Genomic DNA, 57671 nt, shown 5'->3' with positions numbered 1-57671 from the left:
AGTGCGGACCTGCGCTCCGACCACCGTGGCATGCCGCCGATGATGTTCGATCAAAAGCCACTGTCATTCGACAAAGTCGTTTCGCGTCTCCGGGAATGAAACCATCAATGCCTCGTCGCCCATTCTGCAGAAGCCGGGCGAGTAATTCAAGTCTGAGAAGCGTACGGCCGAATACAGGGCCTGTTGTTCCAATCTGGGCAATCGGCCGGCACTGGCGGTGGCGTTGTCGCGACAGGAACAGTTCTCGATCTTTTTACTTCGCCAACCACTGCTTTGCGCCTCAACTCGGTCGCAGAGATCATCATCGACCTCGCCTGAAAGGGGACTTACCTTGGCGGCTACATGTCCCCTGTGCGCCAAACTCGGTCATAGGACGCCAACAGACACCTGCCGGCGCGCTTCCTCCTTTTCGATCGAGGCACCGACTGCGCTAGTTGGATCTGCAATGCATTGCTAGGTCACCGAACGATGTTGTTTCAACACCGAGAATGTGCAAGTAAAACTCGCCTTAAGGAGGCTTGGCCGTTCAAAGCTGGGTGAAAGATCGTGGTGTTCAAGCTCGCGGTTATTGGCAGTTTCCGTCGTCCGAACTATCCAAAAGTCAGGTCAACAATCGAGGTATTCCGGCTTGCGGGCCTTGATGTCACTTCTCCATCCGGAAGCGAAATTATAGGCGGGGAAGAGTTCGTCCGATTCGAGAGCGACCCCCTGGATCAATCCGATGCTCAGATACAGACGGAAACCCTTGAACGAATATTCTCGGCAGATGCTGTCTACGTGATTACCGGCCCGAACGGATATGTCGGCAAAACGACATGCTACGAGATCGGACGAGTGATCCAGCGGCGGCAGCCAGTGTTTTTCGACGATTTCCCCGACGATCTTCCTGTACACATCCCGCCGGCGTATGTGGTGTCGCCGGCAGAATTCGTGATACGCTACTCGGAATTCAGCGAGCGCCCCACTTGGCTATACGAGTCAGGTCAAGGAGATGTTTTCGATGGCGAACGCCGCCTCATCGGGTATGCCGTGGACCAGAAAGAATGATAATTCGTTCAGACGGCGCTTCGTCGTGTGCGGGAGTATGGCGTTCGCCCATAAGATGGACGAAATTTGTTCTCGACTTGCCGAGCACGATGTCCTGGCCGTTGCACCGGACGACGTCGATGCCGGAGCCGACTTCAGCGAGCAGAAGAGCTATCAGAGGTTCAAGAAAGAGGTCTCCAAGAGACACATTAAAAAGGTGCGCGATCCCAGGACGATCGGTATTGTTGTCGCAAACTTCGAAAAGCACGGCACGCGTAGCTACATCGGCGCAAATACGTTTGCCGAGATCGCGATCGCTTTTGCCGACAATAAGGCTATCTTTCTGCTTGACGGCATCCCCAGAAATTTTTCCGACGAGCTGTCAGCATGGGGCGTACACGACCTTAGGGGAAGTCTTGATCCGCTGATTTTCAGGTATCGCGATCTATGTCGAAAGGACCTAAACCAGCTCAGACTTCCCTGTTTCTGAAACCGGCGTCGATCCATCCTCGCGTATTCTTTCTCCACTTTTTCGACATCCACTTCCTCGAAGAACGGGGCGAATATGCACGGAGTCGTGGCGCGCTACAGGAAATGGAGTTGGCGGTCAGGTTCGCCGTCATCCTCGGATCACGCATACTTGTGCCAGCGGCATCCTATCAGGAGTCCGACATCGCGGGACGATTGCTAAAGCCGTTCCTGCGCGGTGATACGGCTTCCCTTTTCAAGCTTCTTGGAGGCGGAAGCTCGCTTGAGGAGTTCCGCCTCGACAAGCTGGAGCAGTACCGCCGCGGTTCGGCACAGCACAGGGTGTATTCAAAACCGTCGAGACAGAATGTGGGTTGGGAGCGACGCAAGCGTAGCGCCACTCATGACATCACATCCGACTGGCTGTTGGAAGCGAACAACGAAGGGCTCTACGCCCGCTTCCACGCACTGAAAGCGGATGCAACCTCCGACCTGGAATTCGAGCGTGCTTGGCGTGATGTTCCCGAGCGTCTTGGAAAGGATGCCTTCGTCGTTCCTCACGTGACGGGTCTTCTACCGATCAAAGCCGGCAACATGGCTGCCGAGAACGCGCTTCACAACCTTGTAAATCGCTACTATTTCGGCAGCTATGCCAAGGATTATCAAGCTTCGGCCGTCTTCCAGAATATGGGAATATCAACGGGGGAGGTCATTCCGTCTGCAAAGCCCAGAGACGATATTGATTTTGCGGCGTTGTTGAAACAATGCCGATCGCGCGGAATTCTTGCTGAGATAAGAGATTGCCCTATCGAAAAACTGGAAACGATGGCATTTCATCCATCATTCGAGGAAGCATTCCGATTTTCACAGACAGACGGATATGCATCTATGACTGAAATCCAAAAAACCTTAAGATATAAGGTCGACTTGGCTATCTTGACCGCGCTTCCTAAGGAGCGCGAAGCCGTGGAAGTGGTCTTCGGAAAAGGCCGCGACAAGCAGTTTGATAATGACCCGCATGTTTACAAACTCATAAACTACGAGATCGACGGAATGGTCAAGGAGATAGCCGTGGCCGTTCTAGCCGAGATGGGAAATACACTGTCGGGGGTGACATCTACCGATTTTATGCGGTCGATCGACGCCACTCACACTATCATGGTTGGCATCGCGGGCGGTTGTCCGCTTCCGACCAATGCCCAAGAAGACATCAGGCTAGGCGACGTCGTCATCGGGCAGAGCATCATGGAAATCGACTTCTTGAAGCGGAAGCCGGACGGCAGCATCGAATACAGAGACTCGCCGCAGAAGGTGTCGTATTCGCTGACGCAGATGGTCCGTAACTTGCAGTCCCACCTGAAAGGATTCGACACCGGATGGGTGTCTTACCGGAATGAGGCCTTCAAAGCCTACGGCCTATCGACTGATGCATTGCCCCCCGACGTACTCTTAGGCGCAGACGGAGAACCAGTCGTGCGGTTATCTGACCCGCGTCGATTGATGTCGCCCACGGTCGTCCATTTCGGACGAGTCGGTGCAGGTGATACCCTTCTAAAAGACCCAGTGGTCCGGGACGAGCTGCGCGCTAAGTACGGCATTCTGGCCGTGGAAATGGAAAGTGCGGGCCTGCGCGATGCAGGCTGGTCGCGATCCCAAGAGATTGGCGTCGTCCGTGGGATCGTCGATTACTGTGATGGCCACAAGGACGACGATTGGCATATCATCGGTGCTCTGAACGCCGCGGCGGTGACAAGGCTGCTATTCGAAAAGATGATTGCAGCGGTGAAATAAGAGCTCATGTCCACAATGGGTTGATGGCCGCTTTTGTATGTTGGGATCGGAAGCTGTCAGACCGCTATCGGCTCCAAAGCGGTCGTTGGATAGTTCTACAAATCGCAAATGACTGAGGTTCCTGGAAGCCTTTTGAACTTTCTGGGTAGCGCCTCAGTCGGAATTGCGGGCCTTATGGACAAGGTGGGGCACTAGATTCGGCAGTTGATTGGGTTACATGTGGTGTTAGCGGCCGATGATTTGTGCCCAGCCATTGCGCTTGGGCTTGGCTCATACCCTAGAGCGGACGCGTGTCTCCGCCTCGAGAAAATTGCACCGATCAAGCTTTCCTGGCGGAAGTTGTCTACGACCTTCAGCCGATCTTTACCGTAGAACTGCGCAGGCGCACGGACGTTCCGTGCCACGGCGAGGTGTGCAACCCGCTCAACTCGTGATTGGAGGACAGCGTCACACGCACTTTTTGCGGTCGGTTGCCTCGACACCGAGCGGGAACGCCTGGCCGTCCTTCAGGAAGTATTCCCGGCGACAAGTTGGCCTACTTGTTAACTTCACCGATCGCACGACATGGAAGTAATTAAAGAACGGTGTTAGAGACGCCACGACGATCGCGATCGTCGCGGTGACGGCACTGTAGGGAATCTGGCTAAGCCTTAATCGCAACTTCTCAAGCATAGTCGTAATGTCCCATCTCGGCGCTGGAGCTTGACGGTTCGCCCAGAGCAAGCGAGCGTGAAGTTAGCGCCATCGCCACTGGTGAGAACCGGGGCAGGTGAAAGCGGCCACCGCATTCGAACATCGCGCACGCTAGTGCAAACGACCAATTTGGGGTCCGAAGCCGAGCGGCAGCTATCCCCTCCACGCCCACGGCAACGAGCCAGCGTCACGATTGCATGCGAGCGATTCGGACGATTTCGTCGCCATTCGGCTTGCCGAATTGATCTGCTTGGCGCAGCACCTCCGAAAATCGGATCGTGTTGCCGAGGCGCTCCTCGAGCGTGGAGATTGCGACCATCCTGCGCCGCCACTCGCGGGTCGGCTCGAACTCGAAGGCAGACGGTTCCATCGCTTCCTCAACAGCCGGTGTTTCTAGGCGGAGATCGCTAAGATCCTGATCTAGGACAAAGGCGAAGGTCTGCAACGATCCCGCCTTGGCGGCGACAACAACCTTCCAGTAGCTCCTGGGAATTTTGACCCGAAGCGGACCGTCCTCACCCACGCCATGGAACTCGCGGTCCGTCTGCTGAAAGATCGGCCCGGCGAAGACGCAATAGGTTTCCACCTTGGCCTGCATCAGCACGAAGTTTTCGAGATCTCCCCAATTGTCGACCCCTCGTGCCGATTGATTGTAACCTGACACCTGAGGCGAGCAGTTGGTTGTGTGGTAGGTATCGCCGTTGGCCCGCTGGATCTGAGCGAAGGATGTGCCGAAGCAAACATCGTCGCGCCGCACGACGTGGCCTTTGTCGAACGCGCCTCGATCGTTGCTGTAGAATTTGTCGGGCAGTTGATGCGAGCTTGGAATTCGGGCTTCCGTGACCCATTCCTCTATATTGTTCGGACCAAGTCCGGTCAGCCCCTTGCGCGAATAGTCACGTCCCGGTTCGGGACGACGGCTTGCCTGACGACCATCTACGTTTGAGGCGGTGAACAGCGCGAGGCGGCGCGACTTGTGCATGACGATGGAGAAATGCTCGTAGGGGATTGCCTGGCGACCATCGGCCATAGTCGAAACGGTAGTGGGATCCGCTACTGTGGGAAGTGGGACAAAAAAATTAGGTCCGAGAAACGCCGGATCATAGCCGGCTCGGGATGCGTAGTTGCGGTCGACGATCGGCTGCTTGGGCGTGAGCCGCTCGAGGAGGTCTGTCCGGGCACTTGTCGCCGGAGCAACCGGCCGCGCCTGCACCGCGTCGGGAGTTCCCAGCCTGACGGAAATAGTGAGAGGCACGTTGAAGACGATTTCGCCGGCTATCGTGCTCTGAGCCGGCGAAGCGGCTCGCGAAGCATTCGGTTCGTCAAGTGCGCTGGACGTGCTTGATGTCATTGGTTGGGAGTCTCCTGGCGAATTCAAGATCGCGGCCGGGCTCGGCTGGGTCTCCGGCGCCAAAATCGGAGGCGTCAACAGTTGGTCGAGCAAAGCCTGTTGTTGCGGCGACAGGCTGGTGAGACTGCGGAGCCGGGCGATGATACTGCTGATTCTGGCACCTTCGTTGGCGATCCATTTTACCGCGGCTTCGCCCATGTCGGGCGTCCATATCCGATCATCGCGGCTGAGAATTCGGCCATTGGCATCCCGGGCTGCCACGCCGGAATGATGAAGTGCGATCATTTCCCACTGATTGTTGAACACCGGCGACCCCGAGGAGCCAGGCAGGGTGTCCGTCCGATAATGAAGGAAATTCTCGAGCCGATCAATCAGTTCGTTTTGCTGAAGCGCGATCTGTTTTGGACGCCCGTCAGGATGCTGGACGATGTTGACGGATTCGCCTAGCACCACCTTGCCGAGCTCTTCAGTGAGGCGATTGAAGCCGAAATCACCAATTGAGGACCGGCCATCCTGCGATCGCTCGGTAACGGCGACGATGGTGAAGTCGAGATCGGGATCCGTGTAAAAGAACATGCTAGGCTCGAGCCTGAAGACGCTGAGGGGGAGCGGCCGTCCGTCCTCCCCGGTTTCATAGTCAAACTCTACCTCGGAGAACTGCGCCGCGAGAATGTCAGGAAACACGTGATTGTTGGTCATCACCAGCCGCGGCGATACCAGCGAAGCCGTGCCGAATCCCAGCGTCGCGCCCGCCGGACCGCGGACGACGACGCGCGCGACCGTGCGAGAGACCTTGGTGCCAATTTTCAGGAATGCGGTACCCAGCAGATTGTCACCGCCGATGATCCGCTCGAGAACAATTGGATCGACTGTGCCTAGCGTTTCGAGCTGATTTCCGCCGGGCCCACTCGCCAGGATATCGCGGACCCCGGGCTGTGATAGCACGCGCTGGCTCCGCAACGCGATCCTGTCTTGGTCATCGACCTCTAGCAGGCTTCCCTTCCGCTCCTTGGCCTTGTCTATCTTTTCGATGTGAGCGGTTCGTTCCGCCGTGCGCTCAGCAAAGCGCTGCTCCGTGGCAGCGAGAACCGCCTCCGGCAACGCCAGGCTTCGTGCGGTCGGACGGAGCGAGGGCTCCGCAGCACCCTGGGTCTCGAGCGGCATGGTTGGCGTATTTCCTCTCGCCTGGCGTGGGTTCGGCATAATCGCAGCGCCGTTCGGGTCGAGGCGCAGGGTAAGCAGGCCCAAGCCGGGTTCACCGCCGCGAAAGTCACGAACCACCTCGCTGCCCGGCCTGTTTGGCGAAACGCCGGTGTAGCTGAGCAGCTGCCGATTATTGCTCGAATATTCGCAGAACTTGCGCAGCAATGCGGTCAGGCCGCGAGCTCGCTGCAATGCGTCCCGACTGAGCGAGCTTTCGAGCGTTCGCAGATAAAGGTCGAGCCGATCCATCACGTATCCGAGGCCTTCGGTGAACATCGGCAGCCCACGCCCGGAAAGAAGCAAGAAAGCGTCGAGGGCCTCGTCGTGCCTTCCCAGCCGTGCGAGATGCTCTCCGCGGACCACCGCCCCATCCGGCAGCCATTCGAATCGGTTTGAAAGATTCTTGGTCCAGCTGTCCGGCAGCCGGTCCAACTTATTGAATCGGAGCAGAGTATAGCCGCCGACGACCGCAGCGACCGGATCTTCGAATTTCTCCGAAAGCAGGTGGTGGGCGGTTAAAGTCTGACCATCGCCAAGGCTGGTCTCAACCTGCCTGAGCTCTCCCATCGCGCGATAACGAAGCAGCGAGTTGGCGGCAGCACTGTCGAGATGAACATCGATCGAGATCACGTCCACATCCGACGTCGGATTCAGCGGTGCCGCAAGTCTCGAAATCTCGACTAGGCAGCCATGTTCGGTAGAAACCGGAAGGGCGATATTCAGTGGCGGCCGGCCGGCCTCGATGACCTGCAGCGTGCATGGGGAGTCGTTGCCATTGATCGCGATCCGGATGCTCCGATCTGCGACGCTCGCTATCCATGGCGTGTTGTCGACCACCAGGCTCGATTTGAAAGAGAGTGGGTTGCCGCGGAAGAAAGCGAGCTGAACGTCAAGCGGTCCGGCAGCGGCCTGCACTTCCGCTTGCGAAGCGATGGCCGGCGCCGTGGCCGGTCCCGCCGGTCCCATGACTTCGAGGGCGGCAAGGCGGCCCGCGGCGCGCGTTGGTGGCGGCATGCCTGACTGCAATGCGGCGAATTCGGCAAGCAGCAAGACGCTCTCCGACTCCCCCAGTGCGGCCATGGTGAAGCCGCTCGGGGCCGCGCCCAGCATCTCGAGGCCGCCCTGCCGGGCGCCGGAGCGAGGGTCGCGGGGTGCGGATTCGAACGTACTGGCGCCAGTGCCCGTCGTAGCCGCGAACGCGCTGGCCGGATCCTGCGACAGCGGCACGGGCGATCTCCAGCCCGCTTGGTCAACCGGCGGCGCTGAGCTAAGCGCAGTCCTGACCGGTAGGCCCATATACTCGGTTCTCTCGTCCGTCTCCCTAGCCGAGCGCTGCGACTCGCGGACGGAAAGCTGTACCTCGACAGGTAAGGACGAGGGATTCTTCGGGATCTTTACCGCTTGAGACAGATTCTGGCCGCCCGGCAGGGAGGCCACAACATAATATTGACCGGGCGGCAGCTCACCAACGGTTTGCAAGCTTGTGGTCCTGGCCATGACCGTGGAATCGAGCGCTCTGACCTCCAGCGGGATTTCCAGGTCCTTCAACTCGTTCGACCGGAAATCCGTGGTGAATTTGAGCGAGCCGGTCTTTCGACTCGGCCGCCCTCGGCGCGAGGTGGGTGATGTCGGTCGCGCGGCGCTCATGACAGCCTCACCTTCGTCCGGCAACGCAGAGGCTCGACCGTGTGAGTGAATTGGTCGGCTTCACGCAGCCCGTCTATCTTCGGATTTACTACGGCACCGATCTCGTAGATTCCGGCGGGGACGTCCCTTCGGAAGGGATGAGAATCACGGTTCGACCTGAACTGGGCGAGGGCCGCTGCCGCGCCGCCCATCTTCAGTTCCACTGTGGTGCTGCCGAGCGCACGCTCTGGATCGACTTCAATCTGCAGTGGAACGGTCGGCGTACCGCTGATGTGGGTAAGTACGGCATCGTTGCCGCCACCATCCATGGTCCAGCTCTGCTGACCGCCATATTCCCGGTTGACCTCATCGAGCACCATCGGCAGTCCTTGGCCGATCGACTGCGTGGAGACATACCAGTGGTTCGCCGCCCGGCCGTTAGCCATTCGATCGGGCGGGAAAGCGGCCCGACCCGCGAGACAACGGAGCAATGCTATGCTGAACAGGGTCTGCACCCGGGGAACCGCCTGCGCCTTACCGTCAGGTGGCGAGGCGAAGAAGATCGGCGCCCGGCGATCGTCAAGGCCGCTTGCATGAACTTGGAAGACATCTCCAGCACGCACATTCTCCAGCGAGAGGTTGGCCGGTGGCAGGTTCCGGCAGGCGTCGACGAAGTAGAATTGGGTCCGCGCGATGTCCGGATGTGCTAACGAGGGCGCCATTCCGTTGCGCAAGACGCTGCAATCCACGGAATGCAGCGACACCGGGCCGATGTCACCGAAGCTGTCGAGCAGCAAGGCCTGGTTATTGCGTGTGATCTGTATGCCATGGCCGGCAAAGTAGAACAGCGTGCTATCGTTTTTGTTGGTCGCGGCATCGTTCCGCCAGGCTTCGGCCGCAGCCCGGAACAGGGGCATAGAGCAATTGGGCGGGGCCAACGCAGCAATCCCAGGCGCACGTCCAGCACTGTCCGATCGTTCTTCAGCGGAGGGCGTCAGCAGCAGCCGACAGGTCGCGAGCGGCTGTTCGAGCAGGCCGTTCTGACTAGCGTTAATCAACCAGTAGAACATGAGGTAGGCAGTCAGTGAGGTCGACGACAACGGCACCATGCCAAGCCCGTTCGCGCTCGGCAGTTTCGGATAGGCGCTCACGCCCGCGATCAGCGCGTGCAGGCCCGGCTTGCCCTCAACCTGCTTCCGGGCGTCATAGACCAGGAATGGTTCCGCAGGTGATCGCTCATGCGGAGGAACGATGCTCATACTCTTTGCTCCAGTTCCTTGGCGATAAGCGTGTAGAAGCTTGGCCGCTTGAGGTAAGCGCCATGTGCTTCAAGTGTGCTAGCTCCTGACTTGAACCTCAGGTCTTTGATGACGAAGCGAGGATCCGCACTCTCTAATACGGGCGCAATGAGGAAGCTCAGCACGTCGACCGGGTCGTAGACGTTGAGCCAGGTCTTCACTCGCCCGCCGAACGGCTTGACCTTCGCCGGCGGGCCGAGTGCCGGGTCGCTCGCCAGGAACAGCTTCATCTCCTCGAACTGGCCGACCTGACCGCCGACCGAGATCCAGGCATCGACTTCCAATGCAGGATCGAACGTCGTCAGCAGATCGTACAGAATGTTGCCGCCCATCGAATGGGTGATTAGAACCAGCGGCCCGCCGCTCTTACGTGCCTTGTGGATTTCATCAAGAACGAGCTTCGGGATAGGACCCGGAGATGCCCGATCTCCGCGATGCTGGAGATAAGCGAAAACGTCGCCGAGGAACCGCCCTATCTGGGCGTGGAGCCGCGCCCGATAGGCATCAAGCGTGCCAGCCGAAAGTGCTCTTCCCGCTTTCGACTTTGCGCGATCGAACAATTGCTGGATCCGGTCTTTCGCGCCGGTTAGCCAGGACGGGCCAAGTTCCTCAAGGTTGGCGCCCTCCCCGGCGTCGGCGGGTTTGGCTGCAAGGCTGGCACGTTTGGTGAAGCGTTCAGCGAGGCGGTCGCGAAGAAGGTCAAGTGCGGCGTTGCCGGAAGGCGCCGCTTGCACTTCAGCCACAACGGCTGAGTCCGCTGCAATTTCCTGCGCTGCGGCAAGCAGCATCCCTTCAAGCGCACCGTGCGCTTCGGCGTCCAGCGTGGGTCCGCGATCGACCAGAGGTTCTTCCGAATAGATAAGCGGCGCCAACACCGCCTCGAGAAGCGCCTGCACATCGCGTCGCGCGGCCGCTGCGATCGGATCGGCCGCACCGAGAGCCTCAAGTTCGCTAGCCGTCCCACGTTGCTCCTTCAGCAGCATCGTCAATTCCAGGTCGGACTGGAAATTGCTTTGCGCCGTCCCGAGGTCCTCCAGGAGGCTGACGTTCGGCACCGTCGCCTGCCCCCAGGCGTGGGTAACGCCCAGTCCGCCCCAATACGGGTTGATGATTTTCAGCCCGCCATAACGCGGATTTCGCTGTGCCAAGGGTTTTAGGAGGAGGCTCCGGATCAGCTCGTCGCGTGCGGCCACGTCGCGGTCGTAGCTTGGGTCGTCTTTGCGAACATTCACGCCGTGGATGAAGCATACTGGCATCACATCCCCCGCAGAAAATGAAACCTTCCGCTCAGTAGTCACGCTATGCCGGAGCGGCCAATATTATTGTGAAGTCTGGCTCAAACAACAAGTTGTTAGTGCTATACACGAAATCAGGCTATATGTAGCGGATGAAGCCCGATCATGCAACTCGCATCAGTTCGCGGCGTTTCTTCACGCGAAAAGAAACTCTAGCGCCGAGCCGGCGATCATCCCCGTCGTCCGGGGTGCAGCATCACTAACGGAGAAACGCGACCCGGCGCTCTGCGTCGTTCCGGCTGTCAGAGACGGGCGATCTGATCTACATACTACGGCCCCCATCGCACCTAGTCCGCTGATCTCGCCGGCTAACCTTCTGGTACACGTCAAACTTGAGAGACGTTGGACGAATCGGCACTACGCGTCAGGCCATCCGAGCATGTCCTCTTCACAGGCGCGGTTGATGCAAGCGGCCAATCAACTTTCGGCCCGATGTTTCCAGTCTGCAATGCGCCTCAACTCGGTCGTTCGAGTGCGGCAGCATGGTTTCTGAAACCTGCCATTCGCCGAGTCAATTCGATACGCGGGCGTCCGGGGCCTTGTATTACTCTAGGGTCGCGCTAAGGCTCGTTGGCACAGCTTGGCCCCACAATTTTGTGAAGAATAGTGAAGTAATCACTTCCCTTGCCGGCAAAGCCGCGTAAGCTCACAAAAGAATCGAGCCGAATTATGGGGAGTGGGCGGCTTTTGATGAGGGCACGTTTTCAGTCCGAAGCCGATCCGGCTTCGGCATTTTTCAACATGATGCCAATTGACGCTGTAGCGCCATGACAGCGGAAATCGCCATCCTAAATAAATCCGCAGTGGCCTTGGCCGCTGATAGCGCTGTCACGATTTCGGCGGGTGATGTCGAGGAAAAAACCTACGATTCCGCCGAAAAGCTCTTCGATTTGTCCCATCGGGACCCTATCGGGGTCATGATTTACAACGGCATGCAGTTCATGCAGGCGCCGTTACAGATTCTGATCAGCGACTATCGACGCGACTGCAAGTCCTTCCCGCGATTGCAAGATGCGGCACTGGATTTTTTGACATATCTCAACGCGTGGGGAAACGATGCCTCAGCGAAGGTCCAGACAGCCGCGGTCGAATCAATCCTCATGCCGTTGATCCGCCAGATCAACGAGCGCATCACGACAAGGCTTGAACGTCTGCTGAAGGACTTCAAGAAAAGCATGCATCTGGAGACCGAACTCAACAGAATTGTTGATCTCGTGCTGGCGACGTTCGAGCAGATCTACCGGCGCGTCAAGCCCGCCAGGTTCATCGGCGGTTCCGCTCCGAGGATTACAAAAGGTCGTGAAGCTCAAATCCGCGAGATCGTTGAACAGAACTTTATGCGTGCGGACGACCGGGGTTTTACAGATCGCGTCGTCGCTTTGACCAAGCGCGCGGTTCTGAGCGAGACCAGGACGGGCTCGCAAACGGGCATCGTCATCGCCGGGTTCGGGTCTAGGGACCTTTTTCCTTCACTGATCTCCTTCGAAATCGACGGCGTGGTGTTCGGAAAGTTGAAATACGCCCGGACCAACTTTGTCGACATCGATCGCGACGGCGAGCGGTCGCGTGTCCTGCCGTTTGCGCAGAGGGAAATGGTGGAACGGTTCCTGTACGGCCTTGATGAGGGTATCGAGAGACACATAACGACCTTCGTGAACAACACGATTTCAAGCATCTCGAAAGATATCATTGCTCAACTGGATATGCCCGAGGCGGAGCGGCGGCTACTGATCCGGCAAGCTGGCGAGGCCGAGACAGCCTTCAACAAAAGGTTGCGTGAGGAGGAATTTGAGGAAATCCGTTCACAATCCCGCAAGGAGATTGAGGACATGGTCGAATTCATGCCAAAGTCCGAGCTGGCCTCTATGGCGGAGGCCCTCGTTAACCTGACGTCATTGAAACGTCATGTCTCGCGTGGCATGCAGACCGTTGGTGGCCCGATCGATGTCGCGGTCATTTCGCGGGCCGACGGCTTCATATGGGTGAAGCGGAAACATTATTTCGAGCCCGAGTTGAACCTTCGATACGTGCACCGCGTTCGATCAAATCTGATGATGACAGAGAGCCGCGATGATGAAGCGTAATTCTGCATTCAAGCGTCTGATCAATCGTGAAGAGGAGAGGCAGGGCCTGGCACCTGAGCCTTTGCCGGAAAAGCTGGCCCGCAGCATTGCGGATACGCAAAAGGCGATTCGCGACGTCTTCAAAGGGTCCTCCAAGATACGGGCGACGCTTAAATCACATGGTTCTGGCAACCACAGAAGCTGAGTTCGCCCGGAAACAGGTCATCGTTTCGGAAACGGCGGCCCCAGCACTCTCAGGCGACCCGCCGAACATCGGGGGCGAAACCCCGCTTTGAGAAGCGCCCGCAATTGCAATTGCCGCAGCGTGGGCGCCCGCTTACTGCTCATCGTCCTTTATGACCGCGAACATCTGGCGCAGACGTGCCTTGGTCTTCGGCCGCTGCGCTCTGTACTCCCTGTAGAACGCCTGATCTGCAGCATCCTCCAATTCGACATCGTCGGTCAGGAAATAATCGGTGGTGACGCCGAGCGCCGTGGCGATCTTGCTGATTTTGTCGCCGGACGGTCGTGGCGGCTCCTTGTTCTCAAGCTCCCAGATATAGCTCTTGCTGGAGTCAGCGAGCTCCGCAAGCCTGTCCAGCGTGTAGCCCTTATCTTTGCGCAGCGCGCGAATCTTGTTGCCGAGCGGCGTGGTCACGATTGCCTCTTTCTGTCGTTTTCCTCTGTTCAGAGTAGCAGCACAGAGAGTGCTTGACAATCGATATGCGAGACGGCATACCTGTTCGGAGTAGACGTACTTCCCGTACCGAAACCAACGAAAGGATACAAGATATGGCGTCACAGAAGACCATCGGTACGCATCATGTGGTTCCCAACCACGATGGCGGCTGGGACGTGAAGAGGGGCGGAGGCCAGCGGTCGTCCGGTCACTTCGACAGCAAGAAAGAGGCGGTAGACTTCGGCCGCGGGGTCAGCCGCAACCAATCGACCGAGCTCAAGATTCACAACCGTGACGGCAAGATCGCGCAGAGCGATAGCCACGGCCACGACCCCAATCCGCCGCGCGGCTAAGCGAAAGGACAGCACAATGGCGCAGGAAGATGATAACAAGGGCCACGACGAGACCATCACGATCGTGGTCAACGGCACGCCGCACGAGGTGCCGAAAAAAGACGAACTGACTTATGTCGAGGTCGTTACCCATGCTTATCCGGACTATCCCCAAAATCCGGGCGCGACTTATTCGGTCACCTACACCCGGGGCCACAACGACCGAGATGGAATCCTCTCCCCCGGAGGCACCGTCAAGGCAAAGGATGGGATGGCGTTCCGTGTTAATCGCACTAGCGAATCATAATCCCGACATAAAACGGCTGCTCGACCGGGGCTTCGCGCTCCGGTTCGACAGCGGATATTTGGTTGTCCGCGACATTCCCTACCTCAACGCGCAACTGGAGCTGTGCACGGGCGCTTTTGTGACTAAGCTTGTCTTCGTCGACGCTGAAAAGGTCCAGCAAGACGACCATCAGGTCTTCTTCGCTGGTGGGGTTCCCCATGAGGCCGACGGGCGGCCGATCCCGAACCTGGGCGGTGGCCCGAGAACCTTGGCCCTGACCAGAGATGACGTGTTGGTTGAGCGCTCGTTCTCGAACAAACCGCCAACCGGTTTCCCGGATTTCTTTGAGAAAATCCAGCACTACGTAGCTCTGCTGTCCGGTCCGGCCGTGAGCCGCTACCCGCAAGCGACACCCCTCACGTTCGCGGTCGACCACGATGTGGTCGCAGATAGTGTCTTCACCTATCAGGACACGTTAACTAGCCGCGCGGAGATTGGCGATTTGGCGGCGCGGTTCAAAGATGAGGTGGTCGCAATCATCGGGCTCGGTGGGACCGGTGCCTATGTGCTTGACTTCATGGTCAAGACGAATGTGCGCGAAATCCGCGGTTTCGACGCCGACGTGTTCCACGTCCACAACGCCTACCGATCTCCCGGCCGGCTTCAGGAAGACGATTTCAAGCGGGCCAAGGCCGACCTGTATCAAGATCGCTATGGCAACTTCCGGAGCGGGTTGAAACTTGAAAGGAAATTCATCGACCAGTCGTCAACTGAGGAGTTGCAAGGCGTCACCTTCGCCTTCGTCTGCGTCGATAAGGGGTCGGCCCGCGCCGGAGTTTTCGACCTGCTCATCGGCCTGAAGATTCCCTTCATCGACGTCGGCTTGGGTTTGAACCGCCAGCAGTCTGCGCTGGCAGGCATGCTGCGCGCAACAGTCTATCTGCCTGACGACGCCGAAGAGATCAGGGCCAAGGCTCTATCCGAGACCGCTGATCAGCCCGGCGATGAATATCGCACCAACATACAGATATCCGAGTTGAACGCGATGAATGCCTGCATCGCGGTGATCCGATACAAACAATACCGGGGTTTTTACGTCGAGGACCATCCAGCCTACCACATCTTGATGGACACAACCATGCCACGCTTTTTCGTCGAGACGCGCCATGAATGATATCCGGCTTCAAAAGGTCCATTTCGTGCCCAAGGAGCTTGATAAAGGCGTCCTGTATGTGTCCGATGAATACCAGGTTGCGGTGCACCTGTGCGCCTGCGGCTGCGGCTGCAAAGTGGCTATACCTCTCGGACCTGCGGAATGGCGGTTTACCGAACGTGGCGGCAGGCCGTCACTACAGCCGTCAATAGGCAGCGGGCAACTTCCCTGTAATTCCCACTACATCATCCGCGACGGACGGATCTTGTGGGAGCCCAAAATGACCGCGGCCCAGACGGTTACAGGCATGCTGAGGGATGAAAGGCGTAGGCAGGCCTACTATGAGGCCCATAGGCCACTGCCTGGCTTCTTCGCAAGTATATGGCAGCTTGTCCGGCGTCTGTTCGGGTTATAGCCCACCTTCGGTGAGCCTCAGTGTGACATTTTTCTTTCGCACTGAGGCTCTCATCGTGCCGGTACTTTTCGTACGGACAGACCGTGACGAGGGCGGCTTTTTCGCAATCATGTTTCCGAAAGCTGCCTGTCCGCAGTCGGCCCAATACAAGTCATTCGCTCGTCGCCCTTCGCGATGACACTTCTTGGCGCCCCAGTCTTCCAAGCCTGCAACGTTCACTGCATCGCACGGGCGCGTATATTGGGTATCTTCATATTCTGAAACGTCACGTCATGCTGCTTCCATCTGCTACCAAACAGTGGAGGCTGTGCCCGTGACACCGACGAAGCTCCTTGTCGGCCAGATCGTAGTTGTGTTCGCCATCGTCATCGTTGGCATATGGGCGGCAACGCAATGGTGCGCCCACATGCTGGACTATCAGCCGCAGCTTGGCGCGCCATGGTTTGCCGCGGCGGCCCGGCCGATCTACAAGCCGTGGAAATTCTTCGAATGGTGGTTTCAATTCGACGCCTATGCGCCTGAGGTCTTCGACAAGGCCGGCATGCTTGCCGGAGCCAGCGGATTCCTGGGGTGTGCGGCCGCAATAGCTGGCTCCCTCTGGCGCGCGCGGCAGAGGGGGTTGGTCACCACCTACGGTTCCTCACGATGGGCCGCGGCTCGGGAAATCGAGAAGGCAGGCCTGTTTGAGCCGGCCGGCGTTTTCCTTGGCAAACTGAAGGATCACTATCTGCGACATGACGGGCCGGAACATGTCATGGCCTTTGCGCCGACACGTTCGGGCAAGGGCGTGGGATTGGTCGTTCCAACGCTTCTTTCCTGGACCGGCTCGGCCGTCATTCACGACATCAAAGGCGAGAACTGGCAGCTGACTTCCGGCTGGCGGTCGAAGTTCTCTTTCTGCCTCTTGTTCAATCCGACCGACTCGAGGTCGGCGCGCTATAATCCGCTGCTGGAAGTGCGCAGGGGTTCAGATGAGATCCGCGACGTTCAGAACATCGCGGACATTCTCGTCGATCCGGAAGGCGCCCTGGAGCGGCGAAACCATTGGGAGAAGACTAGTCATTCACTCTTGGTCGGGGCCATCTTGCACGTGCTCTACGCGGAAGAAGAAAAGACGCTTGCCCGCGTCGCCACTTTCCTGTCGGATCCGCAACGCTCGTTTGCCACGACACTGCTGCGGATGATGACCACCAACCACCTCGGCACGGCCGACACACCTCGGGTCCATCCCGTCGTGGCTTCGGCGGCTCGCGAGGTGCTGAACAAGTCAGAGAACGAGCGTTCTGGCGTTCTCTCGACCGCCATGTCGTTTCTCGGGCTCTATCGTGATCCGACGGTTGCCTCGGCAACATCGGCCTGCGACTGGCGCATCGCCGACCTCATGGATGCGGAACGACCGATGTCGCTCTATCTGGTGGTGCCGCCATCGGATATCTCGCGCACCAAGCCACTGGTGCGACTGGTGCTCAATCAGATCGGCAGGCGACTGACGGAGCGGCTGGAAGGTGACCCGAAGAAAAGCCGCAAGTACCAACTGCTCATGATGCTAGACGAATTTCCGGCTCTTGGTCGCCTCGACTTCTTCGAGACCGCGCTGGCCTTCATGGCGGGTTACGGCATCCGCGCCTATCTGATCGCGCAATCCTTGAACCAGATCTCCAAAGCCTATGGCGAGAACAACGCCATTCTCGACAATTGCCATGTGCGCATTGCCTTTTCCTCCAACGACGAGCGCACGGCCAAACGCATATCGGATGCGCTCGGTACAGCGACGGAACTCAGGTCCATGCGCAACTACGCCGGCCACCGGCTGGCTCCCTGGCTTTCGCACGTCATGGTCAGTCGCCAGGAGACTGCTCGCCCGCTGCTGACGCCTGGCGAAGTGATGCAGTTGCCGCAAGCTGACGAATTAATCCTCGTTTCGGGGTTGCCGCCGATCCGCGCCCAGAAGTTGCGCTATTACCAGGATCCGAATTTCACCGAACGGGTGCTGCCGGCGCCGGTGTTGCGCGACGGTCTGTACGCGGACTGTCCTGCGTCGCGCCCCGACGATTGGAGCGGACAAGTCCGCAGTGTTGACCGCCGTCTCGCTGCCGATGACGAACACGCCGGCGCGGCAATCGAAGAAGGGAGCGGCGTGCAACAGCAGCGTCATCCCGGCCTGCCTGAAGACCACGTCGTCGTCTCTCGGGAGCCTGATCAGGATGACCTCTTCAATCTGTCGGACGATGACGCCGAGGCACTCGCAGACAAGCGCGTCATGGACCGGGTTTCTACCGCGGCGAGCGCCTACGGCCTCAGCGAGGGAAGGGGCGACGACAAGGACATCATCCCCGGCTTCTGAACGCTTTCCGCAACTGAGGCGTATCTCGGCGTAGATAACGCCCATAAGCGATTTTGCGGATCTCGGCGATGTTCGTTCGCACCGGCGCATCAGCGCCGGCCAGTCGGAACGAGACGTATGAAGCCCCATCGCATTCGCCACCAGTTTCTGCTCGAACCCGAATTGAGCGAGAAGCTGGAAACCCTCAGCCGCAACCCGTCGACCACGAAATCGGCAATCGTCGCGAAAGCGGTCGAGGCCTTCATCGAACGGCGTGGTGAAAACGAGCTCGACCAGCGCTACGGCAAGCGGCTGGACCGTCTTTCCCGCGATCTCGACCATGTCAGGCGCGACGCCGAAATAACTCTGGAGAGCCTGGCGCTCTTAATCCGCTTTTCAATCACGCTTCATGCGCACACGCCAATTCCGGATCGGGCGACACAGGCGATCGCCCAAGAGCGCTTTGACAAATTCGTCGAGCAGGTCGGTCGCCAGATAGCCTCCGGGAAGCGCTCGCTTGGTTACGGCAATGGCAACGGAGGCGAAGGATGAACTCTCATCCCGCAGCGGACCACCGCCGCCGAGCCATGCTGCGCACAGCCATGGGCGCCGCGATCACCGAGGCCCTTGCCGATCCGACCGTCATCGAGGTGATGGTCAACCCCGACGGCGCGCTGAGGCTCGACCGGTTGGGAGAAGGCCGGGTCGATACAGGCGTGCATATGCATCCTGCCGAGGCGGAACGCATCATCCGGCTCGTCGCCTCCCATGTACGCGCCGAGGCGCATGCAGATAGTCCGATTGTCAGTGCCGAATTGCCATCAGGCGAGCGTTTCGAGGGTCTGCTACCGCCGGTCGTGCTGGCGCCATGCTTCGCCATCCGCAAACCGGCGGCAAAACTCTACACGCTGGCCAACTACGTCGCCGATCGCGTCATGCTCCCGCTGCAGGCTGATGCCCTGAGGAAGGCAGTGCGCGAGCGGCGCAACATCCTGGTCGCCGGCGGCACATCGTCGGGCAAAACGACACTTACCAATGCTCTACTGGCAGAAGTCGCCGAATGCGATGAGCGGGTGATCCTGATTGAGGACACCCGCGAGCTGCAATGCGCGGCCAAGGACTGCGTTGCCATGAGGACGAGGCGGGGCTCCATCACACTCGCCGATCTCGTACGCTCGACCTTACGGCTGAGGCCCGACCGCATCATCGTCGGCGAAGTCAGAGGCGCGGAAGCGCTCGATATGCTGAAGGCATGGAACACCGGACATCCCGGCGGCATTGCCACGGTTCACGCCAATTCGGCACGCTCCGCACTCTATCGTATTGAGCAGCTCGCCCAGGAAGCCGTTGTCACCGTTCCCCGCCGGCTGATCGCCGATGCCGTCGACTTGGTCATCTTTATTGCCGGAAGAGGACCCGCGCGCCGCGTTGACGCGATCGCCGAGGTCACGGGTCTCGACGGCAGCGGCGATTACGCCGTCACCCCGCTCACACTTCCGCAACTCCAGCAGCTCTGAAAGGTCACCTCATGCGCAAGAAGCTTCGCTTTCTTTCGTTCGCCGCCGTCGCGCTTCTTCTCACGGCCCAGGCCCACGCTGCCGGCTCCGGCATGCCGTGGGAACAGCCGCTGCAGCAGATTCTGGAATCGGTGCAGGGGCCGGTCGCCAAGATCCTCGCGGTGATCATCATCATCACCACCGGTCTGACCCTTGCCTTCGGCGACACGGCGGGCGGTTTCCGCCGGCTGATCCAGATCGTCTTCGGCCTGTCGATCGCCTTCGCGGCCTCGAGCTTCTTTCTTTCCTTCTTCTCCTTTGGCGGCGGGGCAGTCGTCTGATGAGCACCGGAGAGCAGCATATCGAAGGCTTCGAGGTTCTGGTCCATCGGGCGCTCACCGAGCCAATCCTGCTCGGCGGCGCGCCGCGGGCGGTGGCGATCCTCAATGGCACGGTGGCCGCGGCCATCGGCCTAGGCCTGCAGCAGTGGATTGCCGGTCTGATCCTCTGGATCGCCGGCCACACGCTCGCGGTCTTTGCCGCACGGCGTGATCCGGATTTTGCCAGCGTGCTTGTCCGTCATCTTCGTCAAAAGGGCTGGCTTGCATGCTGAAGCTTTCCGAATACCGCGGCAAAGCCGACCGGCTTGCCGACCATCTGCCCTGGGCAGCACTCGTCGCGCCCGGCATCGTGCTCAATAAGGATGGCAGCTTCCAACGGACATTGCGGTTTCGTGGCCCCGACCTTGAAAGCGCGACGGAGGCCGAACTCATCGGCATATGCGCGCGGGCAAACAATGCGCTGAGAAGGCTCGGCTCTGGCTGGGCATTATTCTTCGAGGCCGAGCGCATCGAAGCGCTGGGCTATGCGAGCTCGGCCCTTCCCGATGCTGCCTCATGGCTGATCGATGAGGAACGGCGCGCGGCCTTCGAGGGCAAGGTCGCGCATTTCGAGAGCATCTATCATCTGACCTTGGTCTTCATGCCTGGGCCCGATGGCCAAGCGCGCGCGGAAAGTGCTCTCGTCGACTCGCATGACTTGGGAGGGGAAAGAGACTGGCGCCAGGAGCTTGCCCGGTTCCGAGACGAGACTGACCGCGTTCTCGATCTTCTTTCGGGCTTCGTGCCCGAGGTGCGCGCGCTCGACGATGCCGAGACCCTGACCTACCTGCACGGCACGATCTCGACACGCCGTCATCCGGTCGCCGTGCCGGAAACGCCAATGTATCTCGACGGCGTCCTGGTTGACGCGCCGCTGACCGGCGGCCTAGAGCCGATGCTGGGCGAGCAGCATCTGCGCACCCTCACAGTTCTCGGCTTTCCGAACGTCACCCGGCCAGGAATCCTTGATGCGCTCAATAACCAGGATTTCGCCTATCGCTGGGTGACGCGCTTCATTCCACTCGACAAGGCGGAAGCCACGAAGACGCTGACTCGGCTCCGGCGGCAGTGGTTTGCCAAGCGCAAATCGATCGCGGCTATTCTGCGCGAGGTGGTGACCAACGAACCGGTGCCTCTCGTCGACAGCGACGCCGACAACAAGGCGCTCGATGCCGATGCAGCACTGCAGGCATTGGGCGGCGATCATGTCGGCTTCGGCTATCTCACCACAACGGTGACGGTGTGGGATCAGAACCGTAAAGCCGCCGCGGAAAAGCTTCGCGCCGTCGAGCGGATCGTCAACGGGCTCGGCTTCACCACCATTCGCGAAAGCATCAATGCCGTCGAAGCGTGGCTTGGTTCATTGCCGGGTCATGTCTACGCCAACGTTCGCCAGCCGCTCGTTCACACGCTTAACCTTGCCCATCTCGTGCCGCTGTCGTCCGTGTGGGCAGGTCCAGCGGAGAACGAGCACCTTGCCGAGGTCACCGGCGATTACGCTCCGCCGCTTCTTTTCGCCGAAACCAGCGGCTCGACGCCGTTTCGGCTTTCGACCCATATCGGCGATGTCGGCCACATGCTGATTGTCGGGCCGACCGGTGCCGGCAAGTCGGTTCTGCTTGCCCTGATCGCTTTGCAGTTCCGGCGCTACGCTGGCGCGCAAATCTATGTCTTCGACAAAGGCAATTCGGCCCGCGCCGCCGCGCTTGCCATGGGCGGCGACCACCATGCGTTGGGTGCGAATGGTGCGCTTGGTTTCCAGCCGCTGCGCCACATCGACGACCCGGCCACACAGAGCTGGGCGGCCGAATGGATCGCCGGCCTCATTGCCCACGAGAATGTCACCGTCACCCCGGAGGTGAAGGAGGCAATCTGGTCGGCGCTCACCAGCCTCGCCACCGCGCCGGCGCAGGAACGCACGCTGACTGGCCTGTCGGTCCTGCTTCAGTCCAATGCGCTCAAATCGGCATTGATGCCCTACACGCTCGACGGACCATTCGGCCGCCTTCTCGATGCCGATGACGACCGGCTGGCCATCTCGGATGTGCAGTGTTTCGAAACCCAGGAGCTGATGCACAGCCAAGGCGCTGTGCTGCCTGTGCTCACCTATCTGTTCCATCGTCTTGAGGACCGGTTTGACGGGCGGCCGACGCTGCTCATGCTCGACGAGGCCTGGGTCTATCTCGACAACCCGCTCTTTGCCGCCCGCATCCGCGAATGGCTTAAGGTGCTGCGTAAGAAAAACGTCTCCGTCATCTTCGCGACGCAGTCGCTTGCCGACATCGCCGGCTCTTCTATCGCACCCGCAATCATCGAGAGCTGCCCGCAGCGCATTTTTCTCCCCAATGATCGTGCGGTGGAGCCGCAGGCACGGGCAGCCTATGAGCGCTTCGGTCTTAATGAGCGACAGATCGAATTGGTCGCCCGCGCCACGCCGAAGCGCCACTACTATCTGCAGTCGCGCCGCGGCAATCGCCTCTTCGAGCTCGGGCTAGGCCCGATCGCTCTTGCGCTTTGCGGCGCCTCCGACCCGGCCGCGCAGACCCTGATCGACAATATTCTTTCCGAAGAAGGGCAGGGCAGCTTTGCCGCCCGTTTCTTCAGTGCGCGCGGCCTGGATTGGGCTGCCGAGCTTCTCCAGCAATTTCCTCAACCTAACAAGGAGCAATCGTCATGATCGGACGCCGCCTTTTTACTAGCCTGGTCACCGTTTCCCTGATTGCCAAACCGATGGCTGACTACGTCCAGCCGGCCTATGCGCTCATCGTGTTTGACCCGTCCAACTATACGCAGAATGTGCTGTCGGCAGCACGCGCATTGGAGCAGATCAACAACCAAATCCAGTCGCTTCAGAACCAGGCGACCATGCTGCAGAACATGGCGCGCAACCTTCAGCGCCTGGATTTCTCTTCCGTGGGCCAGCTTACCGGCTCGCTCCAACGGATTGACGGTCTGATGACCCAGGCGAGCGGCCTGAGCTTCGATCTCGACAAGCTGCAGGACCAGTGGCGCCAGCAATATCCGGAAAGCTACGACGCCACCATCAAGGTCAGCGATGTCGCGAGCGCCGCGCGCGAGCGCTGGCAGAGCGCCATGCAGGCGTTCCGCCAGACCATGAGCGCGCAGTCGCAGATCGTCGAGAACGTGCAGGCCGACGGCGACCTGCTTACCGATCTCGTCAATCGCAGTCAGGGCGCGGCAGGTGCCCTCGAGGCAAGCCAGGCTACCAATCAGCTGATCGCGCTTTCGACCAAGCAGCAGATGCAGATCCAGACGCTGCTTGCGACCCAGTTCCGGGCCGAAGCCGAGGATGCGGCGCGCAAGGCGCAGTCTGAGGAAGCCGCTCGCGAGACGACGAAGCGTTTCCTGGGCACCGGCACGGCTTATCCCGGCAACTGAGCGGCAGTTCTTCAAGACAACGAGGAAGGCGGCGACATGAACGACCTCGGAGTCATCGATCGCTTCATGGAGACCTTTACCCGCTACATTGACAGTGGGTTCGGTCTGCTTTCGGGCGACGTCGCCTTTCTCACCACCATTCTGATCGGCATTGACATCACGCTCGCGGGCTTGGTCTGGGCGTTCGGCGGCGAGCCCAACATTCTCGGCCGGCTTGTTCGCAAAGTGCTCTATGTCGGCGCCTTCGCCTTCGTCCTGAACAATTTCAAGAACTTCGCCGACATAATTTACCGCTCCTTTGCCGGTCTCGGCATCAACGCATCGGCCGGCAACCTGTCCGCCGACAGTCTCCTGCGGCCAGGCCGCATTGCCGCGGCCGGCTTCGAGGGCGCCTGGCCGCTCCTCAATCAAGCGAGCCAGCTAGTAGGCTTCCCCGAGATCTTCGGTAACGCGCTCACCATCTTCGTGCTGCTTCTGGCCTGGTTCCTGGTCCTCATCGCCTTCTTCATTCTTTCCATCCAGCTCTTCATCACCATCCTCGAGTTCAAGCTCACCACGCTGGCCGGCTTCGTCCTGGTGCCCTTCGCGCTCTGGAACCGTTCGGCGTTTCTGGCCGAGCGCGTGCTCGGCAATGTGATTTCGTCGGGCATCAAGGTGATGGTGCTTGCCGTCATCGTCGGCATCGGCTCCACGCTCTTTGGCGAGTTCGCTTCCGCCCTGCAGGGCCAGGAGCCGGACCTGGCGGCGGCCATGTCTCAGGTGCTGGGTGCGCTGGCGCTGCTTGGGCTCGGCATTTTCGGCCCCGGGATTGCCTCGGGTCTTGTTTCCGGCGCGCCGCAGCTTGGCGCCGGCGCGGCACTTGGAACAACGGCGGCCGCAGCTGGATCAACGCTCGTTGCCGGAGGCGCTGCGTTTGCCGGCGCGCGCATGGCAACAGGCGGCGGCCTCGCCGCAGTCCGTGCCGGCGCCGCCATGGGGTCCGCTGCCACCGTCGCTTGGCAAACGGGGCGCGCGACATCGCCCGAGTCCGGGCTGTCCGGGGTAGCTGCTGGGCTGCATGGGGTTGCGAGTGCCGCTAGCGGCGCCGCGATGCGGGGAATGCGATCCGCAGCAGAACCATTCCGCCGTAGTGCCGACGCCGGTCGCGATGCCGGCTGGACCGCGACCGGCGGCATGCCGACCGCGTCAAAGACAGGAACCTCGCCCGCTGCAGCCTCTGACCCCGCGCCGGTCTGGGCAAGGCGTCTGCGTTCCGAACAGACCGCACGCGCCCATCGCAATGCTGCCACGCAGGCGGTGCGCGATGGAGATCGGGGCGGAAGCGGCGCCAATCCCTCCCTCAATGACAAGGAAGACTAGATGCTCTTCAAGCGACCCGTTCAGCGTTATGGAAAGACGCCCGAACCCGTAACACCCTACCAGAAGGCCAGCCAACTCTGGGATGAGCGCATCGGCACGGCGCGCGTCCAGGCCAAGAACTGGCGCTTCATGGCCTTTGGCTGCCTGGCTCTGACGACGGGGCTTTCCGGTGGGCTTCTGTGGCAGTCGATGCAGGGCCGCGTCGTGCCTTATGTCGTCGAGGTCGACCGCTTTGGCGAGGCGCACGCGGTCGCGCCGGCAGTCCAAAACTACCAGCCCGACGATGCCCAGATCGCCTGGCATCTCAGCCGCTTCATCCAGAATGTCCGTTCGGTTTCCACCGATGCGGTTCTGGTGCGGCAGAATTGGCTGTCGGCCTACGACTTTGCCACCGACCGAGCGGCGCTCTTCCTCAACGAATATGCCAAGGCGAACGACCCTTTCGGCCAAATCGGCACGCGCAGCGTGTCAGTGCAGGTGACCAGCGTGGTCAGGGCTTCCGACAGCTCGTTCCAGGTCAAATGGACCGAGCAGGTGTTCGAGCGCGGCAGCCTCGCCAGCACGACGCGCTGGATCGGGATCCTCACCATCCTCATCCGCCCGCCTAGGACAACCGAGCAGCTGCGCAAGAACCCGCTCGGCGTCTTCATCAACGCCATCGACTGGTCGCGCGAGCTCGACAGCGCCGCGCCAACCCCCGTTTCCCCTAAGGAGCCCGCCAATGACAAATAGAGCCCCATTGCTTCGTGCTGCCTTGATCCTGTCGGCGTCTGCTGCGGTTCTTTCGGCCTGTGCCTCGAAGCCAGTGCCGCCGCCTCAGATTTCCTATGACCACGAGGACTTCAAACCAGCCGCGATCGAGAAGGCGCCGGAGAAGCCGGTCAAGGTCGTGGAAGTGCCGAAACCGTTACCGTTGCCTGGTCAGTTGATGCCCGCACCCGGCAAGCCCGCCCCAGATAAGCGCTCGCCGGAAGAACAGGTCGCCGATGCCAACAAGGCGGCGACGCAACAACCCACCAAGTTTGGCTATGTCAATGCGGTGCAGGTTTACCCCTTTGCCGACGGCGCGCTCTACCAGCTCTACGCCGCGCCGGAGCGCGTCACCGATATCTCATTGCAGCGGGGCGAGAAGCTGACCTCGGTCTCAGCCGGCGATACGGTCCGTTGGGTGATCGGTGACACCGTTAGTGGCTCAGGCGATGACCAGCGCACTCATGTGCTGGTGAAGCCATTCGCGCCGGGGCTTGCCACCAATCTGGTCATCACGACGGACAGGCGATCCTATCACCTGCAGCTTCAAAGCACTGAGAAAACTGCCATGGCGGCGCTCTCCTGGATTTACAGCGAAGACCAACTCGTGGCGCTTCGGCGGCGCAACGCTCAGGCAGAGGCTGAAATGCCCGCGGCCTCGAACGTAGCACTCGAAAACATCCGCTTCCGCTATTCGATCACCGGCGACACGCCGCCGTGGAGACCGACGCGCGCCTTCGATGATGGCAGCAAGGTCTACATAGAGTTCCCGAAGCGCATTGATCAGGGCGAGGCGCCACCGCTCTTCATCGTCGGTGCTGACGGGGACAACCAGCTCGTCAACTATCGGATGCACGGCAACTACTACATCGTCGAGCGCCTCTTTGCCGCGGCTGAACTCCGTCTCGGCGCCAAGCAGCAGCAGGTGGTGCGCATCACCAGGACCGACGGACGGCAACTGCCGCGGCGGATATCGCTCTTTTCGCGTTTTGGCAGGTGAGGGGAGGCTCATGACCGACACGTCCCGCCCCAATGTTCCGCCCAAACTCGATCCCGAACAGCTGCAGCTGCGGGCCTCACCGCGCCGGGCCGTGCGCTTCAAGCGCGGCATAATCGTCGCGATCGCAGCTGTTGGCTCCGCCACCATCTTTGGCGTCACGATGATGGCGCTGCAGGGGCCGGCACTGCGCCTGAAGCAGCAGGCTGAAGAGCTTTACAGCACCGACCGCAACCCGACCGCCGAGGGACTTGAATCGCTGCCCAAGGACTATTCCGGGAGCAAGCCGAAGGCTCCGGTGCTTGGACCGCCGCTGCCCGGGGATCTCGGCCGTCCTATTCTCGAGCACCAGCGCCAGCTTGGCATCGCACCTGGGCAAGACGTTTCCGCCGAGGCGCAGCGGCTTGCACAACAAGCGATTGAGGCGCGCGAGTCGCAAGTCCTCTTCCGTATCGAAAACCGGCCCCAGCAGACGGAAGCTTTTGGCAATGGGCAGGGCGGACGTTCGCCTTTCGAGACGGCGTCTCCGCAGCCAGATACCGAAGGCCAGCGAGCTTCCTTCGCGCCGGCCGAGGGCGACCAGAACAATCAACAGCGCAAGCTCGATTTCATCGATCAACGGAACACCGGCGGGATCTACAACCCGCATGCACTGCAGACGCCGGCTTCGCCCTATCAGATCATGGCCGGTAGCGTGATCGCTGCAAGCCTGATCACCGGCATCAATTCCGATCTGCCCGGCCTTGTCGTCGCCCAGATCACCGAGAATGTGCACGACAGCGTCACCGGCAGCATCCTGCTCATCCCGCAGGGCTCACGGCTGATCGGCACCTACGACAGCGTTGTAGCCTTTGGGCAAAGGCGCGCTCTGTTGGTGTGGCAACGCATCGTGATGCCGGACGGCTCCTCTACCGAAATCGACAATCTGCCCGTGACCGACGCGGCCGGCTATGCCGGGCTCGAGGACAAGGTGGATTTCCATACTTGGCAGTTGATCAAGGGCGTCGCGGTAGCCACATTGCTGGGGGTTGGTACCGAGTTGAGCTTTGGGGAAAATGAAAGCGACTTGGTCAAGGCAATTCGTGAATCCACCCAGCAGAACGTCAGTCAAGCGGGCCAACGGATCACTGAAAAGAACCTGAACGTCCAACCCACGATCACCGTGCGCCCTGGTTGGCCGTTGCGCGTCATCGTGCACAAGGACCTCGTGTTGCGGCCATACACGGGGTGAACAGGAGGACTTCATGGCTAACCTGAAACTCGGAAAGCTTCCGGACCGGACACCTTCGAAGATCACCATCACCGTTGGCGCCGACTTGAGCCAAGCACTCAACGACTATGCCGCACTTTACCGTGAGACCTATGGCGAGTCCGAAACGGTGGCGGAACTGATCCCCTTTATGCTGGTCGGGTTCCTGGAAGGCGACCGGGCGTTTGCCAAGGCCAGAAAGGAAGGTCTGCCGGGCGCCGGCGCGTCGGAGAAACCACGAAGGCAATCATCTTCCACACTGGACAACGGTTAGCGCTTGGTGTCGTTTTGGAGCACGCTAGGTTCTTGATCCTGACCGCGTTGCCGCCGGTCCGTACTCCACCAGTTCGAGTGCCTCCTCCTTTGTGCAGGAATTCGCCTGAGCGAGTTCGAGCGCCTCTTCAAGGAAGCGATGATTGCGCTCCTGTACATCGAGGTGCGCCGGCGTCGGAAAGCACGCGACAATCCATTGCCACACGCGGTGTTGAAACGAGCCTGAAGGCATGTCTAATTCCTAGCGGCTACCTTGAGAAGACACTGAGTCTGAGGGAGATTCAAGTTTCAGGGGAACAACTAAGCCTGCTAGACAATAAGTGCATAAAAGCCGTGGCTTTTTCTTGCGGCCGGCCTCGTTCTCTTCGGACAAAAATCGATCTTGTCACGATGCCGCCAGACCGGATGCTGAATGACAGCTTCTCGCCAACAGTAATTGAATAGCGGACCAGACCGGTCCCGGCCCCGACAAGTTGTTGAGTTCTCGACCAGCGGTCATTCTCGATGGTACCGTGGCGAAAGGTCGATCGCACATTGTTGCGTGGCGCAATGATGGTATATGAAGGTTGCCGATATTTGAACCTATATAGCGTTAAATTGATATAGTAGCGTATATTGACACCCGTCATATACGCGCGTATATCAGGCTAGCTCATACAGAAATCGTATACGCCATGAAGATCAGAACAGCTCGCGACATTGGAATCCTGATCAAGGAGGCCCGCACCCGGCGCGGCCTGTCACAGGCTGCCTTGGCCAAAATGATCACCACGACGCAGACGTGGGTGTCGTGGATCGAGAACGGCAAGCCCAGCGCCGAGATCGGCAACGTGCTGCTGGCGCTGACCACGCTTGGTGTGGAGATGGACTTTCAGATCCCGCCGGCGCCGACGTCGGCTGATCATCATCATAATGCCGATGAACGGCATGTCGACGATGACGACGACGAGATTCCCTACAAGCTCTAGATGACGATGATCATGATGAACCCGATCGACACCCTCGACGTCTATATCGCTGGCAGACCGGTTGGGGGGCTCCACCACCTGCAGGGCGGCAAGCTTTCGTTCTCCTATCACGAGGCATGGATGGAAGGCCGGGTGGCGATCCCGCTCTCCCTGTCCATGCCGACGATCACCAGGACCTACGAGGGCAAGGTCGTCGAGGCATTCCTCTGGGGCCTACTGCCGGATAATGAGCAGACCCTCGCCAGATGGGCGCAGAGGTTCCAGGTCTCCGCCCGAAACCCGTTTGCCCTGCTCAAGAATGTCGGCCGCGACTGCGCCGGCGCCGTCCAGTTCCTTTCGCGTGGCGACCAGATTTCCCGCGGCGAGAACGTGGAGTTGCTCACCGAGGCGCAGATCGGCGACCGCCTGCGCGATCTGCGCAAGGATGGTGCAGCGACCCGGCGCATCGGCGATCCTGGTCAGTTCAGTCTCGCTGGTGCGCAGGCAAAGACGGCGTTCCATTTCGATAAGGGCAGCAATCGCTGGGGGATCCCTCTAGGCGACACGCCCACGACACACATCTTCAAGCCGCCTTTGCCGCACTTGCACGGGCATACCGAGAACGAGCATTTCTGCCTGCAGCTTGCATCCAAGCTCGGCATGGACGCTGCACATAGCCAGGTTCTCGCCTTCGCAGGCGAAAAGGCAATCGTTATCGAGCGCTACGACCGCCGCAACAACGAGGGCAAGACCATCCGCATCCATCAGGAGGACATGTGCCAGGCCCTGTCGGTGATGCCGACGCTCAAGTACGAGAACCAGGGTGGGCCAGGTATCACGACGATCTCCAGAAAGGTGCTGTCGGCCTCCCTCGACCCCGTCCAAGACCGTCAGATCTTCATGGCCGCGAACGTCTTCAACTGGATCATCGCCGGCACGGACGCGCATGCAAAGAACTACTCGATGCTGCTCGGAGCCCAGGGCGAGGCCCGCCTAGCTCCGCTCTACGACATCTCCTCCATTCTGCCGCACCTCGGGGGAGAGATCCAATCTGAGATGCGCGACCTTAAACTGGCGATGAAGATCGACAGAGTCTATCCCATCGAGGAGATCATGCCGCGCCACTGGGGGCGCTGTGCGTCCTCAGCAAAGGTTGGCGGCGAGTACACGGTGCGGACGATCCGCCATCAGCTCGCGGTGATGCCCGATATGGCATCGGAGTGCGCCCAAGAGCTTCGCCAGGAGGGGATCATCCATGAGATCGTTGGTCGCCTCGTCGACGCGATCGCGACGCGCATCAAGGGCTTGTCCCGGATCTATGGAGAGGAAGGTTGTGGAGGTTAAAGTCGGGCGGGGATAGCGGATCCACGGACTAATGCCGGCGAAACGGACGGACCGCACACTGCCCACGGGATTCTCGCTCTAATAGCGCGCGGCCCCGGGCCGGGTAGATGGCCGGTTTCGGAACCGGCCATCGGCAGCTTGAATGACGGAAATGGGTCGGCTGCAGAACGGCAGCTTCCCGCCGAACGCGGTCAACTTTCTCTCCGGAAAATCTGACAATGCGGGCCTACGATTTGGCGTCGAGTTGTGGCGTTTTTCGACGGTCAGTATGATTTCCGGCGGTTGGAGATTTGTATCGGCGTTTGATGAACGGCCGCTGTTGGGTTCAAAGTGGATGGTCGCGTTGGTGTGTGGACAGCAGGCTTGCGGCGTCCCTCGATTGAGATCACCCGCAGGTTTTTGCTCTTGAGTTCATCCAGATAATCGGCCCACCACTGCATCATCTCGACGCGCTCGTCCCAGTGCTCTGCCCGGGCGTAGGCGCGCCGAACGTCGTTGTTCTCAATGTGGGCCAGCTGCCGCTCTATCGCGTCCGGATGCCACTTGCCGCATTCGTTCAGCAGAGTTGATGCCGTTGCTCGAAAACCATGCGCGGTAGCTTCTTCCTTGCTGTAACCCATACGACGCAGTGCGGCGTTAAGGGTATTGTCGGAAATCGGACGCGAAGCCGATCGAACACTAGGAAACAGCAGCGATCCATCACCAGAGATTTCTCTCAGTGAAGTCAGGACGCTAATCGCTTGCTTTGATAGGGGTATGCGGTGCGGCCGTCGCATTTTCATGCGTGCTTCAGGGATCGTCCACACCGAGCTTTCAAAATCGAACTCTTCCCATTCAGCGGCGCGAAGCTCGCCTGGGCGGGGAAACAGCAGCGCTATCAGCTTCAGACCGGCTCGGGTTGTAGGCTGTCCGTCAAATGCATGGATCGCCCTCAGCAAACCGCCCAAGGCCTTCGGATCGGTAATCGCGGCGCGAGACGTTACCTTCGGACTGATGAGTGCGCCTCTGAGGGCGAAGGTCGGATCTGTCTCGGCGCGTGCGGTCGCGATCGCGTATCGAAACACGCTGCCGATGGTGGAGCGCAGCCGCCTGGCCGACTCATACCGACCGCGAACCTCCACGCGACGGAGGGCGGTAAGGATGCTGGCCGGCTCGATCTCCCGAATGCACTTGTCGCCGATTATCGGATAGGCAAAGTCGAGCAGCCATTTGACCTTGCTGATCGTCCGGTCGGCACGTCCCTCCTTCTTCAACTTGTCAACATATTCGTCCGCGATTGAGCGAAAGGAGTCCTTTGCCGAATCGGCCTTCCGCAAGCTGCGTTCCTTTCCAGGGTCGACGCCAGCTAGCAGGAGCCTTTTAGCATCATCGCGCGCCTCCCGTGCCTCGGCGAGAGAGATAAGGGGATAGCTGCCCAGCGCGAGCAGTTTCTGCTTGCCGTCAAAGCGGTAGGCGAGCCGCCAGAGGCGAGAGCCCGTGGGCTGTACCCATAGCTGCAGCCCGCCCCCGTCAGACAATTTCGCGAGTTTGGAAGCAGGGCGGGCGTTTCGACATTTCACGTCGGATAGGGCCATTCGTCAGGTCTCCCTTGGCTGTTTCGATACCATCAGGATGTCGAATACCAACGGAAATACCATCCCCCCGCCTCGTTGGATCAAATGCGCCCGAAGCGCTCTCTGTCACGCCTAATTGCGCAATGCGACAGCAAAAGATCAATAATTCCAGTCGCTTGCAGAAGCTGCAGCGTAGACGGTTCGGCTAAACGGAGTGTCGGGAGAAGAGGGGATGGTGCCCAGAGGCGGATTCGAACCACCGACACGCGGATTTTCAGTCCGCTGCTCTACCAACTGAGCTATCTGGGCCTCGCCGGCAAACGAGACATCGCCTGACCGGATTTCAGGAAAGCGCCGTGGGGCACCCCTTGAAAGCGCGTGGGTTATAGCACGGGAATTCGGCCTGTCCAGCGCCTAAGCGCTGATTTTCCGGGGCAATTGTCGCAGACAATACCGACGCCGGCAAAGCAGCAATTGCGTAAGGTCGGCGAAGTGGAATTGCGCGGCCGGCACCGCCCAAACCCTACTTCGGCTCGTCGCTCTCGTCCTCGTCATCCCGCGCGGTGATGACATAGGCGCCCTTCAGCCAGCGGTTGAGGTCGATGTCCTTGCAGCGCTTCGAACAGAACGGATAGGTCTCGCGCGCCGACGGCTTGCCGCATTCGGGGCAGGGGCGCTTCGGGCGCAGTGGTGTGACCTTATCGTCCAGGCTCATGGCCGCGCGGTATGCCAGCTGGTGTGGACCTTGAAGCCTTCGCCCGAAAGCAGCGCCACTGTCTCGTAGAGCGGCAGGCCGACAATGTTGGTGTAGGAGCCGACCAGCTTGACGACGAACGACCCGGCGAGACCCTGGACGGCATAGCCGCCGGCCTTGCCGCGCCATTCGCCGGAGGCTACATAGGCGTCGATCTCCTCGCGCGGCAGCCGCTTGAAGCGAACCCTGGATTCAACCAGCCTTTGGCGCAGCTTGCCGCCCGGCGTAATCAGGCAGATGCCGGAATAGACCCGGTGCGAACGGCCCGAAAGCAGTCCAAGGCAATTGGCGGCGTCGTCCAGCGTCTCGGCCTTGGGCAGGATACGGCGTCCGACCGCGACCACCGTATCGGCGGCCAGCACGAAGCCCGGCGCATAGTCTTCCTCGCTTTTCAGCGAGGCCAGAGCCTTCTCGGCCTTTTCCTTCGACAGCCGCTTGGCCAGCGAGCGCGGATGTTCGGCGCGCAGCGGCGTTTCGTCGACATCGGCCGGCAGCACGCGGTCCGGCTCGATGCCGGCCTGTTGCAACAGTTCGATCCGGCGCGGCGAACCAGAGGCAAGCACGAGCTTCTGCAGGATGCTCATCGCGGTTCGCGCCGGACTGTTACTTGAAACGGTAGGTGATGCGGCCCTTGGTCAGGTCATAGGGCGTCATCTCGACCAGGACCTTGTCGCCGGTCAGCACACGGATGCGGTTCTTGCGCATGCGGCCGGCCGTATGGGCGATGATCTCGTGTTCGTTTTCGAGCTTCACCCGGAACATCGCGTTGGGCAACAATTCCGTCACGACACCCGGAAACTCGAGGACTTCTTCCTTCGGCATTCGATACCTTTGCTTGGATTGCAGTTCCGGCGCCCTGGAGCGCCCAGGCCGGAATTTCGGCGGAACCTATATGATAATCGTGCGCTTGTGAACACGCTTAGATCGCGTCATATGCGACGCGCTCCAAGCTTTCGTTTTATGCATGTCGTTGTCTCAAAACCGGGACCGCTTTTGAGCGACATGCATCAATCCGCCGCGTTTTTTACCTCCGGAAGCAGAAAACGTCGGCTGATGCGCGCTCTCAGCCGTTCTCTCACGTCGCGATAGCTGGCCATGATCTGCTCGCGCCTGCCGCCGACATCGGTCGGATCCGGCATCGGCCAGTATTCGACGTCGACGGCAAGCGAGCGGGTGAGTTCGAGCGCGGCGTGGTGGGCTTCCGGCGCCAGGGTGACGATCAGGTCGAAATAATCGTCCTCGAGATCGTCCATCGAGCGCGGCTGGCGCTCGCCCAGCGTCAGGCCCTCTTCGGCCAGCACCGCGTCGACGAACGGATCGCGCTCGCCCCTGTGCACGCCGGCAGAGGCGACGAAAGTGGCCGGCGGCAGCATGCGCCGCGCCAGCTGCTCGGCCATCGGTGAGCGCACGGCGTTCATGCCGCACAAAAACAGGATCGAGCGGGGCGCCCCAGTCAGGTCTAACCCCGCCAGTGCAGCACGCAGACCAGCGTGAACAGCCGCCGCGCCGTGTCGAAGTCGATGTCGATCTTGCCGGCAAGCCGGTCCATCAACGTCTGCGAGCCTTCATTGTGTAGGCCGCGCCGGCCCATGTCGATCGCCTCGATATGGCTTGGCGTCGAGGAGCGGATGGCGTCGTAATAGCTTTCGCAGATCAGGTAGTAGTCCTTGACGATGCGCCTGAGCGGCGTCAGCGACAGGATATGGGTGACGACATCAGCACCATCCTCTCGGGCGACCGCAAACACCAGCCGGGATTCGGCCAGCGACAGCTTCAGCCGATAAGGCCCGGCGCCGTCATCATTGACCGGCTGAAAGCTGTTCTCCTCGATCAGGTCGAAGATCGCCACCGCGCGCTCATGTTCGACATCGGGCGTCGAACGGCCGATCGACTCGTCGAGCTCGACATCGATCAGCCTTGCGCGGGTTTGATCGCCGTCCGCCATCGCCGCCTACATGTTCAGCCGGATGGCGACGGAGCGGCCATGCGCGTCGAGGCCTTCCGCCTTGGCCAGCGCAATCGCCGCCGGCGCAAGTGCTCTCAGCTGCTCCGGCCCGAGCTTCAGGATCGAGGTGCGCTTGACGAAATCGAGCACCGACAGGCCCGAAGAGAAGCGCGCCGAACGCGCCGTCGGCAGCACGTGGTTGGAGCCGCCGACATAGTCGCCGATGACTTCGGGCGTATGGCGTCCCAGAAACACAGCACCTGCATTGCGCATCCTGGCCAGGAAGCCTTCGGCATCGTCGATAGCAAGCTCGACATGTTCCGCGGCGATGCGGTCGACCAGCGGCAGCGCGGCTTCGATGGTCTCCACCAGGATCACCGCGCCGAAATCGCGCCAGCTGGCAGCCGCCGTCTCGGCGCGCGGCAGGCTCAGCAATTGGCGCTCGACCGCCTGTTCGACTGCTTTTCCGAACGCAGGATCGTTCGTGATCAGGATCGATTGCGCCGACACGTCGTGCTCGGCCTGCGCCAGAAGATCGGCGGCGATCCAGTCGGGATCGTTGCTGCCGTCGGCCACGACCAGCACTTCAGACGGTCCGGCAATCATGTCGATGCCGACCGTGCCGAACACCTGGCGCTTGGCGGCGGCGACATAGGCATTGCCGGGCCCGACGATCTTGGCGACCGGCCGGATCGTTTCGGTGCCATAGGCAAGGGCGGCGATCGCCTGCGCGCCGCCGACGCGGTAAATCTCTGAAACGCCTGATATATCGGCGGCCACCAGCACCAGCGGATTGATGATGCCGCCCGGCGCCGGCACGACGATGACGATGCGCTCGACGCCCGCCACCCTGGCCGGCACGGCGTTCATCAGCACCGAGCTTGGATAGCTTGCCGTGCCGCCCGGCACATAGAGCCCGACCGCCTCGATCGCCGTCCAGCGCGAACCCAACTCGACCCCGGCGGCATCGGTATAGCGATCGTCCTTGGGCATTTGTCGCTCGTGATGGGATCGGATGCGGTCACGGGCAAATTTCAGCGCCTCGACCGTCTGCGGATCGGCGTCTTTGTAGGCCTGCGCGATGTCGTCCTTCGACACGGCGATGCCGAGGCTATTGAGGTCGGCCTTGTCGAATTTCAGCGTGTAGTCGACCAGGGCAGCGTCGCCCTCGGCACGAACCCGCGCAATGATGGCGCGCACGGCAGTGTCGACGTCCTCCGATACCTCCCGCTTGGTGGTCAGGAAGGCGGCGAAACGCTGCTCGAAACCGGCATCGGACTGGATAAGCGTAATGGCCATCGGCTGCGTCTAGATCGTGATGAGACTTGGTTGAAATCTCATCACGATCTAACCCTTTGTTGGAGCATGATCTCTGGACAAACGATTCCCGTTTTGTCCAACAAAAACCGGCACCCACTTTTTGGGATCATGCTCTACACCCTGTGCACCGGACGCGAGGTCGCTTCCCAGGCGCCGCCTATGTCGGCAAGCCGCGCCTCGATGCATTCGACGTCGAGCATGATCGCGCCGCCGCCGGAAAAGACCAATTCGACGATGCCGGCCGGCTTGCTGATTTCGATAAAGCTGATTGCCAGAAGCGACAGCACCTCGGCCGGCCGATCGCGGGCAATGCCGCTGGTCTTGGCGCCGAGCACGCGGTCGAAATGCAACACCGCCTGGCGCCGCTCATTGTGCTTGCTGAACAGCCCGGACTTCGCCTCCCAGACGAAGCGGTTCATGGTCAATATGAAACGCTTGGCCGAAGGCAGGTATTCGAGATCCGAGACCTTCATCACGGCGTCCTGGACGTGAGCCGAGACGATGCTCAGATCCTGATCGTCGAGCGCAATGAGTTTGAGGGCTGCCATGCCGAATGCACACCTGAAAGTTGGTTTCAGCCTTCTGTTAGGCGGTCTTTCCGGTCGGTGCAACCGCGACACAAATTCAACCCGAGGCTAGCGCCTCGGGTTTGAAGTGTTGGCGGTGAATGGAGGCAGCACCAGACGCCTGTCTGTCTGAAGCAACTGCCGTGCGGTCAAGCCGAAATCCGCTCGATCACCGCGCCGCAATTGGAGAGCTTTTCTTCCAGCCGCTCAAAACCCCGGTCGAGGTGGTAGACGCGGTTGACCGTCGTTTCGCCTTCGGCCGCCAGACCGGCGATGACCAGCGACACCGAGGCGCGCAGATCGGTCGCCATGACGGGTGCGCCCTTCAGCTTGGCGACGCCGTCGACGATCGCCGTTTGGCCGGACAGCGTGATGTGGGCGCCGAGCCGGGCCAGTTCCTGCACATGCATGAAGCGGTTTTCAAAGATGGTCTCGGTGATGCGCGACTTGCCCTTGGCCATGGTCATCAGGCCCATGAACTGCGCCTGCAGATCGGTCGGGAAGGCCGGAAAGGGCGCCGTCGTGACGTCGACCGGCGAAATGCCGGCGCCGTTGCGCTTAACGCGAATGCCGGAGTTGGTCGGCGTGATCTCGGTACCGGTCTGGGCAATCACATCCAACGCGGTCTGTAGCAGCTCGGGGCGGGCGCCTTCGAGCACGACATCGCCGCCGGTCATGGCCACAGCCATGGCATAGGTCCCGGTCTCGATGCGGTCGGGGATGACGCGCACGCGCGCGCCCGACAGCGATTCGACGCCATCGATGGTGATGGTTGGAGTGCCGGCGCCGGAAATTTTTGCGCCCATGGCGTTGAGGCATTCGGCGAGGTTGACGATTTCGGGCTCGCAGGCGGCGTTTTCCAGCACCGTCTCGCCCTTGGCGAGCGCCGCCGCCATCATCAGCACATGGGTGGCGCCGACGGAGACTTTCGGGAACACATAGCGATTGCCGACGAGGCGGCCGTTCCTGGTCTTGGCCAGCACATAACCAGTGTCGACATCGATGTCGGCGCCCAGCGCCTGCAGGCCTTCAAGGAACAGGTCGACCGGCCGCGTGCCGATGGCGCAACCGCCGGGAAGCGACACTTTCGCCTCGCCCATGCGGGCCAGCAGCGGGCCGATCACCCAGAACGATGCCCGCATCTTCGACACCAGCTCGTAAGGCGCGGTCGTGTCGACGATGTTGCGGGCCGAGAAATTGATGGTGCGCGAATAGCCCTCATTCTGCTTCTCGCGGCGGCCGTTGACCGAATAGTCGACGCCGTGATTGCCGAGAATGCGGATCAGCTGCTCTACATCGGCCAGATGCGGCACGTTTTCCAGCGTCAGCGTGTCGTCGGTGAGCAGCGAGGCGATCATCAGCGGCAAAGCGGCGTTTTTCGCGCCCGAAATCGGAATGCTTCCGGCGAGCTTGTTGCCGCCGACAATTCTGATGCGATCCATGAGAGAATGTCCCCTCGGCCCGAAAGGCCGGTTTTCGTCAGTTTGCGTATCGGCCCGTCTAGACCATTGGCCGGCTTGGTTCAAGATTCCTGAGCCCGTTGGCCAAGTTGGCCGGCCAGTGTGGCCGATATCGGTCAGTCCTTGTGCATTTTTTCAGCAGCCGCCAGGCCTTCCGGGCGCTGGTCAGCGTCACCGGTGCGCCGCGAACGCGCTTGCGTCTTGCGCTTCATGAGATTGGCGCGCAACTGCTCGGCCAGACGGTCCTTGCGGTCAGTCCCGTCCTTTTTTTCCGGATCAGCCTTTTTCGGTGGAATTGTCTTCTCGTCCATCGTTCCGTCCCGCCCGCAACTGGCAGGGCCTGCCGTTCAAGGGATAGTTAGCATTGTGGCGCCGCCATGTCAGCGAAACTTGTCTGGCAAAGCCTTTCACAGACGCCTTGCGCTTGCCGGTTCTATATGGCAGAAGCCCCGCCATCAGCGGCTGCGGTAGCTCAGTGGTAGAGCACTCCCTTGGTAAGGGAGAGGTCGAGAGTTCAATCCTCTCTCGCAGCACCAGTTCATTCCTTTGATTTAAAAAGATGCAGTCGCGAAGTCCGGGTCTCGTTGCGGACCAAAAAAGCCGGCTGACGCAAAAGTGCCAATCCCGCGCATCCAACCGTGGCGCCTCGCCCGGAAACATTGAGAGAAAGAGGCTCTACGGGGCCGGACGACTGCTCAACAAGTCCGGACCTGTCAACTCACGAACAGGCCGGTCTGGCCGTATCCGGCATGCTGAACACTACCGCTCGCACGCTGAAAGCCAGCCTCCTCGTACGCATATCCACGACAAGAACACAGCTCGCCCAAGGACTTGCCATCGGCCGGCCATCATGATGCCATCTCGCCTGCGGAAGATAGCGTCGGGTTTTGGGGTAGAGAATGCTCTTTGGGCGAACGGCAGGTGCGACAGGGCGCATGTGCGCGGCAATTGCCGCAGCACTGGTGTGCCTATGCGCGTTTGGCCCCGCTTTGGCTGAAGAGCCGAAGGCGCTGAAAGGCGTCGCGCTCATCATCGGTCAGTCCGACTACCAGCATGTCGGCAAACTGCCCAATCCGGAAAACGACGCCCGCGCCATCGAGGAGATGTTCGACAGGCTCGGCTTCGAGACCAATGTCGCCACCAACCGCGACGCGCGCAAATTGCGGCGCGATCTCGAAGGCTTCGTCGACGATGCCGAGGGCGCCGATGTCGCCATCATCTACTATTCCGGCCACGGCATCGAAGCCGGCGGCGAGAATTATCTGGTCCCTGTCGATGCCGATATCTCGGCGCTCGACAATGCCGGCGAAAAGCTGGTGCCGCTGTCGTCCATCGTCGCCGAACTGAAGGCCAAGGTGCCGGTCACCATCGTTCTGCTGGACGCCTGCCGCAACGATCCGTTCCCGCCGGGCACGCTCCTGAAGCTGGCGCCGGGCGACCAAGGCAAGCCGATCGGCGCCGGCGGTCTCGGGGAAACGCGCGGCGTGGTTTCCCTGAAGGGCGGCGCCGACGCCAAGGGCTCGGTCGACGGCAGCCTCGGCCAGGTCATCGCCTTTGCCGCCGAGCCCGGCAAGGTTGCGCTGGACGGTCCGGCCGATGGCAACAGCCCCTATGCGGCAGCGATCCTGCGCCACATCGACACGATGGGCGGCGAGGAATTCGGCACCGTTCTGCGCATGATCGGCGAGGAGGTCTATCTCAAGACCAACGGCCAGCAGCGGCCCTGGGTCAATGAGAGCCTGCGCCGGCTGCTCTATTTCGGTACCCCCGCCGAGGCACCGAAAGGCGATGAGGGCGAAATCCTCAGGGAGCGGCGCCAGCTCCTGCTGACCATCTCGACGCTACCCGATCCGGAGCGCCGCCAGATCGAAACCATATCGCGTGACGGCAAGGTGCCGATGGATGGGCTTTACGCCATGCTGAAGGCGCTCGGGGTCGACATACCCAAGGATCCGGCTGAGCTCGACAAGCTGCTGCGTGGCCAGACCGAACGGCTGAAACACGTGTTGGCCGAACGCGAGACTTTGAAAAACCCGGACCCCGAAATTGCCAGGCTATCGAAACTCGCCGAACAGGCGGTTCAGGAAGGCGCGCTCGAAGCGGCGCAGAAATTCAACGAGCAGGCCAAGGCCCGCATCGGCGAACTTTCGTCTACGGTCGACCAGGCCGAGGCCGAGCTGAAGGCAAAGCGGCTCGAATTCGCAAAGGTTTTCGCCAGCAGCGCCAGAACCTACGAGATTTCCTTCAACTTCAAGGAGGCGGCTCAGGACTACGCCAAGGCCTATGAGCAGGCCGCGAAATGGAGCGACGAAGATGCGTTCTACTACAAGGCGGCAGAGGCCAACGCTCTGTCGGAACAAGGGGACTTCTCCGGCGACAATGCGTATCTCGCCCAGGCCCTGACAGCCTATGAACAGGCATTGACCTATGTCACCCGCGAAAAGTTGCCGCTGCTTTGGGCGGCCACCCAGAACAATATGGGCGCCACGCTTGCTACTTTGGGCGAACGGGAAGCCGGCCGCGACAACCTCGACAAGGCAGCTGCCGCCTATGAGCAGGCGCTGACCGTCTATACGCATGACGCCTACCCTGACGACTGGGCATCGACCTATGGCAATCTGGGCACGGTCTACTGGCGGCTCGGCCAGCGCGAGAACGGGACGGCACTGCTTGAGCGGGCAGTCGCGGCCTTCCGCTCGGCGCTCGAGGTACAGTCGTCGAAAAAACTGCCGCTTGAATGGGCGGCGACGCAGAACAATCTCGGCATCGTGCTGTCCGAGATCGGCGAACGCCAGACCACATCGGACAGTTTTCGCGCCGCAATCGAAGCGCATCGTGCGGCATTGACGGAATACAACAGAGAGCGCGTGCCGCTCGACTGGGCGCTGAGCCAGGTCAATCTGGGTGCTGCGCTCTACCGCCTCGGTGAGCGCGAAAAGGATATCGCGACCATGCAGCAGGCGGTTGCTGCCTATCAGGCGGCGACCGGCGAAATGACCAGGGAACGCGCGCCGGCGCAATGGGCGACAATCCAGAATAATCTGAGCACGGCGCTGGAATCGATCGGAACCATTAACGGCGATGTCGCCACGCTTGAGCAGGCGCGCGACGCCGCCCTGGCATCGCTTACGGTTTGGACGCGCGAGCACGCCGCGGCGAGCTGGGCCAACGGCCAGCTGACGCTCGGCAACGCCTTGCAGCGCCTCGGCGCCAAGCAGAAGAACAAGGAACTGCTGATGCAGGCAGCCACCGCGTACCAGGCCGCTCTGTCCGAATATCCGCGTGAGAAACTGCCGCTTGACTGGGCTTCGCTGCAGCAGAATCTGGGATCGGTCAACGACACGCTCGGCGATCTCGATACGGGAACCGATTACTACATTCAGGCGGTGACCGCGTATCATCAGGCATGGGAGGTCTATACCGCAACCGCCGCGCCGGGCGAGTTCGCTTCGATCGGCTACAGCCTTGCAGGCACGCTATCGAACTGGGGCGAACGCGCGGGGGACATCTCGACCCTGCGGCAGGCGATCGATGTCTACGGTCAGGTGCTCAGGGTTCGCACCCGCGACAAGGACCCAGTCAATTGGGCCAAGACGGAATTCCGCCTCGGCTGCGCGTTGATGATGTCAGGCAAGCTGGCCTCTGACGATCAACTGCTGCAGCAATCGGTCGACGCGCTGCGGGCGGCGCTCGACGGGCAGACGAAAGGCGGTGATGTCACGGAGATCGGCCAAACGCGGCGCGTACTCGGCCAGACCCTGTCGATCCTGGGCGACAATACATCCAACCTGGACTTGCTGGCGCAAGCAGCCGACATGCTGGAAGCCGCGCTCCCCGCCTACTCCAAGGACGCCGACCCGGAGGAGTGGGCCAATATCAATTACGACCTCGGCTTTGCCCTCTACAGCCAGGGCCGGATTGGTGGCGACGCCACGTTCTACGCCAAGGCCGTGCAGAGCTTCGAGACGGCAGCGCGGATCTACGACGGTTTTCCCGACCGCATGCAATGGGCGCGCACCAAGGCCGATATCGGCAATGCCTTGCTGATGGCCGCGGACGGCAAGGACGTCGAGTTGCTCACCCGCGCGATTGCCGCCTATGACGCAGCGCTCAGCGTGGTAACGCGCGAGAATGCGCTGGCTGTCTGGGAGAACAATCAGAACAATCTCGCCGGCGGGCTGTCGAGTCTTGGTTACTGGGCGAACGATGTCGGCAAGCTGAAACGAGCCGCTCAGATCTACCGCGACCTCGCCACGGTGCGAACGATCGCCCGCGATCCCGATCTCTGGATCACCAACCAGACCAGTCTCGCGCAGACGCTGAGCATGATCGCGGCCCGCGAGCCTTCGGCTGAATTGTACGAGGAGGCGATTGTCGTCAACCGGGCGCTTGCCGAGCAGCTCGGTCGCGACCGCGATCCCGAACGTTGGGCCAATGCGCGCAACGAGATGGGCTATGCCTTGACCATGGCCGGCCGCGCCGAAAACAATGTCGCGCATTTCGAGGAGGCGGTGTTGGTCCTGCGCGAGGCGATCGTGGTGCAAAAGAAGATCAATTCGGTGCCGGCTGTCGCCTTCACGCAGGACAGCCTGTGCGACGTGCTGGTCGATCTGGGCGCCGCCCACAAGGACAAGGCGATGGCACAGGAAGCGATCGCCGCATGCCAGGACGCGCTCGTCATCTTCCGTGACAAGAAGATGGACGATCTCGCCGCCGGTTCCGAAAAGAACCTCGCCGAGGCACAGGCGTTGCTGGCCGAGTTGCATTAATCCGAGCCCGCGCTCCCGGATGCGGGCGAATGGTGGGCACGCCAGCGTTCACGCTGTTGCGCAAGCAGATGTCACCGGCTCGCCATGGCATGACAGAGATGCGATGTGGCAGTATCGGCTTGTGCGCCGGTCGCCACCCGTCATTCAGGACGACAGGTAATCATATTCCGTTGGAGCGCCAGATGACCCTATTCACCCGCCGCGGGCTTCTGAAAACGGCTGCGGTTGCCGGCGGTGGCGGCGTCGGGCTGGCAGCAATGACCAGGCTCAGCGGTTGGGCAGCTGTCACACCTGAGCCGGTGGTGCTCAAGACGGCAAAGATCCAGGCCAGGTTCATGGATGCGGGCGAGACCCGGGATGTCCTGACGTATGGTGAATCAGGCATGCCGCCTGTACTGCGGATGAAAAAAGGCGAGCCCTTTGCCGCGCGTCTCGTCAACGCCATCGACGACCCGACGACCATCCATTGGCACGGCATTCGCGTTCCAAACAAGATGGACGGTGTTCCCTTCCTAGTTCAGCCTTACGTCTATACCGGCGATCATTTCGACTACGCCTTCACCCCGCCCGACGCCGGCACGTTCTGGTATCACCCGCATTGCAACACGCTGGAGCAGATGGGCCATGGCCTCACCGGCGTGATCGTGGTCGAGAACCCCAACGATCCAAAATTCGACGCCGAAGCCGTCGTCAACCTGCGCGACTGGCGCCTCGGCGACGACGCGCAGTTCATCCAGCAATTCCGGCCGCGCGATGCCGCAAAAACCGGAACCTATGGCACGGTGCGCACCGCCAACTGGCTCGACCAGCCGCAATTCGACGCGCCGGCCGGCGGGTTGGTGCGGCTGCGGGTCGCCATCACCGATGTCACCCGCATCTACGCCTTTCGCGTCGAGCGTGGGGAGGCCGCGGTCATCGCGCTGGACGGCAATCCGGTGCCGCAGCGTTTTGCGCCCGATGCTTTGCTGCTCGGACCGGGGCAGCGCATGGAGCTCGCCATTCGCATGCCTGACCAGGAGGGCGCGATCGTCAGCCTGGGCGACATCAGAGGCACCAAACCCAAGGTCCTCGCCACCTTGCGCGCCACCGGCAGCTCGCTCAAGCGCGATTTGCGCGACCTCGCACCGCTGGAAGCCAACCCGGTGCCGGAGGTGGATCTCGCCAGCGCGAAACACATCGCGCTCTCGCTCAGCGCCACGGCGGAAAACGTGCCGAGCGACAGCATATGCGGCACGCTAGGCTACTCCTTCTGGGCCATCAACAAGGTACCGTGGCCGGGCGACACGCCGGACCCGACCGCGCCTTTGGCCGAGCTGAAGCTCGGCAAAAGCTATGTCATCGACATGGAGAATTTGACGCCGCAATCGCATCCGATGCATCTGCACGGCATGAGCTTCAAGGTGCTGTCGTCGTCGACACGCCAGGTTCAGCCGGTCATCTCCGACACCTATCTCATGCAGCCCAACGAGAAGGTTCAGCTCGGTTTCGTCGCGGACAATCCCGGCGACTGGCTGCTGCACTGCCACATCATCGAACATCAGAAAACCGGGATGACGAGCTATATCAGGGTGGTTTGACGCCGAGGCGGGTCAATCAGCCTCTACCGGGGTTGGCCTCACCTGTCGGGCCTGTTGCCGGAGAAATTGCCGCCGTCCGCTGGTTTCGTTGGCAAAGCGGGGCCGTTCCCTGCTATTCCCGCCTGCAATCAAGAAGCCGTGGACACGCTTGCATGACCAATGTCGCCCTGACCGGACTGGCCCGCGATCTCGCCAGGCGCGCCGCCGAGGGCCGCCCGGTGCGCATCGGCGTCATCGGCTCCGGCGAAATGGGCACCGACCTGGTCACGCAAGGCATGCTGATGCCCGGCATCTCGGTCGCGGCCATCTCGACACGCCGCCCGCACACCGCCCGTGACGCCATCCGCATCGCCTATGGCGATGAGGCGATGGCGGTCGAGGCGGACAGGGGCTCGAAAGTCACCGCGGCGATCGAGGCGGGCAAAATCGCCATTACCACGAACGAGATGCTGGTCACCAATCCGCTGATCGACGTCGTCATAGACGCCACCGGCAAGCCTGGTGTCGCCGCCGATTTCGACTTGAAGGCGATGGAGCACGGCAAGCATCTGGTGATGATGAATGTCGAGGCCGACGTCACGATCGGCTGCTACCTCAAGCAGCAGGCAGACCGGCTCGGCGTCGTCTATTCGGTCGGCGCCGGCGACGAGCCGTCGAGCTGCATGGAGCTGATCGAGTTCGCCTCCGCGCTCGGCTACACCATCGTCTCGGCCGGCAAGGGCAAGAACAACCCGCTCAACCACGATGCCGTTCCGGATGACTATCGCGAGGAAGCCCTTCGCCGCAACATGAACCCGCGCATGCTGGTCGAGTTCGTCGACGGCTCGAAAACCATGGTCGAGATGTGCGCCATCGCCAACGCCACCGGGCTGGTCCCAGACGTTCCCGGCATGCACGGCCCAAAGGCCGACCGCGATCAGCTGGCCAAGGTGCTCATCCCGAAGGCGGATGGCGGCATCCTGTCGAAGAAGGGCGTTGTCGACTACACCATCGGCAAGGGCGTGGCGCCCGGCGTGTTCGTCATCGTCGAGGCGACGCATCCGCGCATCGTCGAGCGCATGGACGACCTGCACATAGGCCACGGCCCCTACTACAGCTTCTTCCGGCCGTATCATCTGACCTCGCTGGAAGTGCCGCTGACGGCGGCCCGTATCATGCTCTACGGCCGCCCCGACATGGTGCCGCTGCCGAAGCCGGTGGCCGAAGTCTGCGCGGTGGCCAAGCGCGATCTCGCCACGGGCGAGACCTTCGATGCCATCGGCGAGACTTGCTACCGCTCCTGGACCATGACCGTCGAAGAGGCGCGCGTCAATCTGGCAGTGCCGGTCGGCCTGCTCGAAGGCGGCAAGGTGCTGAAACCGGTGAGGAAGGGCGAACTGCTCACCGCCGACAATGCTACGCCCGACCGCACTACCAGGCTGTTCGCTTTGCGGAAGCTGCAGGATGATTTGCTCTACGGGGCTGAGATGGCATGAACAGGCCAGCTCTCTGGCTTTGTCATGACAAGATCACTATATTGTAGTGACAGCGAACGGAGGCTTCCAGAATGAATCTCCAGATCAGAGACCCGCGCGCCCGTGACCTCGCCCGGCAGCTTGCCGAAAAGCGAAAGATTTCCTTGACCGAAGCGGTGATCGAAGCGCTCGAATCCGAGCTTCAGCGCGAACGTGAACGAGTTCCGCTGGCTGAGCGGCTGGCCGCCATATCGAACGATCTGAAGGCCAAGGCGGGAAGCGGTGGCAGGGATTTGACTAAGGATGAGATCGACGAGATGTGGGGACATTCCTGATGTTCATCGAAACCTCGGTGGTGATCGCTGTCCTCGCCGGAGAGGAAGACGCCGCCGATTGGAGCCGCCGGATCGGGCAGGCCTCGATACGGATCACATCTCCGCTGGTCGTGCTCGAAGCGGCGATGCGGCTTTCATCGAAGTTGGTGGTGGAGCCGCTCTTCGCCGAAAAGGCGATAGAGGAGTTCCTGCGTGAGGCCGAGATCGAGGTGGTTCCGATCGAAATCGGTGATGCCAAGCTCGCGATCCAGGCTTTTTCGAACTATGGCAAAGGTCGCGGCCACCCGGCTCAGCTCAATCTCGCTGACTGCCTGTCATATGCCTCGGCAAAAAGCCGTGGGATGCCCTTGCTCTACAAAGGGAAAGACTTTTCCCACACCGATCTGGCCTGATCCTACTCCCCAGTTCACGGTTCGGTCAGCAGCTTCGTCAGCCGCTCCCGCCCAGCAGGCCAAATGCTGCCGCGGTCGCGCCATGGGGCTTTTGACCTGCTCGCGCAACACGCCTGGTCATTGCGCTCGTGCTGACGGCGCAGACCCATCGGCTGCCATTGTAATGATCCATTCATACAGTCTGTCTCTTTGATCCGGGTTTTTCAAACGATGCCGAGATGGCAATCTCCGAACGATCAGTTGAACCCCCATTGAGGATTGAAATCTTGCAAACCATTTGGACAAGACGCGAGACGATGAAAACCCTTCTGGCAACGGGCATGGTTGCCATGCTTCAGCCTCTGGCTTTTGCAGCCAGGGCCGCCGCCAAGCTGGAATGGACCTATTTTCAGGCTGACGAGAATGGTTTCCGCCGCACGCCGGTGCTGCTGACCGGGGAAAAAGAAGCCATCCTCCTCGACGGTGGATTTACCCTGTCCGATGGCCGTGCGGTCGCGGATGCGATCAAGGCGACGGGCAAGACCCTGACGACGATCTATGTCAGTTGCAGCGACCCTGACTATTATTTTGGCCTCCGTCCCGTCGCGGATGCTTTCCCCGGCGCCAAGATCATCGCGGCCGGCGCAACGGTTGCGGCCATCAAAGCCAATGTGCAAGCCAAGCTGGATGTCTGGAGCCCACAGCTCAAGGACAATGGACCGAAGGTTCTGGCGGATGTCGTCATTCCCGAGGCTTCCGATATCACCTCACTTGAAATCGAAGGAAACAAGATCGAGATCGTCACCGTCGCCGATCTGAAAGACCGGCGGTATCTCTGGGTGCCCACCCTTGAAGCCGTGTTCGGCGGCGTGCTGATCTCGTCGGGCGTGCATGTCTGGGTTGCCGACGAACCAACCGTAGACGACCATAAAAAATGGATTGCTGCGCTTGATGAAATCACGGCGCGCAAACCCAAAATCGTGGTGCCGTCCCATCAGGTAGCCGGCGCGCCGGACGGTCTTGCGGCCGTGGAATTCACCCGCGCCTACCTCGAAGCCTTCAACGAGGAAGCCGGGAAATCGAAATCCAGCGTGGAACTGATTGCGGCGATGAAGCGGCGCTATCCTGATCTTCTTGACGTCTCGTCGCTGGAACTGGGAGCAAAGGTCGCCAAGGGTGAAATGAAGTGGGGCTGATACGGTTGGCCCGGGGCTAAGGCAGGAGCACACGGGCCACCTACAGCCCTGACGTATCGCGAACGGTTTACTTCCCCAATTCCACCGACCGCAGCCGCGCGGCTTCCACCGCCTCGGTCAGCAGCTTCGTCAGCCGGTCTTCGCCCATCAGCACGGCAAGGGCGGCTGCCGTGGTTCCGTTGGGGCTGGTCACCTGCTGGCGCAGGACGCCGGGCTCCTCGCCGCTTTCGGCAGCGAGTGCAGCAGCGCCATAGACGGTCTGCATGGCAAGCAGCCTGGCGGTCTCGGTCGGCAGCCCGGCCTTCTCGGCTGCAACCGTAAGCGCCTCGATGAAATGGAAGATGTAGGCCGGACCGGACCCCGAAACCGCCGTCACCGCGTCCATCAGGCCTTCGTCGTCGATCGTCGTCACCACACCGCTCGCCGACAGCAGCTCGGCAACGAAACGCCTGATGTCGTCGGTCACCAGCGGGTTGGAATAGACCACCATCATGCCCTTGCCGATCGCGGCCGGCGTGTTGGGCATGCAGCGGATAACAGGCGCGAGATGGCCGAGTATGTGCTCGAAGGTGGCGACCGGCGTGCCCGCGGCGATGCTGACGAAGGTGGTCCTGCCGTCGCCGAAGCGCTTGTAGGCGGCGGTGACGTCGCGGGTCACCTGCGGCTTGACGGCGATGACGACGAGGTCGGGCTCTGCGTCGGCGGGGATCCCGTTCGCGCCCGCGGCGACACTGCAACCGAGGTGCTCGGCGCGCTTGCGCAATTCGGCATTGGGCTCGACCACGAACACGGCTTGCGGGGCAAGCTTGCCGGATTTCAGCCAGCCCGAAAGCATGGCGTAACCCATATTGCCGCAACCGGCGAGAACAAGCCTGATCGTCATTGAGAGCCCTCCGAGACAAGGGTTCTCCTTAGACGCTAGCGGGCAGACGGGAAAGCCCCAAGGGGTGCTGGATCAGGCCAGCCGGTCAAGGTCGCCGGCGTACCGCGATCGGCCGCAGCGACACTTGCCGCAAGCCAAGCACGCCGAGCACGAAGAACAGCCACACCGGGTCGCCGCGATGGAAGAAGAAGCTTTCCAGGAACGCGTTCAGCGCCGTGAACAGCACCACCATCATGAAGAAGTCACCGAGATAGATGTTCTCCTTGCGCGGCGGGATGCGCATGTAGTCGCGCAGCGGCGCGATCACGAAAGTGTAGACGGCAACGCACAGCGCCGGGATGCCCATCAGCACCGCAATGTCGAGATAGCCGTCATGGCCATGCACGATGGTCCGGATGTCCCAGGCCCGGTCGAAAGGCTGGTCCTGGCTCAGCAGCAGCGGCGTGCCCCAGAAGCTTTCATAGCCGTAGCCGGTCCAGGGCTTCTTCGCCAGCATCTCGCCGGAGAACTCCCACAGCGTCGTGCGCCCGGTATAGGTGAGGTCGGGGAAATAGGTGGCCGCCAGCTCTTTCACCGGCGGGATGAAGACGATGCCTAAGGTACCGATGGCCGTCGCAATGATCGCCAGTGCAAACAGGATCGGCGTGCCGAACCGCATGCCGATCATGCCCGGCAGCACGACGATCAGGATCGAGAACGGCACCAGGCCGGCCGTCGTCTTGGATCCGGTGTGCAGCATGAAGATCATCGCCGCGCCGAAGATCGCCACGCCCCAGAATTTCTGGCCGCGCCGGACGAGATAGAGGCCGGCGAAGCTGAAGCAGGCCATGATTGGTCCGGCAATGTTCTTGTGGGCGAACACACCACGCCACAGGCCGGCATGTTCGGGCTCCTGCGAATCGGCCGTATGCAGGGCCTCATGCGGAAAGACGATGAGGCCGATATAGGACAGGCCGATAACGACGATCGCGCAGAATATGATGACTTTCGAAAAACTGTCGGCATCGCGCGGCAGCACCAGGACCGTCGCTATCGTCAGAACGCCAAGCAGCGTGAAGAAGGCCGCGCGCATGGCCGAGGACGGGTCGGTCGCGTTGATGACCGAAAGCATGAAAAAGCCGAGCATCAGAATCCAGGACGGGCTGAGCAGCGAGCGCACCACCTTGGGGTCGGCGAACGTCAGCAGTGAGAAGATCGAAATGGCGCCGAGCGAACTGAAGCCGAGCTGGTTGACGATGTCGCCGCCGTCGCCGGTCAGTTCCGCGCCTGCCGGCTGAAACGGCCGGAACGACACGATGACGACGGCAAATAACAGCGCGGCAATCGCCGTCGCCACGCCGTCGCGGGTGACGATGCCGCCCAGCAGCAGCTCGTCAGTTCTTCTCAGGCTGCCTGTATTGCTCATTGGCGTATCCGAATTCGGCAAGCACGCGGCCGAGCGAGACATAGACGGGGTAAAGCGCCGTCGACAGCGATCCTGTCCGCGCCAATTTGATTGCGCCGCGCACGGGCGAGGCTATCAGCAGCGCCAGGCTTTTTGCAAACACCTTGGCGCCGGCGAATGGCGTGCCGGCGCGCTTCTTCTTTTCGACCAGCGTCGAGATTACACCGTTGCGTAAGGATCGGGCGCGGATCCAGTCAGCCTCGACGCGCCGGGCCGGAACGCCTTCGCGCACCTTTGCCTCGGCGCACCAGCCAAGCACGAAACCTTTCTGCGCCGAGCGGCTGAGGAAGTCGGAATCGCCGCCGCCCATGAAGTTGAACCGCAGGTCGAGGAAGGGTGGCCCCATGATGGTGAGCACATTGCGCCCGACCAGAAGGTTGCCCGAGGAATAGAGTGCGGCCACGCGCCCGGTCTGGCGATAGGGCGGCGCAAACACCGGGTGCTCGGCCCATTTGGCGTGAGCAGGATCGGTAAACACCGGCACTTGCGGGCCACCGACAATGTCGGCGCCAAGCGTCTCCGCCGTCCTGCACATGCGCTCCAGCCAGTCCGCGTCGGCGATCTCGTCATCGTCGATGACCAGCAGGTGGCGGAAATCCGGAAAATGCAGGATCGCCGTCTGCCAGCCAGCATTGTAGGCACTGCAATTGCCCCGCTCATGCGCGATGATGACCATGCCCTTCATATCGTCGCGTTCGAACAGCGGCACGGCCGCCTGGGCGCCCTCACGCGCCTCGGCCTCGTTTTCGATGACGATGACGGCGAAGCGCCGGCTGGTTTGCTGTGCCTTGAGCGACGCCAGCGTTTCGAGCAGCAGTTGCGGCCGCTTGAAGGTCGGCAGCGTGACGACGGCTTCCATCGTCTCTGCGGCGAGCCCCGGAGAGCGTCCCGCAATCGATACCGAACCGTCCGATGGCAAAGGGATCATCCGCTCCAGCCGCATGTTTTGAATCTGGCTTTCGATAACACCGCGACGATAACGTTTCGTTAATCACCTTTCGCAGCGGCGCCTGCCGGTCCGCGCCTTTCAGCCGTTGCGTTGCGTGATTTAATCAAGGGTTCACCCAGCTTTGCTAGTGGCCGACGCTTGGATAGGTGAGATGCATCTGCTGTTCGCCACATCGATCGTGCCCGACGGCGCTCTCGCTTCGGGCTATGAGATCGCCAATGCTGCGATCATCGCCGCCTTGCGGCGCGCCGGCGTGCGCGTCACCGTCATCGGCTTCATCTGGCCGGGCAAGGCGCCCAGCGACCCCGAAAACACCATCGTGCTCGGCGCCGTCGACGTGCGCACGGAAAGCGCCTCGGCGCGGCAGAAGCTCGCCTGGCTTGGCAAGGCGGTGCTGTCAGGGCTCACCTTCGCTTCCGTGAAGCTGCGCGCGGTTTCCGACAGCGAAGTCCGTGCCGCGATCGAGCGCGCCGGTCCCTTCGACGGTTATGTCCTGAATTCCGTGCAGTTCGCCGGCGCCTTCGAAAAACTATTCGCCGACCGTCCCTCGATTTTCGTCGCCCACAATGTCGAACATGGTTCGGCCAAAGAGAATGCGGCAGCAGCAAACAGTCGCTTCCAGCGCCTGCTGTTTGCCCGCGAGGCCAGGCTGCTCAAGACCATGGAGGAGCGGCTCTGCCGCCGGGCTCGCTTCGTCTTCACGCTGGCCGAGGAAGACCGCGCCGCACTCGGCGTTGCCAGCGACGACCGCTCGGCGGTGCTGCCGCTGGTGACCACTGCCACGGCGCCAAAGCCGGTCAAGCCGCGCCGCATCGATTGCGACGCGGCGCTGATCGGCACTTGGACCTGGCAGCCGAACCGCATCGGCCTCGACTGGTTCCTGGAAAAAGTCGTGCCGCATCTTCGCCGGAGCTTTCGCATCAGGGTCGCCGGCAACATGCCGTCGGATATCACCTCTGCCCATCCCGGTGTCGAATTTGTCGGCCGCGTGTCCGACGCCCAGAATTTCGTGCGCGGCGCCGCCGTCATTCCACTGATCAGCACCGCGGGCAGCGGCGTTCAGCTCAAGACCATCGAAACCTTCGAGCTCGGCCTGCCGTCGGTCGCCACCAGCCGTTCGCTGCGCGGCATCGATCATCGCCCGGCAAATTGTTTCATCACCGACGATCCGGCCGCCTTCGCCGGCGCGCTGGAGGCAGCTGCGGCCGATGTCAGGGATGTCGATGGCAGCGCCTTCCATCGCAGGCAGATTAAGGCACTGGATGCCGCCATCAGGCTCGGACTGGAAAAGCTTGGGCCGGTGGGGGAGGAGGTGTTTGCATGAACATGCACACCGCCCGCGCCGCCTTCGGGCTCGATACGCTGAAGACGATCCTTGGCATTTCGGTCCTTGCCATCGGCTGGGATGACGCGATCGCGCTGCTCGCTCGTCTGATTGCCGAGCGGCGCTTCACCAAGGTCAGTTTTCTCAACGCTCACAACGCCAACATCGCCTCTACCGATCCGGTCTTTGCCGAGGCGCTCGACGATTTCCTCATCCTGCCTGACGGCGTTGGCGTCGATCTGGCGGCAAAGCTGCTCTACGGCGCGCCGTTCCCGGACAATCTCAACGGCACTGATCTCATTCCGGCCTTTCTGCAGGCATCGGCGAGGCCGCTGACCGTCGGGTTGCTTGGCGCCACCCGCGCCAACGCCGAGGCGGCGTCGGTCAGGCTAGCCGCTCTGGCGGTGCAGCACGAATTCGTCGTCATCCATGACGGCTATTTCTCCCCCGCCGAAGAGCAGGCGATCGTCGATCGCATCGAGGCATTGCGGCCCGACGTGCTGCTTGTGGCCATGGGCGTGCCGCGCCAGGAATTGTGGATCGCCCGTCATATCGATGCCCGCCACTGCACGCTGCCGATCGCCGTCGGCGCGCTGCTCGATTTTCTCTCCGGCACGGTGCCGCGGGCGCCTCTGTGGATGCGCCAGCTGAGGCTCGAATGGTTGTTCCGTCTGTGCATCGAGCCCGGCCGGCTGTGGCGCCGCTACGTCGTCGGCAATCCGGTGTTCCTGCTGCGTGTCGTGAGGCAGAAATTCTCGCGTCGGCCCGAGCCCGCCGGAGAGTTGCGGTGAACAGCCGCGTCGTGCCGAGCCCTGCAGCCGAGACCGGTGCCCTGCCGCAAACGCCGACGGCGGCGGTGGTGACCGCCAGCTATGCGCCGGATTTCGAACGCTGCCGCCTGTTGTGCGAGACCCTCGACCGCCATGTCTCCGGCTTGGCGCATCATTACATTCTGGTCGAGCACCGCGACGTGGCGCTGTTTCGCCAGTTGGAAAACGACCGCCGCAGCGTTGTCGACGAGCGCGACCTGCTGCCGCGCTGGCTGCGTGTGTTCGACGATCCGATGAGCCTCTTTCGCCGTCGCATCTGGCTCAGTCTCAAGACCCAGCCGCTGCGCGGCTGGCATGTGCAGCAGCTGCGCCGCATCGCCATCGCTGCGCATGCTGGAGAAGACGTGCTGGTCTTCTGCGATTCCGACGTCGCCTTCCTCAAGCCATTCGATCTGAGCGCCTTCTGGCGCGACGGCAAGGTGCGGCTGTTCCGGCGCGACGGCGTGCTGTCGAGCGACGGTCACGACGAGCATCGCATCTGGTCGCGCAATGCGGCCTCGGCGATTGGTATCGATGCATCCGAGGTTTCGAACCACGACTATATTTCGACGCTGATCGCCTGGCGCCGTCAGACCGTGACGGCGATGTGCGCCGAGATCGAGAAGGTGCACGCGCGCGGCTGGGTCGAGGTCATCGCTTCAGTGCGCCGGTTCTCCGAATGCATGATCTATGGCCGCTATGTCGACGATGTGCTGGGGGGCGCCGGCCATTTCCACGGCTCGGAGGAATTCTGCCGCGTGCACTGGACCGGGGAGGCGCTGTCGGATGACGAATTCCGCAGCTTCGTCGCCGCTATGGCACCGGGGCAGGTGGCGATCGGCATGCAATCCTTCATCGGCACCGATATCGGCCGCATCCGCCGCCTGATCGGATTGGCTTAGATTGCCTTGGCGGGCTTGCGCAGCGCCGAATAGGTTAGCAGCGCCGAGGCGAGATAGAGCAGCAGGAAGACGACATTGAGCGATACGACAAGCCTGGGCGTGTCGGCAATCGTGGTCAGCACATAGGTCAACAGCACCGCCTTCAGCCCCGCCAGCAGGCCGAGGTTGAGCGCCCTGAGCGCGGTCTGGCCGCGCGCGAACAGCAGCTCGGCCTGGTATTCGACCAGGTTGCGCAGTCCCGGCACGCCGATTGCCAACGCCACCAAGGGCGCCGCCTCGGCGACATTCCGGCCAAGTGCATTGGGGAAGAAATGCAGCACGATGCCGAGTGCGGCCAGTGCCAATGTCGACACCAGGAACACGCCGGCTTCGATACCGCTCTTGACCCGCAGTCGCGACAACAGCTCCGGCGCCCGCATCATCCTCTGCACCAGCATCATCGAGAAGGTGCGGATCGGGATTGCCGTCAGGTCGACCAGCCGCATGATGATGGCATAGATGCCGGCCAGATGCGGCCCGCCGATCGCCAGCACGAGCAGCTTGTCGAATTCCGACTGCAGGTAGAACAGCACTTCGGCTCCTGCAACATAGATCGAATCGGCAAGCCGCCTGAGATAGAGCTCGGTGCGCAGCCTCAGCCGCTGGCGTGGATAATAGAAGCCGAAGGCCAGCAGCAGCGAGGCGGCGTTGGCGCCGATGTAGAACAACGACCAGATCCAGACGCTGTGCTGGCCCGATAGCATGAACAGCACGGCGCCCAGCGCGCGGAACGCCGTGGCCACGATCGACAGCACGGCGGCGCGGCCGAATTTGCCGAGCCCGTTGTTGACGATCAGCACCACCTCGACCGGCCGCCACAAAAGCGCCTCTGCAAAGACGATTGCGGCAAAGACGGCCAGCGGAACGGTGCTGGCGAAGAAGATCAGGTAGACGCCCCAGGAGGCCGCCGCCAGCAGTGGTAAGGACACGGCGCCAAGCAAAAGGAAGCCGGCGGTGAAGGTGCCGATCAGATTGGGGCGGATGGTGGCTGTGCGGTAAAGCGCCGAGATGAAGCCGAAAGCGAGGATGCGCGACAGCATGACGCCGGCCGCCGAGGCGGTGGCGAACATGCCGAACTCGGCAATCGACAGCGTGTTGGCAAGTGCGATGAAATAGGCAAGCGAGAACACCAGCCGCCCGCCGGCGCCGCTGATGGCTGAAAGATAGTCGCGAACCAGCCCCCGTCTTTCGGCGAGGAAGGTGCCGATGCGGGCGAGTGTCCGCCTTTGCGGTATGTCGCTGGCCTGCGTCATATCGAGGAAAGCCGTAAGCCGCAAAGCTTAACGTGCGGTTCTGACGCCATTTTACAGATCCCGGCAATGCGTGGCGAAGCGAGAAACTTTCACTTGCAGACTTCGGAAATTAACCTTTTGTTTCCCACGCCTGTTTAGCGTGACTTAACGATTGGCCGACCGCCGCTCCTGCGCCGTCGAAGGTAAAGTTTCGAGACAATGGTCGACAGGGAAAACCGTGAAGACTGGAGGCGCGAGCGCTCCCTCCTGGCGCTCGGCAAAGCCGTGCGCGGCGATGAGGCGGCGGATGCGTCGGCGGTCTCGATCGGTGACCGGGTGGATCCGTCATGGCGCGAGGACGCCGCCACGCGTCACCGCATAGCCCGCTCGCAACGCGAGGCGCGGTCGAATCCGGCGCCAACGTCACCGCCCGAGCCGCCGCAGTTCCAGGCCGACGGCGAACCCGTTTCGGCCGCCAGCGCGCGTGAGGAGCCTGTTTCCGGCCGGCGTCAGCAGCACGCCGCCTATGAGCTCCGCTCTTTCCACGAGCAGCGACCGGACCGCGACGACGATGACGGGCAGGAATGGAAGCCGCTGATCGATCCGCTCCAGGTCGTCCGCGGCATTAGTCGTTCCAAGTTGCTGATCGTCTCGACTACGATATTGGGCACGGTGCTCGGCGTCGCCGTCGCCGTTTCGACACCGAAGAAATACGAAGCCACCACACAGATGGTCATCGAGCCAGGCGACCTGAAGCTTTCCGACAACGATCTCACCCAACCGGTCGGGCAGCCCGATGCGGCGCTGGCTGTTGTCGAAACCCGCATCAAGATGGTGACATCCGGCAAGGTCCTCGACAAGGTCGTGGCCGATCTCAATCTCGTCGACGATCCGGAATTCAACGGACAGGGCTCTGGCGGCCTTGGCGTCCTGTCGCTCATTCGCTCGATACTGTCGCGCCAGGATGGCCCTGGCGGCGGCGGTGAAGTGCGCCGCCAGGCGCTGGCGGTCGGCAATCTGGCCAAGAGCCTGTCGGTTGAGCGCAGCGGCAAGAGCTTTGTCGTTTCCATCAGCGCCACCACTCAAAGCGCCGACAAATCGGCGAAGATAGCCAATACGACCAGGGACGTTTTCCAGCAGGAGGCGGCCCAATACCAGTTCGGGATGGCCGGGCGCGCGACGGACCAGCTGACGGCCAAGCTCGATGACCTGCGCAAGAATGTCGAGACAGCGGAGCGCAAGGTCGAGGATTTCAGGGCCACGCATGATCTCGTCGACGCGCAGGGCCATCTGATCAGCGACGACCAGATGCTGAAGCTCAACGAGCAGCTCTCAGTCACCCGGGCCCGTACGCTGGAACTCAATGCCCGGGCCGCGTCGGCGCGTTCGCTGGACGTCAATTCGGTCATCAACGGCACCTTGCCGGAAGAAATCAATTCCAACACGATGAGCGAACTGCGCGCGCAATATGCAGTTTTGAAGCAGGAGGCCGACCGCGCCGCCGTGCGTCTGGGACCGCGTCATCCCGAATACCAGGCGCTCAACGCCCAGCTCGACGGCTCGCGCGAGCGCATCGCAGGCGAACTGCGCCGCATCGCCTCGTCGCTGCAGGTCGATTTGAAGCGCTCGGTTCAGCTTGAGCAGGATCTCGCTTCCCGCCTGGCTCAGGCAAAGGTCCAGAGCGGCGACGTCAACAGCGATCTGGTCAGCCTGCGCGAACTGGAGCGTGACGCCACGGCCAAACGCTCCGTCTACGAACAGTACCTTCTGCGCGCCAAGGAGACCGGCGAACAGCAAAACATCAACACCACCAACATCAATCTGATGACCCCCGCGCAACCGCCGCTCGAACCCAACGGACCGTCGCGGGCTGTAATAGCGATGGCCGGCCTGCTGCTCGGGCTTGCTTCGGGCATCGGTGTCGGCGCCATGCGCGGCGCCTTTGCCAGCCTGCGCGGCGCTGCCAATTCGCGTTCGCGCGGCAGAATGGACGAGCGCCCCCCTCCGGTCGAGGACAAGGTCTATCGCGCGCCGCTGCCTGTGGCGCCGCCACCGGCAGCACCTCCGGTGTTGCCGACCGCGGCCGCTCCCGCCCGGAGCCCAGGTCTGTTCGACGGACTGTTCTCGGCGATGCGCAAAGCCGCGCCGGGTAGCGGGACGTCAGGCGAACCCGTCGAGACCTACCGCGCCCAACCAGCCGCCGAATATACAAGGCCGGTGCAGGAGCCTGTGGGCTATCGCCAGCCGGACTTCCGGAACGAGGTTCCGCACGCCAATTCCCCTGCGCAGCAGCCTGGCTACGCGCAGCCTCGTCAGCCGGCTGACTATGCCTATTCGCAGGCTCAGCCGATGCCCGCGGCGTCCGGGCCGTGGTCTTCTCCGCAGCCCGCTGGGGCGGCGCCGGAAGACCAGCAGGCGCAAATCGACGATATCCGCGCCAGCCTGCGCGAATTTCGCGAAGCGGTGCGCGAACTCACCGAAAGCCGTTCGCACCGCCGCTATTTCTGAGCAATTCCAGGAAAAGTGTGAAACGGTTTTCCCGGGAAAAGCGCGTAGCGCGCTTTCCCTTGGGAATTGCGTCAAAACAAGAAAT

Annotated in this window: 52 protein-coding genes and 2 tRNA genes (1 of these 54 cut by a window edge); 34 read left to right on the top strand and 20 right to left on the bottom strand. The window is 61.4% G+C overall.

Features of this window, described 5'->3' with window-relative positions; translation table 11 throughout:
* The 4 genes from X750_RS01000000162800 to X750_RS154155 all read left to right on the top strand — a co-directional run.
* Positions 1-43 carry the final stretch of a nucleotidyl transferase AbiEii/AbiGii toxin family protein gene (locus X750_RS01000000162800; protein ID WP_198020971.1) on the top strand. It extends 851 nt beyond the left edge of the window, so 43 of the gene's 894 nt are visible here — the last part of the coding sequence; its start codon lies off the left edge, out of view; the stop codon is at positions 41-43.
* Positions 44-546: 503 nt separating this feature from the next.
* On the top strand, positions 547-1047 hold the full coding sequence (locus X750_RS154145; RefSeq protein ID WP_023708031.1) for a hypothetical protein: 501 nt from the start codon (positions 547-549) through the stop codon (positions 1045-1047).
* Positions 1001-1516 (top strand): hypothetical protein, encoded by a 516-nt coding sequence (locus X750_RS154150; RefSeq protein WP_156932383.1) that lies wholly within the window; start codon positions 1001-1003, stop codon positions 1514-1516. The genes X750_RS154145 and X750_RS154150 overlap by 47 nt, the downstream gene beginning before the upstream one ends.
* Entirely contained in the window at positions 1474-3285 is a 1812-nt protein-coding gene (locus tag X750_RS154155; protein WP_084567123.1) for a hypothetical protein, read from the top strand. Before X750_RS154150 ends, X750_RS154155 begins: the two co-directional genes overlap by 43 nt.
* Positions 3286-3732: 447 nt before the next feature.
* Here the strand turns inward: X750_RS154155 and X750_RS154160 are convergent, their stop codons facing one another.
* From X750_RS154160 to X750_RS154170, 4 genes are all read right to left on the bottom strand, one after another.
* Entirely contained in the window at positions 3733-3957 is a 225-nt protein-coding gene (locus tag X750_RS154160) for a hypothetical protein (RefSeq protein WP_023708028.1), read from the bottom strand.
* Positions 3958-4165: 208 nt separating this feature from the next.
* Positions 4166-8179 carry a DNA/RNA non-specific endonuclease gene (locus X750_RS1000000163660; protein WP_156932382.1) on the bottom strand — a complete coding sequence of 1338 codons (4014 nt, stop codon included), beginning with the start codon at positions 8177-8179 and terminating at the stop codon, positions 4166-4168.
* Complete coding sequence (locus X750_RS154165; RefSeq protein ID WP_023747227.1) at positions 8176-9417, bottom strand: caspase family protein; 1242 nt, start codon at positions 9415-9417, stop codon at positions 8176-8178. Before X750_RS154165 ends, X750_RS1000000163660 begins: the two co-directional genes overlap by 4 nt.
* Positions 9414-10712, bottom strand: coding sequence for a hypothetical protein (locus X750_RS154170; protein WP_023708025.1), 1299 nt, complete (start codon positions 10710-10712; stop codon positions 9414-9416). Before X750_RS154170 ends, X750_RS154165 begins: the two co-directional genes overlap by 4 nt.
* A gap of 806 nt (positions 10713-11518) precedes the next feature.
* Here X750_RS154170 and X750_RS154175 point away from each other — a divergent pair.
* Both X750_RS154175 and X750_RS1000000165730 read left to right on the top strand, forming a co-directional pair.
* A complete protein-coding gene (locus X750_RS154175) occupies positions 11519-12835 on the top strand; it encodes a hypothetical protein (RefSeq protein ID WP_023708024.1) in 1317 nt (438 codons plus the stop codon).
* Positions 12822-13019: a hypothetical protein gene (locus X750_RS1000000165730; protein ID WP_156932381.1), complete on the top strand. Its 198-nt coding sequence runs from the start codon at positions 12822-12824 to the stop codon at positions 13017-13019. Before X750_RS154175 ends, X750_RS1000000165730 begins: the two co-directional genes overlap by 14 nt.
* Positions 13020-13151: 132 nt before the next feature.
* Here X750_RS1000000165730 and X750_RS154180 read toward each other — a convergent pair whose 3' ends face one another.
* The gene (locus X750_RS154180) at positions 13152-13472 is read right to left on the bottom strand and encodes a helix-turn-helix transcriptional regulator (protein WP_023708023.1); all 321 of its coding nucleotides are present in this window, start codon (positions 13470-13472) and stop codon (positions 13152-13154) included.
* Positions 13473-13606: 134 nt separating this feature from the next.
* On the opposite strand from X750_RS154180, the gene X750_RS154185 reads away from it, so the two are divergent.
* The 17 genes from X750_RS154185 to X750_RS154265 all read left to right on the top strand — a co-directional run bounded on the left by X750_RS154185 (position 13607) and on the right by X750_RS154265 (position 30196).
* Positions 13607-13846, top strand: coding sequence for a DUF2188 domain-containing protein (locus X750_RS154185; protein WP_023708022.1), 240 nt, complete (start codon positions 13607-13609; stop codon positions 13844-13846).
* Between the two features lie 16 nt (positions 13847-13862).
* On the top strand, positions 13863-14132 hold the full coding sequence (locus X750_RS154190) for a multiubiquitin domain-containing protein (RefSeq protein WP_031212482.1): 270 nt from the start codon (positions 13863-13865) through the stop codon (positions 14130-14132).
* A complete protein-coding gene (locus X750_RS154195) occupies positions 14107-15285 on the top strand; it encodes a ThiF family adenylyltransferase (protein WP_023708020.1) in 1179 nt (392 codons plus the stop codon). The genes X750_RS154190 and X750_RS154195 overlap by 26 nt, the downstream gene beginning before the upstream one ends.
* Positions 15286-15992: 707 nt before the next feature.
* Complete coding sequence (locus X750_RS154205) at positions 15993-18023, top strand: conjugal transfer protein TraG (RefSeq protein ID WP_023747225.1); 2031 nt, start codon at positions 15993-15995, stop codon at positions 18021-18023.
* A gap of 117 nt (positions 18024-18140) precedes the next feature.
* A complete protein-coding gene (locus X750_RS154210; RefSeq protein ID WP_023708017.1) occupies positions 18141-18554 on the top strand; it encodes a CopG family transcriptional regulator in 414 nt (137 codons plus the stop codon).
* Positions 18551-19519, top strand: a complete 969-nt coding sequence (trbB, locus tag X750_RS154215; protein WP_023669259.1) for a P-type conjugative transfer ATPase TrbB — start codon at positions 18551-18553, stop codon at positions 19517-19519. Before X750_RS154210 ends, trbB begins: the two co-directional genes overlap by 4 nt.
* A gap of 11 nt (positions 19520-19530) precedes the next feature.
* Entirely contained in the window at positions 19531-19839 is a 309-nt protein-coding gene (locus X750_RS154220) for a TrbC/VirB2 family protein (protein WP_023669260.1), read from the top strand.
* Positions 19839-20111 (top strand): VirB3 family type IV secretion system protein, encoded by a 273-nt coding sequence (locus tag X750_RS154225; RefSeq protein ID WP_023689361.1) that lies wholly within the window; start codon positions 19839-19841, stop codon positions 20109-20111. Before X750_RS154220 ends, X750_RS154225 begins: the two co-directional genes overlap by 1 nt.
* On the top strand, positions 20105-22555 hold the full coding sequence (gene trbE, locus X750_RS154230) for a conjugal transfer protein TrbE (RefSeq protein ID WP_023669262.1): 2451 nt from the start codon (positions 20105-20107) through the stop codon (positions 22553-22555). The genes X750_RS154225 and trbE overlap by 7 nt, the downstream gene beginning before the upstream one ends.
* Positions 22552-23277 (top strand): P-type conjugative transfer protein TrbJ, encoded by a 726-nt coding sequence (trbJ, locus tag X750_RS154235; protein WP_023669263.1) that lies wholly within the window; start codon positions 22552-22554, stop codon positions 23275-23277. Before trbE ends, trbJ begins: the two co-directional genes overlap by 4 nt.
* 36 nt (positions 23278-23313) lie before the next feature.
* The gene (gene trbL, locus X750_RS154240) at positions 23314-24636 is read left to right on the top strand and encodes a P-type conjugative transfer protein TrbL (RefSeq protein WP_023747224.1); all 1323 of its coding nucleotides are present in this window, start codon (positions 23314-23316) and stop codon (positions 24634-24636) included.
* Complete coding sequence (trbF, locus tag X750_RS154245) at positions 24637-25368, top strand: conjugal transfer protein TrbF (RefSeq protein WP_023724108.1); 732 nt, start codon at positions 24637-24639, stop codon at positions 25366-25368.
* Entirely contained in the window at positions 25358-26386 is a 1029-nt protein-coding gene (trbG, locus tag X750_RS154250) for a P-type conjugative transfer protein TrbG (protein ID WP_023724107.1), read from the top strand. Before trbF ends, trbG begins: the two co-directional genes overlap by 11 nt.
* A 10-nt stretch (positions 26387-26396) precedes the next feature.
* Complete coding sequence (locus X750_RS154255) at positions 26397-27614, top strand: TrbI/VirB10 family protein (protein ID WP_023747223.1); 1218 nt, start codon at positions 26397-26399, stop codon at positions 27612-27614.
* A 13-nt stretch (positions 27615-27627) separates the two neighbouring features.
* Positions 27628-27906, top strand: a complete 279-nt coding sequence (locus X750_RS154260; RefSeq protein WP_023689356.1) for a DUF2274 domain-containing protein — start codon at positions 27628-27630, stop codon at positions 27904-27906.
* A 673-nt stretch (positions 27907-28579) separates the two neighbouring features.
* Complete coding sequence (locus X750_RS0132495) at positions 28580-28873, top strand: helix-turn-helix domain-containing protein (protein WP_023689355.1); 294 nt, start codon at positions 28580-28582, stop codon at positions 28871-28873.
* On the top strand, positions 28874-30196 hold the full coding sequence (locus X750_RS154265) for a type II toxin-antitoxin system HipA family toxin (protein WP_050588757.1): 1323 nt from the start codon (positions 28874-28876) through the stop codon (positions 30194-30196).
* Between the two features lie 263 nt (positions 30197-30459).
* On the opposite strand, the gene X750_RS154270 is transcribed toward X750_RS154265, so the two are convergent.
* The 11 genes from X750_RS154270 to X750_RS154320 form a co-directional block, all read right to left on the bottom strand.
* A complete protein-coding gene (locus X750_RS154270) occupies positions 30460-31770 on the bottom strand; it encodes an integrase arm-type DNA-binding domain-containing protein (protein ID WP_023747221.1) in 1311 nt (436 codons plus the stop codon).
* 212 nt (positions 31771-31982) lie between these two features.
* Positions 31983-32058, bottom strand: a tRNA-Phe gene (locus X750_RS154275).
* A gap of 214 nt (positions 32059-32272) precedes the next feature.
* Positions 32273-32464 carry a DNA gyrase inhibitor YacG gene (gene yacG, locus X750_RS154280; RefSeq protein ID WP_023669280.1) on the bottom strand — a complete coding sequence of 64 codons (192 nt, stop codon included), beginning with the start codon at positions 32462-32464 and terminating at the stop codon, positions 32273-32275.
* A complete protein-coding gene (locus tag X750_RS154285) occupies positions 32461-33087 on the bottom strand; it encodes a Maf-like protein (RefSeq protein ID WP_023747220.1) in 627 nt (208 codons plus the stop codon). The genes yacG and X750_RS154285 overlap by 4 nt, the downstream gene beginning before the upstream one ends.
* Positions 33088-33106: 19 nt before the next feature.
* Positions 33107-33325, bottom strand: coding sequence for a translation initiation factor IF-1 (infA, locus tag X750_RS154290; RefSeq protein WP_006200926.1), 219 nt, complete (start codon positions 33323-33325; stop codon positions 33107-33109).
* Between the two features lie 185 nt (positions 33326-33510).
* On the bottom strand, positions 33511-33975 hold the full coding sequence (locus X750_RS154295) for a low molecular weight phosphatase family protein (RefSeq protein WP_084567121.1): 465 nt from the start codon (positions 33973-33975) through the stop codon (positions 33511-33513).
* Positions 33963-34448: a UPF0262 family protein gene (locus X750_RS154300; protein WP_023669283.1), complete on the bottom strand. Its 486-nt coding sequence runs from the start codon at positions 34446-34448 to the stop codon at positions 33963-33965. The genes X750_RS154295 and X750_RS154300 overlap by 13 nt, the downstream gene beginning before the upstream one ends.
* Positions 34449-34454: 6 nt before the next feature.
* Positions 34455-35747 carry a histidinol dehydrogenase gene (hisD, locus tag X750_RS154305; RefSeq protein WP_023747218.1) on the bottom strand — a complete coding sequence of 431 codons (1293 nt, stop codon included), beginning with the start codon at positions 35745-35747 and terminating at the stop codon, positions 34455-34457.
* 134 nt (positions 35748-35881) lie between these two features.
* Positions 35882-36316, bottom strand: a complete 435-nt coding sequence (locus X750_RS154310) for a DUF2948 family protein (protein WP_023681909.1) — start codon at positions 36314-36316, stop codon at positions 35882-35884.
* Positions 36317-36483: 167 nt separating this feature from the next.
* Positions 36484-37776, bottom strand: coding sequence for a UDP-N-acetylglucosamine 1-carboxyvinyltransferase (gene murA / locus X750_RS154315; RefSeq protein WP_023727782.1), 1293 nt, complete (start codon positions 37774-37776; stop codon positions 36484-36486).
* A 134-nt stretch (positions 37777-37910) separates the two neighbouring features.
* Positions 37911-38105 carry a hypothetical protein gene (locus X750_RS154320; protein ID WP_023732387.1) on the bottom strand — a complete coding sequence of 65 codons (195 nt, stop codon included), beginning with the start codon at positions 38103-38105 and terminating at the stop codon, positions 37911-37913.
* Between the two features lie 150 nt (positions 38106-38255).
* Between X750_RS154320 and X750_RS154325 the strand changes: the two genes are divergently transcribed.
* From X750_RS154325 to X750_RS154350, 7 genes are all read left to right on the top strand, one after another.
* Positions 38256-38330 (top strand) — tRNA-Thr (locus tag X750_RS154325).
* Positions 38331-38729: 399 nt separating this feature from the next.
* Positions 38730-42563, top strand: a complete 3834-nt coding sequence (locus tag X750_RS1000000163655; RefSeq protein WP_210164061.1) for a caspase family protein — start codon at positions 38730-38732, stop codon at positions 42561-42563.
* A 182-nt stretch (positions 42564-42745) separates the two neighbouring features.
* Positions 42746-44140: a multicopper oxidase family protein gene (locus X750_RS154330; RefSeq protein WP_023747216.1), complete on the top strand. Its 1395-nt coding sequence runs from the start codon at positions 42746-42748 to the stop codon at positions 44138-44140.
* A gap of 152 nt (positions 44141-44292) precedes the next feature.
* Positions 44293-45615, top strand: a complete 1323-nt coding sequence (locus X750_RS154335) for an NAD(P)H-dependent oxidoreductase (RefSeq protein WP_023747215.1) — start codon at positions 44293-44295, stop codon at positions 45613-45615.
* A 71-nt stretch (positions 45616-45686) separates the two neighbouring features.
* The gene (locus X750_RS154340; protein WP_023689347.1) at positions 45687-45929 is read left to right on the top strand and encodes a type II toxin-antitoxin system VapB family antitoxin; all 243 of its coding nucleotides are present in this window, start codon (positions 45687-45689) and stop codon (positions 45927-45929) included.
* Positions 45929-46321 carry a type II toxin-antitoxin system VapC family toxin gene (locus X750_RS154345; protein WP_023747214.1) on the top strand — a complete coding sequence of 131 codons (393 nt, stop codon included), beginning with the start codon at positions 45929-45931 and terminating at the stop codon, positions 46319-46321. Before X750_RS154340 ends, X750_RS154345 begins: the two co-directional genes overlap by 1 nt.
* 275 nt (positions 46322-46596) lie before the next feature.
* Positions 46597-47496, top strand: a complete 900-nt coding sequence (locus X750_RS154350; protein ID WP_023747213.1) for an MBL fold metallo-hydrolase — start codon at positions 46597-46599, stop codon at positions 47494-47496.
* Positions 47497-47563: 67 nt separating this feature from the next.
* Here the strand turns inward: X750_RS154350 and proC are convergent, their stop codons facing one another.
* The 3 genes from proC to X750_RS154365 form a co-directional block, all read right to left on the bottom strand.
* Positions 47564-48379, bottom strand: a complete 816-nt coding sequence (proC, locus tag X750_RS154355) for a pyrroline-5-carboxylate reductase (RefSeq protein ID WP_023747212.1) — start codon at positions 48377-48379, stop codon at positions 47564-47566.
* 85 nt (positions 48380-48464) lie between these two features.
* A complete protein-coding gene (locus X750_RS154360; RefSeq protein ID WP_023747211.1) occupies positions 48465-49784 on the bottom strand; it encodes an O-antigen ligase in 1320 nt (439 codons plus the stop codon).
* The gene (locus X750_RS154365) at positions 49753-50751 is read right to left on the bottom strand and encodes a glycosyltransferase (protein ID WP_023692395.1); all 999 of its coding nucleotides are present in this window, start codon (positions 50749-50751) and stop codon (positions 49753-49755) included. The genes X750_RS154360 and X750_RS154365 overlap by 32 nt, the downstream gene beginning before the upstream one ends.
* A 172-nt stretch (positions 50752-50923) precedes the next feature.
* Between X750_RS154365 and X750_RS154370 the strand changes: the two genes are divergently transcribed.
* Genes X750_RS154370 through X750_RS154380 form a run of 3 tightly spaced genes read left to right on the top strand, consistent with a single transcriptional unit; the run spans position 50924 to position 53807 of the window.
* On the top strand, positions 50924-52096 hold the full coding sequence (locus X750_RS154370; protein ID WP_023747210.1) for a glycosyltransferase family 4 protein: 1173 nt from the start codon (positions 50924-50926) through the stop codon (positions 52094-52096).
* The gene (locus X750_RS154375) at positions 52093-52887 is read left to right on the top strand and encodes a WecB/TagA/CpsF family glycosyltransferase (protein ID WP_023669298.1); all 795 of its coding nucleotides are present in this window, start codon (positions 52093-52095) and stop codon (positions 52885-52887) included. The genes X750_RS154370 and X750_RS154375 overlap by 4 nt, the downstream gene beginning before the upstream one ends.
* The gene (locus X750_RS154380; RefSeq protein ID WP_023669299.1) at positions 52884-53807 is read left to right on the top strand and encodes a DUF6492 family protein; all 924 of its coding nucleotides are present in this window, start codon (positions 52884-52886) and stop codon (positions 53805-53807) included. Before X750_RS154375 ends, X750_RS154380 begins: the two co-directional genes overlap by 4 nt.
* Here the strand turns inward: X750_RS154380 and X750_RS154385 are convergent.
* Positions 53804-55099 (bottom strand): lipopolysaccharide biosynthesis protein, encoded by a 1296-nt coding sequence (locus X750_RS154385; RefSeq protein ID WP_023669300.1) that lies wholly within the window; start codon positions 55097-55099, stop codon positions 53804-53806. The two genes, X750_RS154380 and X750_RS154385, sit on opposite strands and share 4 nt — an antisense overlap.
* 198 nt (positions 55100-55297) lie before the next feature.
* Here X750_RS154385 and X750_RS154390 point away from each other — a divergent pair, with 198 nt between their 5' ends.
* Positions 55298-57586, top strand: coding sequence for a GumC family protein (locus tag X750_RS154390; RefSeq protein ID WP_023692390.1), 2289 nt, complete (start codon positions 55298-55300; stop codon positions 57584-57586).
* Positions 57587-57671 lie beyond the last annotated feature (85 nt).

This window comes from Mesorhizobium sp. LNJC391B00, assembly GCF_000502535.1.
Lineage (GTDB): Bacteria > Pseudomonadota > Alphaproteobacteria > Rhizobiales > Rhizobiaceae > Mesorhizobium.
Note: the sequence above shows the minus strand (reverse complement) of the source record. Positions and strands in the feature narration are given on the sequence as shown.

What these genes read in the sequence shown, in the direction of transcription:
- X750_RS154150 (WP_156932383.1), top strand. Translation starts at nt 1,001, where the DNA reads ATGGCGAACGCCGCCTCATCGGGTATGCCGTGGACCAGAAAGAATGAT.
- X750_RS154155 (WP_084567123.1), top strand. Translation starts at nt 1,474, where the DNA reads ATGTCGAAAGGACCTAAACCAGCTCAGACTTCCCTGTTTCTGAAACCG.
- X750_RS154160 (WP_023708028.1), bottom strand. Translation starts at nt 3,957, where the DNA reads ATGCTTGAGAAGTTGCGATTAAGGCTTAGCCAGATTCCCTACAGTGCC.
- X750_RS1000000163660 (WP_156932382.1), bottom strand. Translation starts at nt 8,179, where the DNA reads ATGAGCGCCGCGCGACCGACATCACCCACCTCGCGCCGAGGGCGGCCG.
- X750_RS154165 (WP_023747227.1), bottom strand. Translation starts at nt 9,417, where the DNA reads ATGAGCATCGTTCCTCCGCATGAGCGATCACCTGCGGAACCATTCCTG.
- X750_RS154170 (WP_023708025.1), bottom strand. Translation starts at nt 10,712, where the DNA reads ATGCCAGTATGCTTCATCCACGGCGTGAATGTTCGCAAAGACGACCCA.
- X750_RS154175 (WP_023708024.1), top strand. Translation starts at nt 11,519, where the DNA reads ATGACAGCGGAAATCGCCATCCTAAATAAATCCGCAGTGGCCTTGGCC.
- X750_RS1000000165730 (WP_156932381.1), top strand. Translation starts at nt 12,822, where the DNA reads ATGATGAAGCGTAATTCTGCATTCAAGCGTCTGATCAATCGTGAAGAG.
- X750_RS154185 (WP_023708022.1), top strand. Translation starts at nt 13,607, where the DNA reads ATGGCGTCACAGAAGACCATCGGTACGCATCATGTGGTTCCCAACCAC.
- X750_RS154190 (WP_031212482.1), top strand. Translation starts at nt 13,863, where the DNA reads ATGGCGCAGGAAGATGATAACAAGGGCCACGACGAGACCATCACGATC.
- X750_RS154210 (WP_023708017.1), top strand. Translation starts at nt 18,141, where the DNA reads ATGAAGCCCCATCGCATTCGCCACCAGTTTCTGCTCGAACCCGAATTG.
- trbB (WP_023669259.1), top strand. Translation starts at nt 18,551, where the DNA reads ATGAACTCTCATCCCGCAGCGGACCACCGCCGCCGAGCCATGCTGCGC.
- X750_RS154220 (WP_023669260.1), top strand. Translation starts at nt 19,531, where the DNA reads ATGCGCAAGAAGCTTCGCTTTCTTTCGTTCGCCGCCGTCGCGCTTCTT.
- X750_RS154225 (WP_023689361.1), top strand. Translation starts at nt 19,839, where the DNA reads ATGAGCACCGGAGAGCAGCATATCGAAGGCTTCGAGGTTCTGGTCCAT.
- trbE (WP_023669262.1), top strand. Translation starts at nt 20,105, where the DNA reads ATGCTGAAGCTTTCCGAATACCGCGGCAAAGCCGACCGGCTTGCCGAC.
- trbJ (WP_023669263.1), top strand. Translation starts at nt 22,552, where the DNA reads ATGATCGGACGCCGCCTTTTTACTAGCCTGGTCACCGTTTCCCTGATT.
- trbL (WP_023747224.1), top strand. Translation starts at nt 23,314, where the DNA reads ATGAACGACCTCGGAGTCATCGATCGCTTCATGGAGACCTTTACCCGC.
- trbF (WP_023724108.1), top strand. Translation starts at nt 24,637, where the DNA reads ATGCTCTTCAAGCGACCCGTTCAGCGTTATGGAAAGACGCCCGAACCC.
- trbG (WP_023724107.1), top strand. Translation starts at nt 25,358, where the DNA reads ATGACAAATAGAGCCCCATTGCTTCGTGCTGCCTTGATCCTGTCGGCG.
- X750_RS154255 (WP_023747223.1), top strand. Translation starts at nt 26,397, where the DNA reads ATGACCGACACGTCCCGCCCCAATGTTCCGCCCAAACTCGATCCCGAA.
- X750_RS154260 (WP_023689356.1), top strand. Translation starts at nt 27,628, where the DNA reads ATGGCTAACCTGAAACTCGGAAAGCTTCCGGACCGGACACCTTCGAAG.
- X750_RS0132495 (WP_023689355.1), top strand. Translation starts at nt 28,580, where the DNA reads ATGAAGATCAGAACAGCTCGCGACATTGGAATCCTGATCAAGGAGGCC.
- X750_RS154265 (WP_050588757.1), top strand. Translation starts at nt 28,874, where the DNA reads ATGACGATGATCATGATGAACCCGATCGACACCCTCGACGTCTATATC.
- X750_RS154270 (WP_023747221.1), bottom strand. Translation starts at nt 31,770, where the DNA reads ATGGCCCTATCCGACGTGAAATGTCGAAACGCCCGCCCTGCTTCCAAA.
- yacG (WP_023669280.1), bottom strand. Translation starts at nt 32,464, where the DNA reads ATGAGCCTGGACGATAAGGTCACACCACTGCGCCCGAAGCGCCCCTGC.
- X750_RS154285 (WP_023747220.1), bottom strand. Translation starts at nt 33,087, where the DNA reads ATGAGCATCCTGCAGAAGCTCGTGCTTGCCTCTGGTTCGCCGCGCCGG.
- infA (WP_006200926.1), bottom strand. Translation starts at nt 33,325, where the DNA reads ATGCCGAAGGAAGAAGTCCTCGAGTTTCCGGGTGTCGTGACGGAATTG.
- X750_RS154300 (WP_023669283.1), bottom strand. Translation starts at nt 34,448, where the DNA reads ATGGCGGACGGCGATCAAACCCGCGCAAGGCTGATCGATGTCGAGCTC.
- hisD (WP_023747218.1), bottom strand. Translation starts at nt 35,747, where the DNA reads ATGGCCATTACGCTTATCCAGTCCGATGCCGGTTTCGAGCAGCGTTTC.
- X750_RS154310 (WP_023681909.1), bottom strand. Translation starts at nt 36,316, where the DNA reads ATGGCAGCCCTCAAACTCATTGCGCTCGACGATCAGGATCTGAGCATC.
- murA (WP_023727782.1), bottom strand. Translation starts at nt 37,776, where the DNA reads ATGGATCGCATCAGAATTGTCGGCGGCAACAAGCTCGCCGGAAGCATT.
- X750_RS154320 (WP_023732387.1), bottom strand. Translation starts at nt 38,105, where the DNA reads ATGGACGAGAAGACAATTCCACCGAAAAAGGCTGATCCGGAAAAAAAG.
- X750_RS1000000163655 (WP_210164061.1), top strand. Translation starts at nt 38,730, where the DNA reads ATGTGCGCGGCAATTGCCGCAGCACTGGTGTGCCTATGCGCGTTTGGC.
- X750_RS154330 (WP_023747216.1), top strand. Translation starts at nt 42,746, where the DNA reads ATGACCCTATTCACCCGCCGCGGGCTTCTGAAAACGGCTGCGGTTGCC.
- X750_RS154335 (WP_023747215.1), top strand. Translation starts at nt 44,293, where the DNA reads ATGACCAATGTCGCCCTGACCGGACTGGCCCGCGATCTCGCCAGGCGC.
- X750_RS154340 (WP_023689347.1), top strand. Translation starts at nt 45,687, where the DNA reads ATGAATCTCCAGATCAGAGACCCGCGCGCCCGTGACCTCGCCCGGCAG.
- X750_RS154345 (WP_023747214.1), top strand. Translation starts at nt 45,929, where the DNA reads ATGTTCATCGAAACCTCGGTGGTGATCGCTGTCCTCGCCGGAGAGGAA.
- proC (WP_023747212.1), bottom strand. Translation starts at nt 48,379, where the DNA reads ATGACGATCAGGCTTGTTCTCGCCGGTTGCGGCAATATGGGTTACGCC.
- X750_RS154360 (WP_023747211.1), bottom strand. Translation starts at nt 49,784, where the DNA reads ATGAGCAATACAGGCAGCCTGAGAAGAACTGACGAGCTGCTGCTGGGC.
- X750_RS154365 (WP_023692395.1), bottom strand. Translation starts at nt 50,751, where the DNA reads ATGATCCCTTTGCCATCGGACGGTTCGGTATCGATTGCGGGACGCTCT.
- X750_RS154370 (WP_023747210.1), top strand. Translation starts at nt 50,924, where the DNA reads ATGCATCTGCTGTTCGCCACATCGATCGTGCCCGACGGCGCTCTCGCT.
- X750_RS154375 (WP_023669298.1), top strand. Translation starts at nt 52,093, where the DNA reads ATGAACATGCACACCGCCCGCGCCGCCTTCGGGCTCGATACGCTGAAG.
- X750_RS154385 (WP_023669300.1), bottom strand. Translation starts at nt 55,099, where the DNA reads ATGACGCAGGCCAGCGACATACCGCAAAGGCGGACACTCGCCCGCATC.
- X750_RS154390 (WP_023692390.1), top strand. Translation starts at nt 55,298, where the DNA reads ATGGTCGACAGGGAAAACCGTGAAGACTGGAGGCGCGAGCGCTCCCTC.